Below are 56,749 nucleotides of genomic sequence, written 5' to 3' on the forward strand. Positions count from 1 at the left end.
CGTACCGGGCGCTGCAACAGCGACACCGCACCGCTGGTCGGCTTGACCAACCCCGCGACGATCTTCAGCAGGGTGGACTTGCCGCAGCCGGACGGACCGACGATCGTCACGAACTCCCCGGGTTCGATGTCCAGTGAGACGTCGTCCAGCGCGGTGGTCTGCGACCGTCGGGAGGTGAACCGTACGGTCACCCCGGACATCCCGATTGCGGTGCCGGTGGCTGCCGGCGCGGCGGTCACGGCGTCACCCCTGCGCCGCGTACGAGGAGTCCCAGTACGCGTTGGGCGCCCCCGGGTCCTTCAGCTCCGCGTAACGGGACATCAGGTCGATGGTCTCGGTCCACTGGGCCTCGGTGTTCACTCCGGGCGGGCCTTCGGAGCCGAGCAGCGGCAGGTTGAGGGTGAGCTGCTTGGTGAGCACCTCGGGGGCGGGCTCGTTCTCGGCGAGGGCGACCATCGCGCTGACCGCTCCGGCCGGGTCGCGCGCGGCGTCGGCCCAGGACTTCTGGGTGGCTCGGACGAACTTGCGGGCCAGCTCCGGGTCCTTCTGCAGGGTTTGCGTGTTGGCGATCAGGCCGGTGCCGAGCAGGTTCATGCCGTAGTCGGCGAAGAGCAGCACGTCGACCTTCTTGCCGGTCTTGCTCTCGATGGTCGGCGCCTGGTCGTGGAAGAAGCCCATGATGGCGTCGACCTTGCCCTCGGCCAGGGCGGCGATCTTGCCGGCGGCGTCCACGTTGACGACCTTGACCTCGTCCTTCTTGACGCCGTTCTTCTCCAGCCAGGCCGGGAAGGTCGCGTAGAGGGCGTCGCCGGGCGTGCCGCCGACGGTCTTGCCCTTGAGGTCGGCCGGGGTCTTGATGTTCTCCTCGGTGAAGAACTCCACCGAGGACGGGCCCTTCTCCAGGTACGCGCCGAGGCTGCGCACCGGCATCCCACTGGCCACCGACTTGAGCAGCACCGGGCTGTCCGCCCAGCCGAAGTCGGTCTGCTTCTGGGCGACCTGCTTGACCGTGTTGCCCGAGCCGTTGCCGGGCAGGATCTTCAGGTCGATGCCCTCGGCGGAGTAGTAGCCCTTCTGCAGGCCGTAGTAGAACGGCGCGTGCTCGCCGTAGGGCACCCAGTTGAGGGTGAGGGTGACCTGTTTGCTGCCGTCGGCGCCGGTCTTGCCGGCGGAGTCGTCCCCACCGCAGCCGGTGGCGGCGAGGAGCAGGGCTGCGGTCGCCAGGATGGTGGTGGCGGTGCGTTTCATCGGTGCCTCCGTGATGGGGTCGGTCAGGAGGTGGTGAGGGACACGCCGGCGCGGCGGCTGGCGTGCCACGGGATGAGCAGTGCCTCGGCGATCTCGACCAGGACGAACAGGACGATGCCGATGGCGGACATCAGGATCAGGTCGGCGAACAGCAGCGGGGCGTCGAGATTGCCGTTGGCCAGCAACAGGACGTAGCCGAGCCCTTCGCTGGCGCCCACGAACTCACCGACCACGGCGCCGACCACCGCGAGGGTGACGGCCACCTTCAGGCCGGCCATCAGGTGCGGCAACGCGTTCGGGAAGCGGATCTTGCGGAAGGTGCGCCACGGGCCGGCGCCCATCGTGGCGGCGAGGTCGAGCAGCTCCGGGTCGGTAGAGCGCAGCCCCGCCACGCCGGAGATGACCACCGGGAAGAACGCGATGAGCACCGCCAGGATGATCTTCGGGGTGAGGCCGAGACCGAACCAGACCACCAGGAGTGGCGCGATGGCGATCTTCGGGATGACCTGTGCGAACAGGACGATCGGATAGAGCGCCTTGTCGAGGGTGCGGGAGTAGGCGATGGCCACGGCGGTGGCCAGACCCAGTGCGGCGGCCAGCACGAAGCCGAGCACCGTCTCGTAGAGGGTGACGAGGGTGTGTCGGGCCAGCTCGGACCACTGACCGGTCATCGTCTCCCAGACCTGGGCGGGTGTGGGCACCAGGTAGTTCGGGACGTACTCCTGCGCGGCCACGAACCACCACGCGGCGAAGACGACGGCGAGCACCAGCGCCGGACGCCAGAGCGAGTCGGCGAAGGCCGCCGCCCGGCGACCGAGCGTCGGTCGGGGTGGCCGGCCGCCGGTTCCGGGCGGTCGGCCAGCCACTGTGGACCGGCCCGGATCCTCGGCGGGTGTCGACGTTGCGGAGGCGAGCGACGCCGCCGGATCACCGCCCGCCGCCTCGGCGGCGGCCTGCCGGCCCGCCGTGTCCAGAGAGTTCTCGGTCACGCGGAACCTCCTCGGGGCCCGGCACGGCACCGATTTGACGGGCCGTTCGGCGGATCAGGCAAACGCTTTCCTGGAGCGTAGGCGGCACCTTCACGCCGGGCAAGGCCTTTCCTCGATCTGTTTCCACCGATGCCTGGCGACCCACCGGCTGTCCCGAAGGGACGGTCAGACGGCCGCCGGGTAGGTGTCCAGCAGGCCGCACATGCCGAGCCGACCCTGCTCGACCGGCTCGTCCACCGCGTACACCCCGGCCTCGGCCAGGTGACGGGGGTCGCCTCGCTCCAGGGCGTCGAGCTGGCTGTCGGTGCTGGCGGCGGCCCGGCCCGCGCCGGCCTCCCATCGCTGCCGCCACCCCGCCAGCAGTGGCTGGCGCAGGGCGACCGCGGCGGCGTGGAAGGCAGCCAGTGCCGCCGGCCCGCCGGACCGCAGCGCCTGGAAGCCGGTCACCGCGAGGTCACGTCGACGGTACGCGGCCCGCACGTCCGCGCCCGGCGCTCCCCCGTCGGGCAGCGCGGCCGCCGCGGCATACGCGCCCGGATCGGCCAGCACGTCGGGAGGGAAGGTCAGCACCGCGTCGCCGGCCTCGGGCAGGCCGCTGTTCTGCATGAGCACCACGATGCCCAGCCCGCCGGTGTTGACCAGGCGGTGCACGGTGCCCGGCTCGAACCAGACCACCACCCCCGGCCGCAGGGCTGTCTCCCGGAAGCCGGCGGTCGTCAGGGTCTGCACCGCGCCCTCGCCGTCGGTCACCACGTACCCCTCGGTGCAGCACAGGTGCACGTGCGGCGTGCCGCCGACCAGGCCATCCGGAGCGACGGTGTCGTAGACACGCAGCCGGGAGACCCCGACCCCGCCGGGCAGCGGGGCCGGCCCGTCAGGCATCGAAGGACTCGTCGGCGAAGCGATCGGACATGGCCGGGCCTCCCTGCGGGAAAGGGCTTTCTCTGCGGTACCGTGACGCTAGCCGGCACGGCGAAATGCCGTCAACAGACCAAGGGGGCGGGCCATGGCGACTCTGTCCGATGTGGCACGTCGCGCGGGCGTCTCCCCCGCCACCGCCTCCCGCGTCATCAACGGCAGCAGCAAGCCGGTCACCGACGAGCTGCGTGAGCGGGTGCTCGCCGCCGTCGCCGAGTTGCAGTACGTGCCGAACGCCCATGCCCAGCTGCTGGCCCGCTCGCACCGCAGCGCCGTGGGTGTGATCGTGCACGACGTCTCCGACCCGTACTTCGCCGAGATCACCCGTGGGCTGCAACGCGTCGCCACCGACCAGGGGCGGCTGCTGATGATCTGCAACAGCTACCGGGACCCGGACCGTGAGCTGGAGTACGTGGAGCTGCTGCGCGGTCACCAGGTGGCGGCACTGATCCTGGCCGGCTCCGGCTACCACGACGAGGCGTTCACCCGGCAGCTCAACGAGAAGCTCGCCGCGTACGAGGCCACCGGCGGGCGGGTGGCGGTGATCGGCCGGCACGAGCACTCCGGCGACGCGGTGATGCCGGACAACCGGACCGGCGGCTACCTCGCCGGGCGGGAGCTGTGCGGGCTGGGGCACCGGGCGATCGGGGTGGTCGCCGGCCCGCGGATCCTGACCACCACGACCGACCGGCTGGCCGGCCTCCGGCAGGCCCTCGCCGAGCAGGGCCGCGAGCTGCCGGAACGGCGCATCCGGTACGCGGAGTTCGACCGCGACGGCGGCGCGGAGGCCACCGCACGACTGCTCGACGCCGACCCGGAGCTGACCGCGATCGTGGCGCTCAACGACTCGATGGCCATTGGCGCGCTCGCCACCCTCCGCGCGCGCGGGCTGGCCGTCCCGCAGCAGATTTCCGTGGTGGGTTTCGACGACATGCCGATCGCCCGGGATGTGACCCCGGCGCTGACCACCGTGCGACTGCCGCTGGTCGACATGGGGGTGCGCGCGATGTCCCTGGTGCTGGGTGCCGGAGCGCCGGCACCACGGGTCGAGGTGCTCCCCGCCGAGCTGGTTCGCCGCGACACCGCCGGTCCCGCCCCGCGTTCCTCCCCCGCCACCGCCGCGTCGGCCCCGCGTGCCCGACGGGGTGACGCGGCGTCGTGACCGGCGCCAGCCCCACCCAGCGTGCCCTCCGGCCGGACGAGGTGGCGTACCTGCTCCGCGCCTCACTCGGGTCGCACGTCCAGGTCAGGGACTCCGGTCCACTGGACGGCGGCGGGTACGCGACCGTCTGGTGGGCGGTGCTCGACGACGACCGCCGGGTGGTGCTGAAGCTGGCCCCGCCGACCGGGACGCCGCTGCTGCGCTACGAGCGCGGGCTCTGCGCGGCCGAGGCCCGCTACTTCCACCTCGTCGCCGAGCGTGCGCCGCAGGTGCCGGTGCCCGAGGTGCTGCACCACGGCACCGACCCGGCGTACGGCGAGTGGTTGGTCACCGCGATGCTGCCCGGCCGGTCGCTGGTCGACCTGGTCGAGGGTGGTGTCGACGACGGCCCGGCGCGATACGACCTCGGGGTTGCCCTCGCCGCGTTGCACCAGGTCACCGGCGACCGGTTCGGGTACGACGACGACCGTCCCGGCGGGTCGACCTGGCGGGCCGCGTTCACGGCAATGCTCGATGCGCTGCTCGCCGACGCGACCGACTGGAACGTCCGGCTGCCGGTCACCCCGGCACGCCTGCACGCGCTGGTGCAGCGGCACGCCGCCGTGCTGGACGAGGTGCGCCGGCCGGCGTTGCTGCACTTCGACTGCTGGGACGGCAACGTGCTGGCCGCGCCCGACCCGGACGGCCGGTGGCGGCTGTGTGGCCTGGTGGACGGCGAACGGTTCCTCTTCGGCGATCCACTGCTGGACCTGGTCTCGCCACTGCTCTTCCGGCGTGTGGAGGAGGAACCGGAGCATCCCCTGCTGCGTGGCTACCAGGCCACCGCCGCCGAGCCGCTGCTGCTGGACGCCTCCGCGCGCCGCCGGTTGGGTCTCTACCGGCTGCACCTGTACCTGCTGATGACTGTGGAGATGCCCAGCCGCGGCATGACCGTTAGCACCCACGCGGGGCGTCATGCCCGGCTGGCAGGTCTGCTCGACGAGGAGCTCGCCGCGCTCGCCTCGGCCTGACGGCCGGCGCGGGTGGCGCCCGACGCGTGGTCGGACGCCACCCGCCCTCCGTCAGGGCAGGTCGATCGGGCGCAGCACCCGGTCCACCGAGTGCGCGATCTGCCGGTTGCCCTTGTTGACGTCGAAGGTGACGACGCGGGGGTCCCGGTCGTTGGTGTCGGCGTCGATCAGGCGCACCTGGCGGAAGAAGTACAGGTAGGTGCGCACGTCGACCTCGACGGTCGAGCCGAGCGCCGTGCTCAGGTCCGTGCCGTCGGCCCGGACCGCCGTCTTGCGATCGATGGTGGCGCCCGGCACCACGTGGTAGAGCAGCACCGATTCGACGGTGTCGATGCCCAGCCCGGCGACGGCGGAGAAGGCCGCGCTCTCGCTCGGCAGCTTCTTCGCCTCCGTGATCTCGCGTACCAACTGCTGGAAGGCCGCGTCGGTGGGGATGAACGCGGTCAGTGCGACAGTGCCGTCGGTGAGCACCTTGACCGGCGAGTTCGGCTTGGCCTCCAGCACGGCCAGCACGGCCGCGGTCAGCACGTCGAAGTCCCGCGAGTTGCGGTCGAAGCCGCTGGTGTCCTTCGTGAGCACAGCGGCGAGTGAGGTCGTGCCGAGCGGCTTGGCCTTGCCGGTCGCCTGAGCGGCCGGCACAGCGATGGCCGTGGTGGCCAGCGCGGTGGCCATGGCGCCCACCGCCATCCTGGCGGCGAGTCGTGCGATCTTCATCAGCGGGCCTTTCGTCGAAGCGTCGGATCCGTGACGTCTCGTCACGACCCATGCTTCGCACCGGGACCGCTGCTCGGATGCACCCGGGGATAACCGATTGTCCGGGGCACGTCGCGGGCTTAACCTCCCCCGGTGCTGATTCGGGAGTTCGTCGACCAGGACTGGTCGCAGGTGTGGCCGATCATCGAGGGGGTGATCGGGGCACAGGAGACCTTCACCTACGACCCGGCGATGACCGCCGAGCAGTCGTACGGCATGTGGGTCGAGGTGGCACCAGGTCGGACGGTCGTGGCGGTGGACGGCGAGCGGGTGCTCGGCACCGCGAAGATGGGCACCAACCGGCCCGGGCCGGGCGCGCACGTGTCGACCGCGAGCTTCATGGTCGCCGCCGACGCGCGGGGCCGGGGCGTGGGCACCGCGCTGTGCCGCGATGCCCTGACCTGGGCCCGCGAGCAGGGGTACGCCGGCATGCAGTTCAACGCAGTGGCGGAGAGCAATCGGTCGGCGGTGGAGTTGTACCGGCGGGAGGGCTTCGCGGTGGTCGGCACGGTGCCGGGCGCGTTCCGCCATCCCGCCCTCGGCCGGGTCGGGCTGCACGTCATGTACCAGGAGTTCTGAGAGGCCGAGTCTCGCGGACGCCCGAACGCGGCTGGCGGATGGGATGTGCTGCTCGGTGCCTGTAGAGCTGCCCCATTCGTGGGGCGGGATCTCCCGGTCGGCGGTCGCCTCGGTCCGCGCCCGGCGGGGGCGGCCCCCGGGCAGGCCACGACCATGAAGGCGGGCCGCGACCATGCGGCGGCTACGGGCGTGGCTGCCCCACTGACGGGGCAACTCGACAGGCACGGCGGGACATGTCGCCCGGAGCCACCGCCCAGGCCGAGTGCCGACTCACGCCGTCGAGGGATGCTCCGCCGGTGGCTGACCGACCCCGCCCCGCACGACTGCGGGAGGCGGACGACGCGGCTCGGAGCCGGCGCGGCGGACCGGACTGAAGAGGCCACCGACGGCTACCAGCAGGCACCCCGCTCCGGCCGCGAGCGTGACGGCCGCGACGCCGAACCGGGCGGCGGCCCAGGTCAGCACGACTGCGCCAGCCGGACCGAGCGCGTAGTGCGTGCTCCAGAACGCCGACGTGACCCGGCCGAGCAGGTGGTCAGGGGTGATCTCCTGGCGCAGCGACATCGAGCAGATGCCGCCGACGCTGAGGCAGCACAGGTACACGGCGGTCAGCGCGGTGACAGCGGGCACGCTCGTCGCGATGCCGACGCCCGCCACCGCGAACCCGCAGACGGCGTGGGCGCCGATCCACGTCGCGCCGAATCCGCGCCGTCGACGCAGCGGGGCCACCAGCAGCGCGCCGGCGACTGTGCCCAGCGCAGCCAGGCCGAGCACCGTGCCGACGGTGCCCTCGGAGCCGCCGAGGTCGTGGGTGACGTGGTAGATCAGCACGTCGACGAAGCCGTAGGTCAGGAAGATGAACAGCGACAGCAGGATGGTCAGCGCGCGTAGGACGGGCTGTCGCCACAGGAACCGCGCCCCGGCCAGGAACTCGACCAGCGGCCGCTCCCGGGCCACCGTCGCGGCGCCGTCGGCCTGCGCGGGCCGCAGTCGGATCATCCACAGTCCCGCCGCGGAGAGCGCGAAACTCGCCGCGTTGACGGCGATGGCGGTCGACGGGCCGAAGCGGGCCGACACCACGCCGGCGAGCAGCGGCCCGAGGACGGCCGCCGCCGCGTACGTCGCCTGCAATCGACCGTTGGCCTCGGTGAGCCGATCACGATCGACGAGGTTGCGGACCGCGGTGACGGCGGCGACCTGGAACACCATGCCGGCGGCCTCGCAGATCGGCAGCACGACGAAGAGCAGCCACACCTGCGGGCCCCCCAGCCACGCCAGCGGCACCAGGCCGTAGAGCACCAGGCGGGTCAGGTCTGCCACGATCATCAGCGTGCGGCGGTCGTACCGGTCGACCAACACCCCGCCGAAGATCCCGGCGGCGACGGACGCCGCGCCCGCGACGGCGGTGAGCAGGCCCATCTGCGCCACCGACCCGGTCGCCTGGAGCACCAGCAGCGGCACCGCCAGGTAAGCGAACGAGTCGCCGGCCGCCGAGAGCGACTGCGCGACCCAGTACGTGCCGAAGGTGCGGTCCCGCCACAGCGGAGGCCGGTCTGCGCCGGCAGGTCGGCTCATGCGGCCGAGGGTAGTACGCATCGCCGATCCGGTTGGCCCGCACATGCGGGCACGGCGACGGCCGCGGGAAGGATCCCGCGGCCGCCGCCGGAAAGCCCGAAACGGTCAGCCCTTGCGCAGCGGGGCGAGCGCGGAGCTCCAGGCGACCACCTGGTCGAGCGTGGTGGTCAGCGCGTCCTGCTGGAACTCGTTGGGCTTGAAGGTGCTGAAGTTCTCGAAGTCGGTGAAGAGCGACAGCGCGACCTGCGAGCGCACGTCGGCCATCTGAAGCTCACCGGAGATCAGACGCAGGTGCTCCACGGCACGCGCCCCGCCGACCGAGCCGTAGCTGACGAAGCCGACGGCCTTGTTGTTCCACTCGGCGTAGAGGAAGTCGATCGCGTTCTTCAGGGCGCCCGAGGTGGAGTGGTTGTACTCGGGGGTGACGATGATGAACCCGTCGTACGAGGCGATCGTCTCGGCCCAACGCAGCGTGTGCGGTTGGGAGTACTGACCCATCGAGGGCGGGTACGCCTCGTCGAGGTGCGGCAGCTGGTAGTCGAGCAGGTCGATCAGCTCGTACTCCGCGTCGGAGCGCTGCTTGGCGATCTCCAGCACCCAGCGGGCGACGGCTTCCCCGTTACGCCCCGGACGGGTGCTTCCGAGGATGATCCCGATCCTGGTCATGTGTGGTGCCCTTCCAGAGGTCCTTGCCTGACGGCCAGAACGCTAACCGATGCTTGATTGGTCAAGCAAATACTCTGGTTATGGTCGTAATCACACGGAGGGTAACCATTTGCTCAGTCAAACAAGTATGATATGAGGATGTCCAACCCCTCCGCGCCGACGCCGCAACCTCTCAACCTCGACGAGGAGGCCCTGGTCCGCGCTCTGGGCCAGGTGATGCACGTGTTGCCCCGTGCGATCGACGCAGACATGGTCGTTGACCGTCAGTTACCACTCACCGAGTACACCGCCCTGATGAACCTGTCGGAGGCACCGGACCGGCGGATGCGCATGCACGAGCTCGCGGCGCTGTGCCATCTCTCGCTCAGCGGCATGACCCGCACGATCATCCGGTTGGAGACGCAGGGGCTGGTCAAGCGGGAACGGTGCGAGGAGGACGCCCGCGGCTGGAACGCCGTCCTCACCGACGCCGGCTTCGCCCGACTCCAGGAGTCCTGGCCCAGTCACCTGGCCGCCGTACGCCGCCGGTTCCTCCAGCACTTCGAGGGCTTCGACCTGGCCCAGTTGGCCCGTGCGTTCCAGCGGGCCGGCACGGCGGAGCCGACCCGCTGAGAGCTCGTGGTCAGCGGGTCGGCGCGTGGGCCGCCAGCGGGTTGACGAGGGTGCCGACGAACTGGAGAGCCGCCGACGGGTCGGCCAGATCGACCATCTGCTGGTTGTTGCGTAGCTGGAGCCGGTTGAGGCAGGACAACGTGAACTCCGGGGCGAACAGGTCGTAGTGGCGGACCCGCTCGGCCAGGTGCGGCACCCGGTCGAAGTAGTCGGCCGCGCAGGCCGCGACCGTACGCCAGAAGTCGTCCTCGGCGAGCACGCCGGCCTCGACCAGGACCGCGTTGAGGTGACGCAGGAAGCAGTCCACCACGTCGGTGAAGATGGTCAGCAGCTTGGTGTCGTCGGGCACGTCGACCCGGATCCGCTCCACCTCGGCGGGCAGCTCGACGTCGGCGCTCATCACCGCGATCTCCTCGGCGATGTCCTTGAAGATCACCCGCTCGACCGTGTCGTGCTCGTCGAGGACCAGGATGACGTTCTCGCCGTGCGGCATGAACGCCAGGTCGTGAGCGTAGAAGCTGTGCAGCAGCGGGGTCAGGTAGGCGTCCAGGTAGCGACGCAGCCAGACCTCGGGCGCCAACCCGGACCGGGCGATCAGCGCCGCCGCCAGCGAGCCGCCGTCGTTGTCCACGTGCAGCAGCGCGGCCATGGTGGACAGTCGCTGCCCCGGCGCCAGGTCGGGCACCGGGCTCTCGCGCCACAGGGCGGCCAACATCTTCCGGTACGGGGAGGTGCGGTCGGTCGCCGCCTCGTACTGCCGGTGCCGGTAACCCACAGCGGCCCGTTCCCGGATCACGGTCAGGCCGGTGCCGGCCAGCACCTCGTCCTGCGCGATCAGGTCGGCCAGCCAGTCGTTGATCGCCGGGGTGGCCGCCATGTACGCGGCCGACAACCCCCGCATGAAGCCCATGTTCAGCACCGACAGCGCCGTCTTCACGTAGTGCCGGCTCGGCTCGCTCACGTTGAAGAAGGTGCGGATGGACTGCTGGGCGAGGTACGCGTCCGGCCCGGGGCCGAGGTGCACCAGCCGACGTTCGGCCAGCTCCCCGGCGAAGGTGACCGCCAGCTTGTTCCACCACTGCCACGGGTGCGCCGGGATCAGGTGGTAGTCGGCGAGGTCGAGGCCCAGGTCGGCCATCGTGGCCGCGAACCGGGCCCGGGTCTGCGCGTCCAGCTCGCTCTCGATCAGCGCGTCGTAGTCGAGGTCGGCGGCGCTGCTGAACGTCGAGTGGTCCCGGTGCGCGGCGAGCCACTCCAGGCGTACCGCCTCGGCGGTCTCCGGGGCGTAGCGGTGGTACTCGTCGACGCCGAAGCCGAGGCGGCCGTTGTTGGCCACGAAGCAGGGGTGGCCCTCGGTCATCGACGTCTCGATGGTCTGGAAATCCGCAGTGGCCAGCTCTGCGGCGGCGGGCATGGCCTTGGCCAGCTTGTACGCGGTGCCCGCCAGCGTCGAGGTGATCTCCTCCAGGTAGACCGGGAGCACCCGCGCGGAGAGCCCGAGGGTGCCGCGCAGCTCGACGATGAAATCCACCGCGTCGGGTGGCAGCGGCGTGCCGTCGCGGTGCCGGGTGATGCTGTCGGCGTCGATCTGCCAGTGCGCCAGGGCGAGCACCCGCGCGGCGAAGCGGTAGGTGACAGTGCCGTCGTCGCTGCGAACCTCGTAGAACTGCCGGTCGTCGGGGCCCGGCACGGGCTCCGGTGCGAGCAGTCGTTCGTGGGTGAACTCGGCGAGCGCCTTGCGGACCAGCAGCCGGTTGGCCCGGGCCCAGCGCTGCGGGGTGAGGTGCCCGACCGGGTCTCCGGAAGCGGCGTGCCCGGCGGCGGGCGTCTGGGTGGGAACGGCGGTGGCGGTCACGCCGGGGCTCCTTCGGTTCGGGCGGCGGCGGGGCGGTCGGCGGCGGCGAAGTCGGCGGCCTGGAACTGGGCTCGGGTGCAGACGCTGAGCAGCGCGTCCTTCTCGGGCTTGGCGATCGGGCCGACGACCTCGAAGCCGACGGCGGCGTTCAGCGCGTGCACGGCCGTGTTGCGGACGTCCGGCTCGACCACCACCCGCCTGGTCGCGGGGTCGTCGAAGAGCCACGCCATGACGGTGCCGAGGACCGCCCGGGTGAAGCCGTGCACCGGAGTGCCGACGGGCGCGCAGAGGAAGTGCATGCCCACGTCACCGGGCTGGTGGTCGTAGAGGCCGGCCAGCTCGACGTGGGCCGGGTCGTAGCGCTCGGCGAGGAAGGCGGGACTCCCCCGCCACAACCCGAGGTACGCGTCGTGGTGCAGGTGTTCGGCGATCCGCTGGTACTCCTCGGTCACCCGGGCCAGGTCGGCGTCCTGCATCAGCCAGAACGCCGCCTTCGGGTGGGTCACCCAGGTGTGCAGCAGCGCGGCGTCGGTGTCCAGATCGAGCGCACGCAGGGCGAACTCGCCGAGCCGATCGTCGGAGCGGGCGAAGACGACGCTCACGACGTCACCCCGAACTCCTGGAAGGTGATGCTCTTCTCGATCGGGTAGTACTCCCGGCCGAGCAGCTCACGGATGATCCAGGAGTTGCGGTAGGGGCCCATGCCCAGGTCCGGCGAGGTGATGCTGTGCGTGTGGGTGCCCGCGTTCTGCAGGAAGATGCCCCGCCCGCTGTGGTCGATGCTGTAGTTGCGGGCCACGTCGAACCGGCCGTGCCCGTCCCAGCGGATCCGGTCACGCACCGGCGCGAGGAACTCCGGCACCCGGTAGTGGTAGCCGGTCGCCAGCACCAACCCCTCGGTACGCACTGTGAAGTCCCGCTCCTGCTCCACCTGACGCAGTCCGAGCGTGTACACCCCGTCCTGGTGGTCGGCCCCGACCAGCTCAGTGTTGGTGAGCAGGCGGGTGTTCACCGGTCCGTCGACGGTGTGCGCGTACAACAGGTCGAAGATCTCGTTGATCAGATCCGCGTTGATCCCCTTGAACAGGCCCTTCTGCTCGGTCTCCAGCCGGTAGCGGGTCGCCTCGGGCAGCGCGTGGAAGTAGTCCACGTAGTCCGGTGAGGTCATCTCCAGCGTCAGCTTGGTGTATTCGAGCGGGAAGAACCGCGGCGAACGGGTCACCCAGTTGAGCTGGTAGCCGTACCGGCCGATGTCACCGAGCAGGTCGTGGTAGATCTCGGCGGCGCTCTGCCCACTGCCCACCACTGTGATGCTGCGCTTGGTGCGCAGCGCCGCCCGGTGCTCCAGGTAACGGGAGTTGTGCACGGCGTCCCCGGGCAGCGCGGCGACGGCGTCGGGCAGGTACGGCGGGGTGCCGGTGCCGAGCACCAGGTGCCGGGCCACGTACTCGACGGTCTCTCCGGTGCCGGTGCTGGCCCGCACCACGTACCGGTCGTCGGCGGAGTCGTACTCCACAGTGGTCACGGTCTGACCGAAGCGCACGTTCGGCAGCTTCGCCGCCGCCCACCGGCAGTACGCGTCGTACTCGCTGCGCAGCGGGTAGAAGCTCTCCCGGATGTAGAACGGGTAGAGCCGGCCGATCTCCTTGAGGTAGTTGAGGAAGGAGTACGGCGACGTCGGGTCGGCGAGGCTGACCAGGTCGGCGATGAACGGGGTCTGCAGGCGCGCCGACTCCAGCAGCATGCCGGGGTGCCAGGCGAGGCTCGGGCGGGCCTCCAGGAACACCCCGTCCAGCTCGTCGATCGGCGCCGTGAGGCAGGCCAGGCCCAGGTTGTACGGGCCCAGCCCGATAGCGATGAAGTCGTGGGTGGACATCCGGCCCTCCAGGCCCAGATTGGAGTTCATCGGCGTCAGCCGACGAGGCAGGTCGATCGGCATCAGCCGACGTGGCAGGTCAGGTCGGCGGTGACGTGGTCGTGCACGTAGCGGCCGGCGTGGGTGGCGATCAGGTCGAGGACGTAACCGACGTCTTCGACTGTGGTCGCCGGGTTGAGCAGGGTGAACTTCAAGAAGTGCCGGCCGTCGACCCGGGTCCCGGCGACCACGGCGAGGCCGGACGCCGCGAGGGCCTCCCGGGCGTGCAGGTTGGCCGCGTCGGCCAGGTCCCGGCCGGGGCCGGTGGGCAGGTAGCGGAAGACCACAGTGCTCAGCTCGGAGCGGGTCACCACCTCGAAGCGGGGGTCCTCGCTGACCAACTGCCAGGCGTCGGCGGCCCGGTCGACCACCTCGTCGAAGAGCGCGCCGAGCGCGTGCGGGCCCATCACCCGCAGTGTCAGCCAGAGCTTCAGCGCGTCGAAGCGGCGGGTGGTCTGCAGGCTCTTGTCGACCTGGTTGGGGATGCGCTGCTCCACCATCCGGGCCGGGTTGAGGTAGTCGGCGTGGTAGGTGGCGTGCCGCAGCACCCCCCGGTCGCGGACCAGCAGCGCGCTGGAGCTGACCGGCTGGAAGAACGACTTGTGGAAGTCGACGGTCACCGAGTCGGCCCGTTCGATGCCGTCGAGCAGGTGCCGGCGCGTCGGCGAGATCAGCAGACCGCAGCCGTACGCGGCGTCCACGTGCAGCCAGACACCGGTCGCCGCACAGATCCCGGCGAGCTCCGTCAACGGGTCGATGGAGCCGAAGTCGGTGGTGCCGGCGGTGGCGACGACCGCCATCACCACCAGCCCGGCCTGCCGGCAGCGCTCGATCTCCTCGCGGACGGCGGACGCCCGGATCCGTCGCCGGGCGTCGGTGGGCACCGCGATCACGGCGTCCGGGGCGAGGCCGAGCAGTTTGGCCGACTTCTGCACGCTGAAGTGACCGGCCGCGGAGGTGAGCACCCGCAGTCGGGGCAGCAGCTCCGCGCGGGCCGCCGGGCCGACCGCGTCGACGCACGCCTCCTCGCGGGCCAGCAGCAGCGCCTGGAGGTTGGACTGGCTGCCGCCGCTGGTGAAGACGCCGTCCGCGCTGGGACCGAGGCCGATCCGCTCGGCGGTCCAGTCGATCAGGCGCCGCTCGATGAGGGTCGCCCCGGCGCTCTGGTCCCAGGTGTCCAGGGACGAGTTCACGGCGGTGAGCACCGCCTCGCCGAGCAGCGCCGGGATGGCCACCGGGCAGTTGAGGTGGGCGAGGTAGCGGGGGTGGTGGAACCAGACGGCGTCGCGCAGGTAGACGTCCTCCAGCTCGTCCAGCGCGGCGCCGGCGTCGCCCAACGGCCGGTCCAGGTCCACCCGGTCGACCAGGGGGGCCAGCTCGGCGGGCGTGATCCCGGTGACGGGACGGTCCACTGTGGCCACCCGGCGGGCGACGCGGTCGACGCCGTCGGCGATCGCCCGCCGGTACTGCTCGACCGAGCCGTCGTGCAACAGTTGGGCCCGCGCGGCGGCGGGCGCCGGTGACGGCGCGGTGTTCTCGACGGGGTACGTCGGCACTGTCACTCGAAGTCCTTCCACGTTCTGGACGAGGGCAGCCGGAACCTCCCCGGCGCGGCGGTGCGCCTCGGGGTGGTGCTGCCTTTCTGATGGGTTCGCCACTCAGGCAGTGGCGCCGACCAGCGCCTCGGCGCGCAGGTCCTCTTCCGAGAGCCCACAGCGCCAGTAGCCGGCGAAGGTCACCCGCCGACGGTCGAAGCCGCGCTCGCCGTCAGGTCCGCACCGCCGAAGGTCACCCGGACCAGCGAGGCTCCGACCCGACGCCCGTACGACGTGCGCGGCGAAGAAGCGGTACTGGAGGGCGATCGGTTCGACGGTGCTCGTACTCATGGCGTCAGCTGACCTTCTTCGCGTTCCGGATGGCGGTGGCGAGGTTTTCCAGCAGCGGCGCGGAGCCGGCGTACGAGAAGCGGGGCACAGCGTCCCAGGCGGTGACCTGGTTGGCCTTGACCGCCGGCAGTTGCTGCCAGGTCGGCTTGGCGGCGAGGTCCTTGGGCTGGAGGGCGGTGCTGCGGTTGTCCAGCAGGATCAAATCGGCCGGGAACTTGCCGGTGTTCTCCCAGCTCAGCGCCTCGAAGTAGTCGCCGGATTCGAGCTTGTTGGGCACCACGATGTCGACGCCCAACTCGGCGAAGTACATCAGGTCGGTGCTGACCTTCGGGTTGGAGACGTAGAACAGGTCGGGGCTGCCGGAGCAGGCCATCACCTTGATGCCGGGGTTGGCCTTGACCGCCTGCCGGACCGCCTCGGCGGCGGCGTCGAAGCGGGTCTTCGCGTCGGTGACCTTCTTCGCGGACAGGTCCGCGCCGAGCGACTCGGCCAGCGCGGCGTAGCGCTCGATCGGCTTGGTCATCGGCACCCGGGCGGTGGTGATCGCCACACTGGGCGCGAGCGGGAGGATCTTGCTCTTGCTCTCGTCCGGCACGTACCAGAGGGCGTCCGGGTCGTACATGTGGGTGACCAGCAGCTCGGGGCGCAGCGCCGCGTACTTCTCCAGGCTGAACTCGCCCCACACGTTGCCGAGGATCTCGACGCCCTCGACGTTCAGGTCGCCGGCCTGGGGGTCGGCACTGCCGTCGGCTCGTTTGGTTTCACCGAACACTCCGACGAGCTGCTTGTCGAGACCGAAATCGATCAGTGCCGCCGCCACGCCGGTGAAGGCCACGACGCGGGTTGGGCGGGCTGCGGCATCGACCTTCGTACCGCGGTCGTCGGTGAACGACCAGGGACCACTTCCGTTGCCGGCGGCGGGCTTCGCGGTGTCGTCCTTGCCGCAGGCGGCGAGCAGGGTGGCCAACGTGGCGGCACCACCGGCGGCCAGCAGGCCACGGCGGGAGAGGCGACGTGCGGACAGGGCATCGGTCATGGTGTTGTCTTTCGATCAAGGGTCTGGCCGGGCTCGACCAGGGCAGCGGGGTTAGGTTAGCCTAACCTCGGTCATTGTCAACAGCGGTCCGCCGTGCCACCACAACTCCGGAGCCCACACTGGACGCCACAGCTACCGTCACCGAGGCGACACCGTCGGTGACGGACAGGAAATCGGCCGGCCCCCCGGCTCGGCGCGGTGCGCGGACGGCCCGCGCCGCCGGCCTCGTCGCCGCCGTGGCGCTGCTCGGGGTGATCGTGGTGCTCAGCATCGCGGTCGGAGCGAAAGCCCTACCGCTCGCCGACGTCTGGTCCGGGTTGCTGCACCGCGACGCCACCGAGTACGCCGTGGTACACCGGATGCGCCTGCCGCGTACCCTGCTCGGCCTGCTTGCCGGCGCCGCGCTCGGCGTGGCCGGCGCGGTCATGCAGGCCCTCACCCGCAACCCCCTCGCCGACCCCGGGCTGCTCGGTATCAACGCCGGCGCGTCCGCGGCCGTCGCCACCGCCGCCGCGTTCCTGGGCGTCACCGCCATCGGCGGGTACGTCTGGTTCGCGCTGTTCGGCGCGGCGGTGGTGACCGCACTCGTCTACGCCGTCGGCGGCGGGCGTGGGGCCACCCCGGCCCGCCTCGCGCTGGCCGGCGCGGCGCTCAACGCCACCCTCTACTCGTACGTGAGCGCGGTGATGCTGCTGGACACGGCCTCGCTGGACCGGCTGCGGTTCTGGACGGTCGGCTCGCTGGCCAGCGCGGACTCCGCGACGGTGACCCGGGTGCTGCCATTCATCCTGGTCGGCCTCCTGGTCGCGCTCGGCGCCGCCCGACCGCTGAACGCCCTCGCGCTCGGCGACGACGCCGCACGGGCACTGGGTGCCCGACCCGGGCTGATCCGCGCCGCCGTGATCGTGGCGGTCACGCTGCTCTGCGGCGCCGCGACCGCCGCCTGCGGCCCGATCGTCTTCGTCGGGCTGCTGGTGCCCCACCTGGTACGCGCCCTGACCGGCCCGGACCTGCGCTGGCTGCTGCCGTACTGCGCGGTGCTCGCGCCCGCCCTGCTGCTCGGCGCCGACGTGCTCGGCCGGGTGCTGGGCCGACCCGGAGAACTCCAGGTCGGCATGGTGACCGCCGTGCTGGGCGGCCCGCTCTTCCTGTGGCTGGTCACCCGCGCGAAGGTGGCCCACCCGTGACAGTTCTTCGTACGCCGGGTGGGTTGTCGGTGCGGTTCCGTCCCCGCGCGATGGCCATCGGTCTCGGCGCGGCAGTGCTCGCGGCCGGGTTGGGCCTGGTCGCCCTGGGCAGTGGTGACTATCCGATGGGCCCGACCCAAGTGCTGCGCACCCTCGTGGGCGGCGGCACGCCGGCGGAGCAGTTCATCGTGCACGAGCTGCGACTGCCCCGACTGGTCACCGCCCTGCTGGTCGGGGCGGCGCTGTCGCTGGCCGGCACGGTGTTCCAGTCGCTGGTCCGTAACCCGCTGGGCAGCCCGGACATCCTCGGCTTCACCCAGGGCGCGTCGGCCGGCGCGCTGGTCGTGATCGTGCTCGGTGGCAGCAGCCTGGCGCTGGCCGGCGCCGCGGTCGTCGGCGGCCTCGCCACCGGCCTGGTGATCTACGCGCTCGCCTGGCGACGCGGGGTGCACGGGTTCCGGCTCATCCTGGTCGGCATCGGCATCTCCGCGATCCTGACCGGCGTCAACGGCTACCTGCTGACCCGGGCACCGCTGATGGACGCCGCCCGCGCGGTGCTCTGGCTCACCGGCAGCCTGGACGGGCGGGGCTGGGCCAACGCCGGGCCGCTGCTCGTCGTCCTGGTCGTGCTGGCGCCCGTGGTGCTCATCGGATGCGGCACAGCGCTGCGGATGATGGAGTTGGGGGACGACACGGCCAGCGCCCTGGGCGTGCCGGTGCGCCGGCTGCGCCTGGTGCTGCTCGCGGCGGCGGTGCTGCTGGTCTCGTTCGCGGCGGCCGCCGCCGGGCCGGTGTCGTTCGTCGCGCTGGTCGCGCCGCACGTGACGAAGCGGCTGACCCGGGCGCCCGGCCCGAACCTGCTGCCGTCGATGGCCGTCGGTGCGGCGCTGCTGGTCGGCGCCGACCTGGTGGCCCAGCGCGCGTTTCCCGGGCACCAGCTTCCGGTCGGTGTGGTGACCGGAGTGATCGGCGGCGGCTATCTGGTCTGGCTGCTGGCGATGGAACGCCGGGCGGGCCGGCTGTGAACACCCGCGACGCCCTCGAAGGAGCACCCATGCACCCCGGCAGTTCCCGGCTCGGCGGCACCGCGCTGACCCTCGCCTACGACCAGCGCACCATCACCGAGAACCTGACCGTCGCGGTACCCGACAACTCGTTCACGGTGATCATCGGGCCGAACGCGTGTGGCAAGTCGACGCTGCTGCGCGCGCTGTCCCGGATGCTGCGCCCGAGCGCCGGCACCGTGCTGCTCGACGGGCGGGACATCCACGACCTGCCGGCCCGCAAGGTGGCCCGCACTCTCGGTCTGCTCCCCCAGTCGTCGATCGCGCCGGACGGGATCACCGCCGCCGAGTTGGTCGCCCGGGGTCGCTACCCCCACCAGGGGCTGCTGCGGCAGTGGTCGCGCGAGGACGAACGGGTGGTCGAGGAGTCGATGGCCGCGACCGGTGTCGACGACCTCGCCGACCGGTCGGTGGACGAGTTGTCCGGCGGGCAACGGCAGCGGGTGTGGATCGCCATGGCGCTGGCCCAGCAGACCCCGCTGCTGCTGCTCGACGAGCCGACCACGTACCTCGACATCGCCCACCAGATCGAGATCCTGGACCTCTGTGCCCGGTTGCACGAGGAGCAGGGGCGCACGCTGGTCGCGGTGCTGCACGACCTGAACCACGCGGCCCGCTACGCCACGCATCTGATCGCCATGCGCGACGGGCGCGTGGTGGCCGCCGGGGAACCGTCGTCGGTGGTCACCGCCGACCTGGTGGCGGAGGTGTTCGGGCTGCCCTGCCGGGTCATCGACGACCCGGAGACCGGCACCCCGCTGGTCGTGCCGGCGGCCCGGCGGCGTGCCACCACCCTCGCCCCGGAGCCGGCGTGAGCGAGCGCAGCGAGCGAACCAGCGAGCACAGCAGCGAGCAGACCGGCGTGCTCGGCGGCGCCCGGCGTTTCCGTGACCCGTGGGGCGTGCCGCACCTGCGGGCCGGCGACCCGCTCGCGCTGGCGGCGGCGCAGGGCCGGGTGACCGCGTACGACCGGGCCTGGCAGATCGAGGTGGAACGGCACCGCGCCCAGGGCACCAGCGCCGCCTTCCTCGGCGTCGACGCGCTCGACTGGGACCGGTTCGCCCGGCAGGTCCGGCTCGACGACACCGCACGCCGCTGCCACGCGGCGCTCGACCCGGCGACCGCCGAGTGGGTGGGCGCGTACGTGGCCGGGGTCAACGACGGTCTCGCCGCCGGGGCGGCCCGCGCGCCGGAGTTCGCCGCCACCGGGCTGACACCGGGCCGGTGGGAGCCGTGGACGCCGCTCGGGGTCTGGTTGGGCCACCACATCCTGTTCGCGGGCTTCCCCGGCAAGCTCTGGCGGGAGCACGTGGCGCAGCGGCTCGGTCCGGAGGCGGTGGACGTGTTCGCCACTGACGGGCCGTCCGTCGCCGGCAGCAACGGTTGGCTGCTCGCCGCCGAACGCACCGGCACCGGCGCCGCGCTGCTCGCCGGGGATCCGCACCGGTTCTTCGAGGATCCGGGCGTCTACCAGCAGATCCGGCTGGCCTGCCCGGAGTACGACGTGGTCGGGCTGGCGGTGCCCGGTGTGCCGGGCATCGCGCACTTCGGGCACACCGGGGCGGTGGCCTGGGCGATCACCAACGCGATGGCCGACTACCAGGACCTGTACACCGAGCGGCTGCGCCGGGACGGCGGACAGGTGCAGGCGCTCGGCCCGGACGGTTGGCGGCCCGCGCACTCCCACCTGGAGACGATCGAGGTGGCCGGAGCGCATCCGGTCGAGGTCGAGGTGGTGGAGACCGATCGAGGTCCGGTGATCGTCGGCGGGCCGGACGACGAGACGGCCATCAGCCTGCGCTACCCGCCCCGGGTCCGCGCGGAGCTGGGCTTCGCGACGCTGCCGGAGTTGCTGCGCGCCCGCACCGTGACCGATGTGGACCACGCGCTGCGGCACTGGGTCGAGCCGGTCAACGTGGTGCAGGCCGCGGACACCGCCGGGGGGCTGTTGCACCGGGTCGCCGGCGCGGTGCCGGTGCGGCATCCGGACAACGGTCGGCGGGTGGTCCCCGGGTGGGACGCCGAGCACGCCTGGCAGGGCTGGTACGCGCCGATGCCCCGGGCCACGGTGGTCGGCCGGGCGGTGATGGCCAACGAGCGAGGGTTGGCGGCACCGCTCGGGGTCGAGTTCGCCCCGCCGCACCGGGCGCACCGGATCGCCGAGCTGCTCGACGCCGGTCACGACTGGACTGCCGACGGGCTGGCCGAGGTGCACACCGACACGTACCTGGGCTCGGCCGAGCCCCTGCTGGCGGTGCTGGAAGGGCTGACCGGGCTCGACCCGGCCACCGCCGCGCTGCGTGAACGGCTTCGACACTGGGACCGGCGGATGGCCGCCGACAGCACCGACGCGGCGCGGTTCGCCGTCCTGCGGGCCGCTGTCGTACGTCGGATCGCCGCCCATCCGGCGCTGGCCGCGCTGGCGGAGCCGCCCGCGTACCCGGAGGTGTTCGCGCCCTGGTTGGCGCTGACGCCGCGCGTCGGTTACGCGCTGGAGCACCTGCTCGGCGCGGCGCCGCTGCCCGGCGTGGACGTGGCAGCGCTGGTGCGTGCGGCGGCCGAGGAGGTCGCCGGCGCGGCGGAAGACCCGGTGCGCTGGGGCGATCTGCACCGGCTGGCGGCGTGGCGGGCGTTGCCCGACCCGGACCCCGGGCCGGGCCCCCGACTCGACGGCGATCACGACTGTGTGCTGGCCACCTCCAGCGTGCCCGGGGTCACCCACTGGTGCTTCCGGGGGCCGACGGCGCGCTTCGTCTGGGACCTGGCCCGACGCGAGGACAGCCGTTGGGTGGTCCCGCTGGGCACCTGCGGGGTGGCCGGCGACGCACACCACGACGACCAGAGTGCCGCCTGGCTGTCCGGGGAGCTGCTGCCGGTGATCACCGAATGGGATCAGCTCGCCGAGGAGCGGGACGCCCACGATCGGAACGCGGACCGGCCGCTGCCCGGGATGCGCCAGGCAGCGGCCGATCTCGGTGGCGTCAGCGCAGGCCGAACGCCCGGCTGAACGCTGCCATGGCGCAAACCCGCCATCGCCGGCTCACCTCGCGGGCACGCCGAGGGTGGTCAGCTCGGCCAACCGGTCCAGCTGCTCCGGGTCGGACAGGGCGGAACCGACCGCCACCACCCGTACGCCGGCTTGCAGGAACGCGCCGGCGTTGCCCGCGTCCAGGCCGCCGGTCGCGACGAACCGCAGCTGCGGCAGCGGACCGGCGACGGCCTTGAACCAGGCGGGCCCGAGAGAGACCGCGGGAAACGCCTTGAGCCAGGTGAGGCCGTGCCGCAGCGCCTGCTGGGCCTCGGTGGGGGTGGCCACACCCGGCAGGTGCGGCAGGCCACGCGCGGCGGCGGCGTCGGCGACCGCGAGGTCCAGGCCGGGCGCGACGGTGAACGCGGCACCCGCGTCGGCCGAGGCGGCGACCTGCTCGACGTCGAGCACGGTGCCCGCGCCGACGATCCGCCCGCGCTCGGTGCCCGCCTGGACGGCGGCGCGCAGGGCCGGCACCGCCTCGGGGGTGGCCACCGGAACCTCCACCACGTCGATGCCGAGGTCCCAGGCCCGCTCAGCGAGCCGGACCGTCTCGGCGACCGGCAGGCCGCGCAGGATGGCCATCACCCGGGCGCCGCCGAAGATATGGTCGAAATCCGCTGTGGTCATGGTCCACTCCATCCGAGATCGCGGTGAGTCTGTTGGCTGCTGGCCCGATCGGAAACCGACCACTCAGACCCGCGCTGGCGCGCCGGTCAGATCGAGCGGCGACCAGGCCTCGTCAGGGGCGGCGAGCAGCCTCTCGAACCAGGCCCACGGCGGGACCGGGGCGTTGTCGCCGCTGCTGGTCAACGCCTGCGCCGCGACCAGGTGGCCGAGGCGCAACCGCCGCACGGGATCCAGGTCGCGCAGCAGCCCGGCCAGGTAGCCGGCGGCGAAGGCGTCGCCGGCGCCGACCGGCTCCACCACGGCCACCCGGGGAGCGGGCACGAAGACCGGCTCGGCGTCACGGCACATCGCTGTGGCACCGACCGCGCCGTCCTTGACCACCAGCGTCTCCGGGTCGGGCAACAACCGGCGTACGGCCAGCGGGTCGGTGGTGCCCCACAGCGTCTCCGCCTCGTCCTGGCCAACGAAGACCAGGTCGCAGCGGTTGGCGAGGTCACGCAGCACCGGCGCGGCCTGCTCGGCGGGCCACAGCCGGGACCGGTGGTTGACGTCGAAGCTGACCAGCGACCCCGCCAGCGGGCGGTCGGTCACCGCGTGCTCGACCAACGCCCGGCAGGACGCGGAGAGCGCCGGGGTGATGCCGGACAGGTGCAGCACACGGGCGCCGGCCAGCCCCGGGTCGGCCAGCGTCTCCGGGGCCATCCGGGAGGCCGCCGACCCGGCCCGGTAGTAGTGCACGGCGGTGCCCTCCGGGCCCGGGTCCTTGACGTACAGACCGGTGGGGGCGGCCGGGTCCACGACGACCTGGTCGACCCGGACGCCAGCGGCGGCGACGTGCCGGACGACGGCCCGACCGAAGGGGTCGTCGCCGACCCGGCTCACCCAGGTCGCCCAGTGCCCCAGTCGGGCCAGGTAACCGGCCACGTTGGACTCCGCGCCGCCCACCGAGACGGCGACCCGTTCGGCGTGCTCCAGCGGCTCACCCGGCGCGGGGCAGAGCACCACCATCGTCTCGCCGACCGCGACCACCTCGACCGGCGCAAGGCCGCCCGGGACGGACGCCAGGTCAGCTCGGTGGTCGGTCGGCATGAGCGCACACGTCCTCGCGGCGGGAGTCCTTGGCGCCGCCGAGCCTATGGTGTCCCGCGTGAGCCGGGCAACCCGGTGCCGAGGGTCAGGGCAACGTCAGCCCGTACGCGGCCAGCACCTCCGCGATCGGCTGGTAGTAGGTGGTGCCGCCGGAGGTGCAGTTGCCGCTGCCGCCGGAGAGGATGCCGAGGATGGCGCCGGTGGAGGCCACGTAGAGCGGTCCGCCGCTGTCCCCCGGCTCGGCGCAGATGTTGGTGCGGATCAGGCCGTAGATCACCCCGTTGGAGTAGTTGACAGTCTGGTTCAGACCGGTGACGGTGCCGCACCGCACCCCGGTGGTCACACCGCTGCGACACACCGCCTGACCGACGTACGCGTTGCCGGGACCGTTGATGGGCAGCAGTCCGGGGTAGGTGTAGACCGCGCTCGGATGCGCGATCCGGCCGGTGTAGCGGATCAGCCCGTAGTCGTTGCCGGGGAAACTGGTGGCGGTGCGGGTGCCCAGCACTGTGGTCTGGGCGCTGTCGGCGTACCAGGTGCTGGCGGTGGTGGTGCAGTGCCCGGCGGTGATGACGTAGTAGGTGCTGCCGCTGCGCACGTTCGCTCCGAGCGAGCAGCGACCGCCGCCACCGCCGTAGATGCCCTGCCCGGCGGCGATCAGGGTGCGCAGGGTTCCGGGTTCGCGGCGCAGCAGCGCGCCGGCCCGGTCGGCTGTCGCCCGCAGCGCCCTCAGCTCGGCGGGGGTCACGGTGTCGTCGACGGTGAGGGTCATCCGCCCGGTGGCGGGGTCGACGCCCCAGGCGGTGCCGGCGGTGCGTACCCCGGCCAACACGGCCGCCGGATCGGCGGCGGGCGCGGCGGCCCGGTCGGGGACGGCGGCCTGCGCCGCGCCGGGTGCGACGACCAGGAGGACGGTCAGGACGAGGGCGACGAGCGGGGAGCGGCGCATCCAAGCCTCCGTAGAGATCGAAATAGATGGATGTCGTTCAGCATCGCCCGGCGTCCGACGCGGTGGCAACCTTCGGCCGTCCCCTTCCCCGACCCGCGAGAATCGCCGATCCGGGGACGGGCCGCGCCGACGCCGCCGATAATCCTCGGGAGACGGCGGGAGGCCGGGCATGACCACCGGAGGCACCGCGGCACTGGTACGCCGTCGGGACGGGTCGACCCGGGCGACGCTGCTGGAGTTGCTCTTCGACGTGGTCTTCGTGGCCGCGCTCGCGCAGACCTCGAAGCTCCTCGCCGATCAGGAATCCTGGGCGCGCAGCGCTGCGGTGTTGCTGATGCTGACGGCGATCTGGTGGACGTGGTCGGTCACCTCCACCACGACCGAGTTCTACGACCCGCAGCAACGCCCCATCCAGGCCATTCTCATGGTGGCCATGGTCGGATCGGTGGGGATGGCGGCCTCGCTGCCGATGGTCGCCGGTGGACAGGCCATGGCCTTCGCGCTCGCCTACGTCGGCACCCACGTGGTGCGCGGCATCGTCCTGGTCAGCACGTTGTACCGACAGCATCACCCCTCGGCCATGGCGCGAGCCACCCGGTTCCTGTTCTGGTTCCTGGTGTCCGGCGTCCTCTGGATCGTCGGGGCGCTGGCCGACACCGCGCGGTGGTGGATCTGGACCACCGCGATCGCCATCGACCTGCTCTCCGCAGCGGCGCGCTACCCCACACCGCGGCTCGGCCGGGTGCCTCTCGACCAGTACGACCGGACCACCGCGCACCTGGGCGAGCGGTACCAGCAGTTCGTCATCCTGGCCCTCGGCGACATCATCCTGGTGCCCACCCTGGAGCTCAGCCGCAGCGAGTTCGACCGCCTCAGAATCACCGCCCTGCTCTGCGCGTTCGTCATCATGCTGCTGCTGTGGCAGATCTATGTCTATCGGGCCGGCGAGTTGCTCGAAACCGCGGCCGCGTCAGTGCCCGGCCGGTCCACCCGGATCGCTCCATACACCCATCTGGTGCTGCTGGTCGGCGTGGCGGTCACGGCGGCCTCCTTCGACCTGGTCGTCGACCGGCCGGCCGGAACGACACCGGTGCGGTGGCTGATGCTGATCATCGGCGGACCGCTGTTGTTCGTGCTCGGCCGGGCACTGTTCACCTATCTGTTGTCCGCTCGCGTGCCGTGGCGGCGAGTGATGTGGCAACTGCTGCCGCTGCTGCTGCTGCCCTGGGCCGGCGGCTGGCCACCGGTGCTGGTCACCGCGATCGTGGCCCTGGGGCTGGCCGGGCACGTCCTGGTCCCCACCGGCGACGGCCGGGAGACCAGGCGGGGGCTCGGACCACGAGAGGCCGCCGGATGACCTCCGCCGGTCAGGCGATGTGTCGGCCGGCCCACTCGGCGAGGTCCCGGGCACACGCGTCCACCGACTCCTTCCAGGTCCGGGCCGCGCCCTCCCCCGCCTCGTCGCTGACCTGCTTGACCACTCGGCACGGCACACCGGCCTGCGCGGCGGCCCACGCCACCGCGTACCCCTCCATGTCGACCAGGTCGGCGCGCTGCGCCAACCGGTCCCGGGCGTCGTCGTCGGCCACGAACGTGTCACCGGTGGCCAGCACCGCGCCCTCGGTGGCCAGCGACAGTGGCGCTCCGTAGGTCTCGCCGGTGAGCGTCCGCAGCAGGTCGGTGTCCAGGTCGTGCTGGAGCACTGTGGCGACCTCGTGGATGCCGGCCCACCCGGGGCGCAACGCCCCGGCCGTGCCCAGGTTGAGCAGCAGGCGCGGTCGTGGCCCGGCGGCCAGCACCGCCGCCACCGCGCTGGCGGCGTTCACCTTGCCCATGCCGGTGAGCAGCACCGGCAGGTCGGGCGGCAGGTAGCGGGCCTCCTCCCCGACGGCGAGCACCACCAGCGGACGATCGGCGCGGACCGTACCCCGAAGATTCACCGGAGCATCGTACGAGCCGGCTCCTCGACCACCAACCGCACCCAGCCACCGCTCAGCGGGGACGCATCGCACGTTCAGCCGGGTGCGGCAGGCTGAACCGGCGAGCAACCGGGCGACGGCGGTCCGGTCCGCCGACGGAGAGGTGACGACGGTGTACGACGGACAGGAGTTCCTCCGTGACAACCGCTGGTGCCTGAGCCGGCGCGGTCTGCTGACCGGGGCGGGCGCCCTCGGCGCCGCCGGGCTGCTGAGCGCCTGCGGCGCCGGTGACAGCCCGACGGGCGGTACGGCGTCCGCTGCGCCCGGCACGGTGCTGGCCCGCACCGGGGACGTTCCGGTCGGTGGCGGCACGGTTGCCGGGGGCGTGCTGGTCGTCCAGCCGGAGGCCGGCGCCTTCAAGGCCTACGACGCGACCTGCCCGCACCAGGGCGTCCGCGTCGGCGCACCCCGCGACGGGGTGATCACCTGCCCCGCGCACAACTCGACCTTCTCCGCCGGCGACGGTGCCCGACTGGGCGGCCCCGCCACGAAGGGCCTGACGGAGATACCGGTCCGCGTCGACGGCACGACCATCGTGCGCGCCTGACGCGCGGTCAGTCTTCGGCGAAGCGGTAGAGCACGAAGTCCTTCTCCGCGCCACAGGCGATCACGTGGGTGTTCCACGAACAGGACGCGCTGCGGACGTCCTTCAGCTCGCCCAACTCGTCCACCTCACCGGACTCGGCCCACACACCGGCCAGTACGCGGTTGTCCGCGACCATGCTGGGCGCCTTGGCGAAGACCAGCAGGTTGCCCTCGTCCAGCCGGACCGCCACACCGCCCCGGTCGGACAGCACCGGCTTGCCGGAGGCGTCGAAGAGGGTGACGGTCGGGTCCGGGTACTCCCGTTGGGCGAGCAGCCGCTCACCCAACGGGACCAGGTCGGTCACGCCCGGCGCCGACCAGCGGATCGCGGGCTCACCTTCGGTCGCCGCCACCACTTCGGTGCGCGCGGCGTCGTTGTTCGGCACCTGCAACAGGCAGGCCCGCCGCTCGCCGCAGGCCACCAGTCCCTTCGGACGGTAGTCGTCGTTGCCCGCCCGGTGCAGCACCACCGGCGCCGCGTCGGAACCCAGGTCGTACGACAGCAGCTGGTAACCGCCGTCGTTGCCGGCCACGTACAGGCGGTCCCCGTGCGCGACCACCAGGTCGTCCAGGTCGGCGACACTGCCCCAGCGGCGCAGCACCTTGCCGGACGCCATGTCGAGCAGCCGCACCGACCGGTCCGCGCCGACCTGGATGAGCTGCCGCCCCTTGCCCGTCCACGAGTTGCGGGGCGTGCCGTCGAGGAAGGCCGGCCCGCCCGCCGCCTTCGCGGTGCCCACCGGCCGGACCACTGTGCGGCTGCCGTCGAACTGGTCGCGGGGGGTGGGCTGGGCCCACTTCTGAGTGCCGTTGCTCAGGCGCAGGCCGACCAGTTGGGCCGCGGACCGGTCCACGAGCACCGCCGTGTCGTCGGCGAAGTAGACGTTGTCGTCACCACGGACCGACCGCTGCCAACGCTGTTCGCCCGTACGCGCGTCGAGCACGGCCAGCGGGCGCGGGGTGCTGTCGCCCGACGCGTCGGCGAGGACCGCGACCGCCCCCGGGACGGCGATGATCGCCTCCCAGTCGTCGGCCCGCGCGTCGGTCTGCTCGCGCCACAGCTCGTCGCCGGTTGCGGTGTCGACGGCCACCACCTCCAGCCGGTCGTCCGGCAGCGGGAACCCGAGGTAGGCCCGGTCGCCGAGCATCGCCGTCCACATGCCGGCCGGCCGCTCGGTCCCGGCCTTGGGCCGGGACAGTTCACGCAGCGACCCGAACTCCAGATCGGGGTAGCGGTCACGGGTCAGGTAGATCGTCGCCGCGGCGCCCACCCCGACCAGGGCCAGCACCGCGCCGAGCACCACCCAGCGCGCCCGCCGCCAGCGCGGCCCACCCGCCGGCAGGGTCGGGGCCGCTGCGGCCCAACCCGGCCCGGGAGGCGGGCCCGCCGGCGGGGTCGACCCCGGCCAGGGCTGCGACGGTACGACCGGCGCGGCGGCTCCGGCCGGTGCGGGCGGGCTCACGGGGCCCGGCGCGGGCGGGCTCACGGGGCCCGGCGCGGGCGGTGGTCCCACGTACGCCGGGGCGGGCAGCGGCTTGCGCAGCGGCAGGTCGGTCAGTGCGCCCTCGGCCACCGGCAGCTCCGGCTGGTCCAGCACGGTCGGGGCGACCCCCAGCTCGGCGTGCAGCATCCGGGCCACCAGCGGGATCCGTGACGAGCCGCCGACGAGGAACAGCCCGGCGAGCTGGTCGGGGCTGAGACCGGCTGCGGCGATCACCTCCCGGGCGCGCTCCACCGCCCGACGCAGCAACGGCGTGGCCGCCCGCTCGACGTCCGCCCGGGTCAGCTGGACCGTATCGGCCACCCCCGGCACGGCGACCGGCGCGACAGTGGACCGGGACAACGTCTCCTTCGCACCCCGTACCTCGTCCCAGAACCGCACCTGGTCGCGGCGCTGCGCCGGGTCCGCCGGCCGGGTCAACCGGGCCCACTGCGCGGCGTGCCGTTCACCGACCAGCTCACCTACCCGCCGGACCAGGGCCGCGTCGAGGTCCAGACCGCCCAGGTCGGGCAGGCCACCGTCGGCGACCACGCTGAAGCCGGAGTCACCCCACGGGTCGGCGCCCTCGTTGCGCAGCACCGCGACGTCGAGCGTGCCGCCACCGAAGTCGAACACCGCGATCGCGCCGCCGACCGGCACCGGACGATGCAGCACCTGCGTGTAGTAGCGGGCGGCGGCCACCGGCTCCCGCAGCAGCCGGGTGCCCGGCGGCGTCGGCCCGGCCAGGGTGTGCTCGGCCACCTGCGGCCACCCCGCCAGCAGCAGGGCGTCGGCGAGCACCTGCCGTCGCGTCGCGTCCCAGGCGGCCGGGCAGGTGAGAACGGCCGGGGGCAGGAAGCCGACGGTGCCCACCGCGGCCCGCGCGACCGACGCCAGCACCGCGGCGAGCAGGTCGGCCGGCGGGTACGAGCGGTCGCCGAGCACAACGGTCGGCTCGTCCACCCGGCGCTTCGGGTTCGCCTCGAACCGGGCCGGGTCCGCCTGCGCCAACCGCCGGGCGTCCCACCCGGTGTGCAGGGTGCCGTCCGGGTCGGCGTACACGGCGGAGGGGCTGAGCGGTTGACCGTCCATCAACAGCGGACGGGTGCGCCCGTCGGGCCAGCGCAGCACCGCGACCGTGTTGGACGTACCAAGGTCGACGCCGAGGGCGAAACCCTCGTGCTGGCCTGCCATCTGCCCGATACCTCCGCCGCGACGAGGGGAACTCGACCCCGCATCGTACGCAGGCCCCGCCGCCGGGCTGATCACTCGGTCAGGGGACGGTCGGGGCCACCCTATCCACCGACCCTCTCGTTGGTCGTTTGCACGTCGGCCGCTCGCAGGAGCCGGAGTTGACCGATCTCCGCGACGTTCTTCATCAGCTCGGCGTTGACCCAGCCGATCGTGTGCGTGACCGTGTGGTCGGTCTCGCCCGGCCAGGGGAACGTCGCGTTGCCCTCGAGGTCGGCGTCGCTGAGGTGGTCGAGCAGGCCCAGCCATTCGGTGCGCAGGCCCCGCAGCCACGCGACGCTCGGCTCACCCGCGCCGGGCCACACCACGTCCGTGCGCTGGCGCGGTGGCGCACCCCGGAGATGATCCATGGTCACGGTCCACCACCAGCCGATGTGCCAGGTGAGCCAGCCGATCGTCGGCGCCGGGACCGGGTCGGGTTCGGTGTCGGCCCAGTCCGGCGTCCAGGTGCCGTCGGCGCTGCGCCGGACCGACCAGCAGTGCGGGGTCGGCTCCCAGAGGAAGCCGTCGGCTTCGAGTCGTTCGAGGTGGTACTCGAACAGCGCCCACGTCAGGTCGAACTGCCAGCGCAGGAGGGCAATGGACGTTACGGACATCCGAGGATTCTGTCGGGGCACCGACGTCGCCGTCGACAGAATAAGCACCCGCCGGCTCATGACCGGCGTGCGGGTGATGACTGTGCGGCATCAAGATGCCGCACAGTCATCACGCTCGCAGCGAGTGCCCCGCCGGCGCGGGCCCAACGCGACGATCAGGAGTCGGCGGCGCAGCGCGCGGAGAGGGCATAGCGGAGCAGGACCACGTCGCCGATCTGGCGGGCCTCGGCCAGCCGGGCGCGGCGGCCCGGGTGCCAGGGGAAACGACCCTCGCCGACGAACCGGGGCGCCCGCCCGTCGCCGACGAAGAACGGGGCGACCACCAGGTGCAGCTCGTCGGCGAGACCGGCGGCGAGGAACTGGGCGTGCACCGTCCCGCCGCCCTCCACCATCAGCCGCTGCACACCCCGCGCGGCCAGGTCGGTCAACAGCCATCCAGGGTCGACCGGCTCGCCCGCGTCGATGACGGTGGCCAGGCGACCGAGGCGCTCCCGGGTCTTCTCGACCGCATCGGTGGCGCAGTAGACGAGCCGGGTCGAATCACCGGCGGTGAAGAAGCGGGCGGTCGGGTCGAGATCACCCTGGGCGGTCAGCGTGACCTTGGTGGGTGATTCGGGTCGGCCGGACGCGGCCCGCTCCGCCCGCCGACTCGGCGAGCGCACCAGCAGCCGCGGGTCGTCGCGGCGGACGGTGCCGGCGCCGACCAGGATCGCGTCGCAACTGGCCCGGACCGCGTCGACCCGGTCCAGGTCGTCGTCGTTGGACAGCAGCAGGCGTTGCTCGGAGGCGTCGTCGATGTAGCCGTCGATCGAGGCCGCGCAGCTGAGCAGAACGTACGGTCGCGAGGGCTCCGGCTGGCAGCTCATCGGGGGCCAGCCCGGTCGGAGGTGCCACTCGTGAGCGCTTCCGCCGCCTCGGCCTCCGCCGCCTTGGCCGCCTTCGCCGCCAGGTAGTCGGCGTTGGCCGGGGAGAGGAACACGCTGGTGGGCACCCGCTCGGCGACGTCCACGCCCAGCCTCGTCAGCTGCTCGGCCTTGTCCGGGTTGCTGCTGAGCAGTCGGATCCGCGGCACGTCCAGCGTGGCCAGCATCTGTGCGGCGGCGGTGTAGTCCCGCTCGTCCTCGCCCCGGCCCAGCGCCACGTTGGCCTGGTAGGTGTCCAGCCCGGCGTCCTGCAACGCGTACGCGTCGAGTTTGGCGTACAGGCCGATGCCGCGACCCTCCTGGCGCAGGTAGAGCAGGAAACCGCCAGCTTCGGTGATCCGCTGCACCGCCTCGCGCAACTGCGGCCCGCAGTCGCAGCGTTGGCTGCCGAACACGTCGCCGGTCAGGCACTCGCTGTGCGGACGGACCAACGGGGGCTCTCCCCCGGCGGCGAGCCGGTCCAGAGCGCCCGCCCAGTCGCCGAGACCGAGTGCGAGGTGCTCCCGGCCGTCCACCAGCCCCTTGAACGAGAACACCCGGACCGTCGTGGAGTAGCCGTCGGGAAACGTCAATGGCACCGTGACCTGCGTACGGATCGTGGCGACCGGCAATGCTTCGGGCATGGGACTCCTTTGTCCGGCGCCGCCGACGCGCGGCGACGCGTACGTCTCACAACCGACTCAACAGCCGCCGACGGGGGCGGCTTCCCGGGCGGCGGCCGGAACTCGATTGCGCCGGGCCAGCAGCACGGCCGCTCCGGGCAGGCTGGCGACCAGGATCAGTGCACCGTAGACGGTGGCGGTGGCGACGCCCTCGGCCGCGCTGAGGCCGGCCGCGCCGAACACCCACGCGGCCACCCCCTCGCGCGGGCCGAAGCCGGCGACGTTCAACGGCAGGCCCATGGCGAGCAGGGCGAGCAGCGTCAACGGCAGCAGTCGTGACAGCGGGGCGTCCGATCCGGCGGTACGTGCCGCCACCAGGAAGGTGGCCAGGTGACCGGCGACCATCACCGCGGAGGCGATCAGCACGCCGAGCCAGGTGCGCCGGGCCAGCAACCCGGACCGCACGTCCGCCACGGCGGTGCGCATCGCCCGCGCCCAGCGCGAGGGGCCGGCGTTCGGCACGGCCCGGGCCAGCAGCACGGTGACCAGCCCGCCCGCGAGCAGCAGGCCGGCGGCGACCGGCAGGTACGGCCGCACCGGGGACGGGAAGGCCGCGAGCACCACCAGCGCGACGCCGACCAGCACCACCTGCCCGGCGGTGCGTTCCCAGACCACCGCGCGGATGCCCCGGCTGACGTCACCGGCGTCCCGGCCGTGGCGGACCGCCCGGTGCACGTCGCCGAGCACACCGCCGGGAAGGGTGGCGTTGAGGAACACGGCCCGGTAGCAGTGCGCCACGGCGGTGGCCAGCGGCAGCCGCACGCCCAGGCCACCGGCGACCAGACTCCACCGCCACGCCGCGCAGACAGTGGTGAGCACCCCGATGACCAGCGCCGCAGCCAGCGCCGGCGCGTCGATCAGTCGCACCCCGGCGAGGAACGGGCCGGTGCCCACCTGCCACAACAGGACGGCGAGCAGACCCACCCCACCGACCACTCGTGCCCAGGCCCAGAACATCGGCGTCGGCCCTCCCCTTGAAGATCGTCCACTTGCCCTAGTCCACGTACCCAGGGTGAGAACGGTTCATCCGTCGGCGAGGAGGTCACTGTGTTCGACCAGGACGGTGAGCCGCCCGGCCGCCGCGTCGGCCAGCCGACGCCGGGCGTACGCCTCGGCCGGGCCGGCCAGGTCGGGACGCTCTTCGCAGGCCGCGCCCAGCCAGCCCCGGAACCACTCGGCGGCCAGGTCGGCGTGCTCCGGACCCAGCCGCCACGCGCTGGGCCGTTCCCGCACGCGCACGCCCCGCCGGGCGAACGCGGCGACAGTGGCGGCGACGGCGTCCGGGCCGAGCAGCCGCCGGCCGTCGACCGTACGCCGTTGGTGGTCGTTGAACGCGGCCTCGACCACCGCGTCCAGTGGATCGGCCGGGGTGAACCGGACCCGCCCGGTCACCGAGAGGGCGAAGAGGGTCGGCCGGCCCACGCAGGCGGCCACCACCCGCTCGATCTCCTCGACGCTGAGCATGTCCAGCAGCGCGGACGCGGTGAACAGCGAAGCATCGGCCAGGTCGGCGGCGCTCAGCCGGGTGAGGTCACCGCAGCGGGTGCTCACGGTGACCGGCGCGCCGTCGGAGGCGGTCACCCCGGTCATGCCCTCGGCGGCACGGGCCAGCAGGTCTGCGTCCCGGTCGTGCAGCACCCAGTGCTGCGAGCCGGGCAGGCGGGGTGCCACCCAGCGGCTCATCGAGCCGGTGCCGCTGCCCAGGTCGTGGATCACCGTCGGGGCGTCACCGGCCAGTCGGGGGCGAACGGCGTCCAGCAGGTCCTCGGCACGCGCCGCCGCGTCGGCCGGCTCCCGCAGTCCCAGCCAGTCGGCGAACGGCAGGGTCTCCTCGACGGTCATCCCGCCACCTCCTCCAGCGCGGCGGCCAGCAACGCGGTGGTCACCGGCCAGTCGGTCAGGGTGTCGCGCCGGGCCAGAGCGGCACGCCGCAGTCGGGCCCGCAGCGGGTCGTCGGTCAGCCAGCGGGTCAACGCGTTGGCCAGCGCGGCGGGGTCGTCCGGGGCGACGAGCAGGCCCGGCCGGTCACCGCCGGGCGCGTGGCCGAGCGCCTCCGGCAACCCGCCGACCTCGGTGGCGAGCACCGGCAGGCCGCGCGCCAGCGCCTCGGTGACGACCATCCCGTACGTCTCGCCCCGCGACGGCAGGACCAGCAGGTCGGCATCGGCGTACGCGGCGTCCAGCGCCGCTGCGGTCAGCGGACCGACGAGGCGCACCCGCTCGGTGAGGCCGGCGCCGGTGAGCCGCTCCCGCAGCCGCCCCACGAGGCCCGGCTCCCGGGTCAGGGTGCCCGCGCACACCATCGTCCAGCGCAGCCCGACCAGCGTGGACAACGCGTCGACCAGCACGTCGTGCCCCTTGTGGTGGGTGACGGCCGCGACGCAGAGCAGTCGGTCGCCGGTGACCGAGCCGGGTGCCGGCGGTGCCGGCCGCACCCCGGGAGGGGCCGCCCGGATCCGGTCGGCGAGCGCCGGATGGCGGGCCACCAGGTGACGGCGGGTCCACTCGCTGGTGGTGACGACGACCCGGGCGGTGGTCAGCGCCCGGGCCTCCGCCTCGTCGTCGAACGGCAGGTGCACGAGGACGACCAGGCGCAGCCGGCGGGCATGCGGGACGAGCAGGTCCGGCACTGTCGAGGCGATCAGGCCGTCGAGCAGCACCACGGCGTCGTCGGGCGTGGCGTCGAGCAGCTCGGTCAGCTTCGCCCGGTCGACCGGGTCGGGGTCCGGCCACGCGCCGGGCACCGGGTGTTCGCGCACCGACCAGCCGCGCTCACCGAGCCCCGCGCAGACCCGCCGGTCGTACGTGTTGCCACCGCTGGGAGTGGCCACGTCGTCGATGTCACCGGGCAGGAGGACGTGCACCGTGCGGAAGGTCGTGTCCGACCCGCCGGTGGACGCCGTCCGACCGGCATCGATCACAGCGAACGCTCGTAGCTCGCCCAGGCGATGTGCGACTCGTGCAGGGTGACGATGATGCCGGTGAGGTCACGCGCCCCCGCGCCCAGGTCACCGGCGTGGACCCGCTCGACCAGCCGGTCCGCGATGGTGCGGGCCAGCACCTCGGTGGTGGTGTTCACCCCGGCGAAGGCCGGCTCGTCGTCGAGGTTGCGGTAGGTCAGCTCGCCCAGCACGGCCCGCAGCTGCTCGGTGGCCAGGCCGATGTCGACCACGATGCCGTCGGCGTCCAGGTCGGGCCTGCGGAACATCGCGTCCACCACGAAGGTGGCCCCGTGCAGACGCTGGGCCGGGCCGAACACGTCGCCTCGGAAACTGTGGGCGATCATCATGTGATCCCGAACGGTCACGCTGAACACTGTCACTCCCCGTCGTCGTAGGTGATGAGGTGGCAGAGCGCGGGCAGGTCGCCCGTGCTCAGTCTGGCAAGCACGTCGGGCAGCTCCGCGAACCGGGACGCACCGGTGATCAGGGCGTCGAAGGCCGGGTCGTCGAGCAGGTCGAGGGCGAGCGCCAGTCGGTCGGCGTAGCTGCGCCGCCCACGCCGGGCAGGCGCGACCATGCCGACCTGGCTGCTGCGTACGCTCAACCGGCCGGAGTGGAACGCCCCACCCAGCGACACCTGCACCTGGCGGTCGCCGTACCAGCTCAGCTCGATGACAGTGCCCTCCGGCGCGAGCAGGTCCAGCGAGCGTTGCAGCCCGGCGCCGGTGGCGCTGGCGTGCACCACCAGGTCCCGGTCGCCGGTCGCGTCGTCCGGTTGGGCGAACTCGACGCCGAGCGCGCCGGCCACCCCGGCCCGCCGGACGTCGGTGTCGACCAGCTCGACGTGCACGCCGGGAAAACGGGCGAGCAGCGCGGCGACACAGCAGCCCACCATGCCCGCACCCACGACGGTGACCCGGTCACCGACCAGCGGCGCCGCGTCCCACAGCGCGTTGACCGCGGTCTCCACCGTGCCGGCGAGCACCGCCCGGGCCGGAGGCACCCCGTCCGGCACGGGCACCACGGCGGTGGCCGGCACGACGTACGCGCTCTGGTGCGGGTGCAGGCAGAAGACCGTGCGCCCGAGCAGGTCCGGCGGGCCCTGCTCGACCACGCCGACACTGAGATAGCCGTACTTCACCGGGCCGGGGAAGTCACCCTCCTGAAAGGGCGCGCGCATGGCGGCGTGCTGGTCGGCAGGCACCCGGCCGGCGAAGACCAGCGTCTCGGTGCCCCGGCTGACCCCCGAGTACCGGGCTCGGACCAGCACCTCGTCGGGCCCCGGAGCGGGCAGCGTCACAGGCCGGATCTCCGCCGCGCCGGGCTCACGCACCCAGCAGGCGTACGCCTCGCGGTTCACCGTCGCGCACCTCACCTCTTGCTCGAGGCCGCACCGAGCGGCCAGGCTTCCGTGCCCCTCCCGGGTTGTCGATCATAAACACGGAGCGGAGGTGTCCACAGTTCGAAGTGGTCCGATGACCGGCTGACCACGCAACTGCTACCAGCGGTTGCGCGCCTCCTCGGCCCAGCCGACGAGCCCGTCGAGGCTCACCTTCGTCCCGTCGTCCGTCTTCGCCCAGCCGGAGAATTGCCCGAAACACTGGTGGGTCTCGTTCGCGACGACACCCAGGTTGGTGCGGGCAACCTTCTCGTGGAACGGCTGGAACTCGGCCTCGACCCGTTCCCCGCTGATCCGCCACGGGCGAAGCCAGTCCGACCGGTCGTAGGTCCAGCGCAGTTCCTCGCCGATCTTGTGCAACCGGCCGTCGACGAACAGGCCGTTCTCGGTGACCCCGGTGCCGTCAGTCCACTGACCGCCGAGCTGGATCGCCCGTCCCGGTGCCGCACCGGCGGCCCAGTTCCACGTGATCGCGTACGGCCATCTGCCGCGACCGTGGTCCAGCACGGCGAACGCGTCCGGCCCACCGATCTCGTACGTCTGGCCGTGCAGTTCCAGCGTGCCGAGGACAGGGCGGCCGACGTCCTTGACCGTGTACTGGAATCGCGTAGGGCTCCACGGCACGACGACGCCGAGCGACTCGTGGCCGGCCGGCAACGGCACGTCCACCTCCAGCCGTACTCCGGGGGCGCTGGCCGAGATGGCGGTGCCGTCCGGGCGCTGAGCGATCCGGATCGCCAGGCCACCGCCCTGTGCACGAACCTCGCCCACGCCGCTGTGCGGCGGTAGTACCGTCCCGCGCGCCAGCGGCACCACCACGTCGGCCTTCGTCTCGGTGCCGCTGTCCCGGTCGAGCACATAGACGCTGTGCACGCCGGCGTAGTCCAGCGACGAAGCGACCAGCCCGACGATGTGCCGTGGCGTCACGATGCCCCAGTACTCCCACCGCTTGGTCCGGCCCCAGCCGCGCAGGTTCGCGGTGTGCAGCGGGCGGCGTGTCCAGCCGACGGCCGCGGGATTGAGCCGCCCGCCCGGTTGGCACAGCTCGACAGGTGAGGAGAGTTCGCGTTCGTGGGTCACGAGGTGCACGATAGCCCCGCCGCCCTCCGAGACACCCGACCACAGGGTCGGTGGTGCCGCCTGGAAGGGCTTCGCCAGCTGCGGGTGCTACCAGCTGCGCACTCGCCAGAGTTCCACCACAGCTGGCCGCATCCCGCAGCCGGCCGGCTGACAGGTCCGGGACTTGGCCGGGTCCCATACCTGCTCGCCGGTCGGCGTCCGGCTCGGCCTGCCGGAGCACCTTTTGACTCAACTCGTTCTAAGTGAGCCATAACGGAGGCTATCCGGACCAAGAAGTCTGGTCAACGGCAGCATTTAAGACTGTTTCCGTCCTTAAATCGGTATGCTCGACCCATGACGCGTGCTGTCCCCGCCCCACTGAACGGCACCCCCGGCAACGAGCGACTGGTCCTCGCCGCGCTGCGGGGCGGAGCCGTTCTCAGCCGGACCGAGTTGAGTGCCACGACCGGCCTGCCGAAGACGACGGTGACCGGCATCGCCAATCGCCTCCTGCAACGGGGCATGGTCGTCGAGCACACCGCCGACACCGGACGACGGCATCGCAGTCGCGGCCGACCCGCGAGGGGCCTCGCGCTGGCAAACCCCGGCGGCCTGGTCGCCGCCCTGTGCTTCAGCCACACCACGATCCGGGCCGCGGCGGTCGGCTGGGACGGCACCTTTGCCGCCCACCGGCAACGCGACATCGGTGGCGATCGCGACCAGCAACGCGTGCTCGACCGAGGGCTGCGCCTGCTCGAGGAGGCGTTCGCCGAGGCGGGGTCGACGCCGGAGCAGGCCGACTTTGCCGTCATCGGCGTTCCGGCAGCCTTCGAGCGGGGGGTCGGGGCGGCATTTGGCCGGATGCCCGATGCAGCCCACGAGGCCGTACCCGAGCTCGGAAAGGTCTTCGGTTGGTTTCGCTCAGACCCGCAACCCATGGTCACCGAACACCTGGGCATCCCGACGGCGGCGGAGAACTACGCCAACCTCGCAGCGTTGGGCGAGGCGACCGCCGGGGCGGGGCGCGGCCTGGACGACCTCATCTACATCAAGCTGGTCGAGGGGGTCGGCGCCGGGCTGGTCCTCGGTGGCGGACTGCACCGGGGGGCGCGCGGCCTGGCTGGGGAACTGGCGCATGTGCAGGTGCTTCCCAACGGACGATGGTGTCTCTGCGGAAGTCGCGGCTGCCTCGCGGTGACGTACGGCGACTTCATGGAAACGATCGGCTCGACCTACCCGCAACCGTTGACTGCCGCCGACATCCGCGAGCTCGCGGCTGCGGGCGAGGTGGGCACCCGACGCATCCTGGCTGACCTCGGTCGGGGCTTCGGGCGAGTGCTCGCCGACGTCTGCGTGCTGCTCAGCCCGGAGGCAATCATCGTGGACGGAGCGCTCGGTGCGGCGGCAGAACCGTTTGTCGCCGGCATGCGCGAAGCGATGGACCAGCGCATGCCGAGCGTCATGGCGGAGTCCGTGCAGCTGCTCACCGGCGAGCTCGGGGAACGGGCCGAGCTGCTCGGTGCGGTCGCGCTCGCTCGGGCGGGGCAACTGCCCGCCGCGACCGTCAGCCGGTAACGGACGGGTCACGGACGCAGCGCGTTCGCAACACCAAATTCACCCTGGTGTTGCGAAGTCTCCTGGTAGCGGTAATGTTCTGCCGGACAACAAAGCCTTCCTCCGTCCTCGGCCGGTCGGGGGAAGCGCCAGCGTCGCGACCGTTCCACTCCGGCTCCTTGCCCGGTACTCGCCTGAACCGTCGCCTGGCCTCCTTCACGGGCGGTGCATTCGTCGATCCGATGCACCTCCCGTTCACGTGGACTCCCCCGTCCACGACAACCTGCGGCACCGGACCGGTGCGAGCCGGGGACCTCCCCTGCCGCAAAAATGGAGGTACGACCACCGATGAAGATCCGACCCACCGCTCGATGGGTGGCGGGGGTGTCAGCCGCAGCGGCTGCTGCCCTGGCCGTCACCGCAGGCCCACCCGCCATGGCAAACTTCGCCAGCGCCTCACGCGGCGCCAGCACCTACCCCGGCCAGTCCCCCGTCGTCCAGACCGACAAGGGTGCGGTCCGTGGCGAGGCCAAGAGCATGGTGACCTCCTTCAAGGGCATTCCCTTCGCCGCGCCGCCGACCGGTGACCTTCGCTGGAAGGCACCGCAGCCGGCCGCCAAGTGGAAGGGCACGAGGGACGCGACACAGTTCGGGGCTTCCTGCGTACAGGGCACCGGCTGGGACCCCGGATATGACAAGCCCACGCTGACCGAGGACTGCCTCTACCTCAACGTGTACCGCCCCAGCACCGCCTCAAAGAAGAACCTCCCGGTCTTCTTCTGGATCCACGGCGGCGGCAACTTCGCCGGCGCAGGGCGCGACACCAACCCGGACAAGTTCGTGACGCGGGAGGACGTCGTCTACGTCACGATCAACTACCGGCTCGGCGCCATGGGCTACCTCGTGAACCCGGCCCTTGAGGCAGACAACCGCGACGGCTCGGCTGGCAACTTCGCGATCCTGGACCAGCAGGCAGCCCTGCGCTGGGTGCAGAAGAACATCAAGGCGTTCGGCGGCAACCCCAACAACGTCACAGTCGCCGGGCAGTCCGCGGGCGCCGGCAACACGGCCGTGCAGCTTGCCTCGCCCACCGCGCGAGGTCTCTTCGACCGCGCCATCCTCCAGAGCGGGGGCGGCAGTCCTCTGCGGACGTTGCCGGCAGCCCGAGAGAGCGGCGAGCAGTTCAGCGCCGAAATCGGCTGCCCGACGGGCGCGGGCCAGGTCGACTGCCTCCGCTCGAAGAGCCCCACCGAGATCCTCGCGGCGCAGGCCAAGGTCCGTCAGTCGGGCGCCGTCGCCGGCACTCGCGTCGTGCCGACCGATCCGATCGAGCTGATGAAGACCGGCAAGCTGACCGACCTGCCGGTCCTGGTCGGCGGCACCTCCGACGAGTCGCAGCAGAGTGTCTTCGCCGCGTACGACTACCTCGACAAGCCGCTCACCACCGCACAGCTCAACACCCTGATCTCCACCACGTACCCGAATGGTGTCGACCAGATCCGTGCCACCTACCCGGTGGTGAACTACAAGTCGCCCACCGTCACCTGGGGTGCGATCCAGAGCGACCAGCGTGCGTGTCGGGACCAGACGCTGCGCGAGCGGCTGGCGAAGGACACCAGGACCTACGCCTACGAGTTCGCCGAGAAGAATGCTCCGGCCTTCGTCTCGATCTGGCGCCTCAACACCGACTACCCCTTCGGTGCCACCCACGTCAACGACCTCGGCTACCTCTGGGACTACCTCGGCACGGCCCTGCCCTTCAGCGGCGAGCAGGTCGACCTGTCCAACCAGATGATCAGCTACTGGGGCAGCTTCGCCCGCGACGGTAACCCGAACGTGCAGTTCGCGCCGACCTGGCCCCGGTACGCCCCGCAGGGTGACCTCCTGCAGTTCGCGGCACCCAGCGCCCAGCGGGTCGCCGACACCAAGGTCGGCGAATCGCACAACTGCTCGGTGTGGGACGCGGTCAGTCCCGCTGTCTGACCGCGTCGGCGAGGTCCGCGAGGTGGTGCCTCGGCACCACGTCGCGGATCCCGGCAACGAGCGCTTCGGGCAAGCAACAGCTGCGTACACCCCCTTCGATCGACCGAAAGGACCAATTCGTGAGAAGTTTCCCCAAGCGTCGCCTGGCCACCTGGGCTGCCGCCGTGATCGCCCCTGTGCTGCTGCTCGGCGCGGGCGCCGGTGCCGTCGCCCAGGCGGACAGCAAGGGCGACGGACGCGGCGGTGACCCCGTCGTGCAGAGCCGGAACGGACTCGTCCGTGGCGTCGCGACGAACCAGTTCGACCAGTTCCTCGGCCTGCCGTACGCGGCACCCCCGGTACGCGACCTGCGGTTCGCCCCTCCGGCCGCGCCGGAGTCGTGGCGGGGAATCCGGTCGGCCGATCAGCAGGCCCCGGCATGCGTGCAGTTCGAGCCGACCGGGATCCGCGAGGAGCAGGCCGTCAGCGAGGACTGCCTCTACCTCGACGTCTACCGGCCGAGCAAGGTCGCGAAGAACGCCAAACTGCCGGTCATGCTCTGGTTCCACGGCGGTGGCCACACCCAGGGCACCGGCGTCATCTACGGCGGCGGAACGATGGCCGCCAAGACCGACACCATCATCGTCTCGATCAACTATCGCCTCGGGGCGCTCGGTTTCCTCGCCCACCCCGCGCTCAGCGAGGTCACCGAAGGTGGGTCCGGCAACTACGGCCGGATGGACCAGCTCGCGTCGATGAAGTGGGTCCGGGACAACATCGCCAACTTCGGCGGCGACCGGAACAACGTGACGATCTACGGCCAGTCCGCCGGCGGACAGGGCGTGTGCGACATGCTCGCCATGCCGGCCGCCAAGGGGCTGTTCCACAAGGCGATCGTGCAGAGCCAGCAGTGCCTGGCCAGCCGCAACACGCTCGCGGTCGGCGAGCAGCGGGGTGTCGGGTTCGCCGAGTCGGTGGGTTGCACCGATGCCGCCACCGTTGTCAACTGCCTGCGCGCGGCCTGGCCCGGGAAGCTCGTCGCCAACCAGGCGAACTACCTCGGTAACTCCAAGGTGGGCGGCTCGCTGCTGCCCAAGTCGTTCGCCGACGCGTTCGCCGACGGCACCTGGAACAAGGTGCCGGTGATGTCCGGTACCACGCGCTCCGAGAACCGGCTCACCGAGACCGCCCTCGCCGGAATCACCGCGCAGGGCTACGTCGACACGATCAAGCGGGAGTACGGCGACAAGGCCGACCGCGTCCTCGCGACGTACCCGCTGAGCAAGTTCAAGAGCCCGTGGGACGCCATCACGCAGGTGCACACCGACGCTGGTCGCGCGTGCCAGACCGAGCAGGCCGCTCGGGTGATCTCGACCAAGACCCCGCTCTACCGCTACGAGTTCAACGACCCGACCTCGCCGACCCTCTACGGGTTCCGCGTCCCGGGTGAGGATGTCTCCAACGGACACAGCGGCGAGCTGGCCTACCTGTTCGACTTCACTCTCGGCGAGCGGCCCCTCACCGCGCAGCAGAAGAAGCTGTCGGACCAGATGATGCGGTACTGGGGCGCCTTCGCCCACAACGGCAACCCGAACTACCGGGGTGCCCCATCGTGGCCGACCTACGGCGGCGACGAGAACGTCATGCAGTTGCGCACCGGCGGAGCGAGCCGAGTGATCAACACCTTCGCGGCGGAGCACAACTGCGGCCTCTGGCTCAGCTGACCTCTTACCGCGCGCACCAATAAACAGAACAGTGCGGGCTCGCCCTCCACGGGGCGGGCCCGCATTGTTGCATCTCACCGATCGACTGCCGTCGGGGCTGCCTGCGCGGCGCCGCGGCGGTGCGGTGACCGCGCTGGACCTGGTCGCCACCCACCCCCGGCGATGTTCGGTCTGTCGACCCAGGAGCGAACACTTGACGGACACATCGATGCGCCCTAGGTTCATACGACATCAGACATAGGATGTCATAGGATGTGGTGCATGCGGCAGCTTCGGCTGCTCCTGACTTCTTTCCTCCCGATCGTCCCCTTCGCTGCTCGCCCCTAGCTCACTGGTCCAGCGCGGGCGGCCGGCCCGGCTCCACCTGCGGCCACGGCTCCATCGCGAACCCTGCACGAGACCGGCAGGACTCCCTCGTCATCAGCCGCTTCAGCTCCGCCGGGCTGGCGCGGCCCGACGCTGCCGAAACCAGTCGTACAGCCACGGACACCGGCGTCCTTGGCGCCCAGGCATCCCCCCTTGAAGGAACAGGACCACATGAAGCTGTCTGCCCTCGGCCGCATCGCTCTGGCCACAGGCATCGCCGTACTGACCACCGCCACGCTCCCCGGCACCCCCGCGGCCGCCGCCCCGGTGAAGAGGAAGATCCTCCCCGTTCTGGTGGAGTTCAACGACGCTTCCTTCCAGTTTCCGGACAAGGTGAAGGCGTCCACGCCGGACACCTACTTCGGCGCGAAGAGCGACTCGGCCGCGTCGTACCTGTCGGAGTTGTCGCGTGGGCAGTACACGCTGGTGCCCGCCGTACCGGAGCAGTTCCTCGGCCCGATCAAGCTGGACCTCAGCGCCGCCGGCTGCCCGCAGGGCAAGATCAACCAGTTGACCCGGGAGGAGCTCACCAAGCGCGGCCTGGTCGCGGGCAAGGACTACGAAAGCCTGTCGATCGTCTTCCCGGCACAGAAGACGAACTGCCCCTGGGCCGGCCTCGCCACCCTCCCCGGCCCGACCACCTGGATCAACCTGTACGGCACCGCCAGCGGCATCGACGTGGTCGGCCACGAACTCGGACACAACCTGGGCTTCGGGCACCAGGGTCGCGCCAAGTGCACCGGCGGCAACCTGGGCGCGTGCAAGTCAGGGGGCGCCAGCCACACAACCATCATGGCCGGTGGGTACCGACCGGCCGGCTTCTCCGCACCGGAGATGATCCGTGCCGGATGGCTCAACGGCGGGGCGTCTCTCAAGGTCACCAAGTCGGGGGTCTACACGCTGCGCTCCCTGCACGGCAAGGGCAGCGGAGTCCGGGCCCTGGACATCGCCCTGGGCGGCGACCGGCTCGTCATCGAGTACCGCCACGCGGCCGGCAACTTCGACGCGAAGCTCGAGGGCGTCCACGCCTACCGTGTCCCCAAGGGCTCCTACGGTGCCTCGTCACTCATCGACACCACGACGGCGGACAAGACTGCCACCAACAACGCACCGCCGAACGCGGACGCCATCACCAAACTGACGGACAAGGCGAGCAAGCTGTCCCTCGCCGTCGTGTCCTCCGGCGGTGGTCAGGCCAAGGTCAAGGTCGCGCTGAACGGCGATTCGCTCGCCGCCATCGACCCGGCCCCCTCGAAGTCCCCGTCCGCGTCCCCGACCCCCAGCGCGGCCACTCCCACCCCCAGTGCGAGCGCGAGCGCCGGCACGGAAGCCGTGACCGACGGCTCCGAGCCGGTCACCGAGCTCGGCTCCGAGGAGCTCACCGCCGGTGGCGGTCGCTCGACCGTCTTGCCGCTCGCCGCCGGCGGCGGTGCCGCAGTGCTCGCGGTCGGCCTGGGATTCCTGCTGGTGAAGCGTCGTCGCAATCGCGCCTGACCGGCCTGTCGGGCCCCGGACGACCGCTCGCAGGCGGGCGACCGGGGCCCGGTCAGACGGTCAGTCGAACTCCTCCACGTACTCCTCGGTGGGGCCCAGCTCAGGATGGTCGCGCAACTCCAGGACCGGCCCGAGGCGGTCGGTGTCCAGTACGACAACCGTGTTCTCGCCGGCGCGCAGCAGTGGCGCGGGGCAGTAGAGCGTCACCTGCGGGCCGATGTCCCAGTAGCGGCCGAGCAGGAATCCGTTGACCCAGACCAGGCCGTGCACCGACCCGGGCAGGGCAAGGAAGGTGTCGGCCGGCTTCTCGATGGACACCGTCGCCACCGCGAAGCCGGCACCGGTGCTGGCGGGTCCGGCGGAGGTGGCGCGGCGCAGGTCGTCCGGTGTCCACTCGGACAGGGCGATCGGCGAGCTGGTCCAGCCGTGCACGATCCGGCGGTCGACGAGCACCGGCCCGAGCAGGCCCTTGTGCTGACCGACCAGCGGGCCGTAGTTGATACGGCCGAGGTTCTCCACCAGGATCTCCAGGCGCACTGCCGCACCGGTGCCGCGGATCGGCAGCTCCGGATGCTCGGAGTCGGCGACACCGATCGGCACCCCGTCGACGAGGACGATCGCCCGGTCGCGTACGTCGGTCAGGATGATGACGTGGTCACCCGTGGGGATCCTCGGGTGGGCGGTGAGCAGCACCATCCCGGCGTCCAGGCCGAGCTGCTCGAAGGTCGCCGGTCGTGCACCGGTCGACTCCGGGGTGGGCACGGCGCGCAGACCGGCGATCAGGTCGGCGCGGTGGGTCAGCGGCACCTGTGCCGGCGGGAGCACCGGCATCCGCTCGGAAACTCGCAGCTGTCCGGTCGCGCCGAGGGCCGCGCGCATGGCGTGGAACTTGGCGGTCAGCGTGCCGTCCTCGGCGATTGGCGCGTCGGAGTCGTAGCTGGTGATGGTGGGCTGCAGCCGGCCTCGGTCCGCGTTGGCGCCGGCCCACAGGCCGAAGTTGGTGCCTCCGTGCGCCATGTAGAGGCTGACGCTTCCGCCCTCGTCGATGATGGCGTCGAGAGTCTTGACGGCGCTGTCCACCGCGCGGACGTGGTGTCGCTCGCCCCAGTGGTCGAACCAGCCGTTCCAGTACTCGGCGACCACGAACGGTTCGTCGGGCCGGCGCCGGGCGAAGAGGCTACGGGCGGCTTCGGGCTTCGAGCCGAGGGTGGCCGCGGCCAGCGTTCCGGGCACCGTCCCGGCGTCGTGCATCAGTTCGGTGGGGCCGTCGGCGGTGAACAGCAGCTCGGTGATGCCGCGGTCGAGCAGGGCCGAGCGAATCCAGCGCAGGTACGCCTCGTCGTCACCGTAGCTGCCGTACTCGTTCTCGACCTGCACCGCCACGACCGGCCCGCCGGCCTGCGTCTGCTGCCGTGCGATGCGGGGAATCAGCTCGTCGAACCAACGCTCCACCGGCCCGGTGAACGCCGGGTCGGAGCTGCGTAGGACCACGTCGCGGGCGGTGAGCCAGCCTGGCAGGCCACCGTTGGACCACTCCGCGCAGATGTACGGGCCGGGCCGCAGGACGACGTCGAGGCCCTCTTCACCGGCGAGTGCGACGAACGCCTCAAGGTCGTGCCAGCCGTCGAAGCGGGGCGAGCGGTCCGCGTGCGGCTGGTGGAAGTTCCACGGCACGTACGTGTCGAGGGTGTTGAGACCGAGGTCGGCCAGCCGCCGGATCCGGTCGCGCCACAGCTCCGGGTGGACCCGGAAGTAGTGCAGGGCGCCGGAGAGGATGCGGTGGGGGACGCCGTGTCGGTGGAGCTGACGGTCGCTCCATCCGAGCGCGGGCGATGGCCTGTTCAACGGTGTCAGTGTGTTGCCCGGCCGGGTCGTCTCGATCATGGCGGAAGCCTATGTTACCCGTGCCATCCGTAACAATGACGCTAGGATGCCGCCGTACCGGGTTCTCAGGAGGGCGGGGCGGATGACCGAGGCGACAATGCGTGGCAGGCAGCCGAGCATGGCTGACGTGGCACGCGCCGCCGGTGTGTCGGCGCAGACGGTCTCGCGCACGCTGCGCGACTCGCCGAACGTCAACGCGGAGACCCGGCGTCGCGTGCTCAACGCGGTCGAGCAGCTCAAATACCGGTACAACGGCGCTCCCCGACTGCTGTCCTCGGGTCGAAGCTTCACGCTCGGCCTGGTCCTGCTGCAGGCCGGCGGCTACTACTCGCGCTCGGCGGTGACCGCCGGGGTGGAGGCGGCGGCCGGTCAGGCGGGTTACTCGGTGAGCATCGCGACCCTCGCCGAGCTGGACACCGCGTTGATGGAGAAATCCCTGCTCAAGCTCTCCGACCAGGGCGTCGACGGCATCATCATCGCGGTCCCCCTGATCTCCGTGACCCAGCGGATGGAGGACATCACGCGGGACATTCCCACAGTCACGGTGGACGGCTCGCGCACCACCGGGGCGCGGGTGCTGGGCATCGACCAGCACGAGGCGGGGCGCACGGCCACCCAGCACCTGCTGGACGCGGGGCACCGCCAGGTGTGGCACGTGGCCGGGCCGGACGAGTGGATCGAGGCACGGCAGCGTCGGCAGGGCTGGCAGGAGTGCCTGGCGGCCGCCGGGATCGACGCGCCACCGGCACTGGAGGGCGACTGGTCGCCCGAGTCGGGCTACCGCCAGGGGCAGATCCTCGCGATGATTCCCGAGGTCACCGCCGTCTTCGTCGCCAGTGACGAGATGGCCTTCGGCGTGATCAAGGCGCTGCGGGAGCGCGGGCGGTCGGTGCCGCAGGACGTGTCGATCGTGAGCGTGGACGACATCGAGCTGGCCGCGTACTGCCACCCGCCGCTCACCACCGTTCGGCAGGACTTCTACCGCTCCGGGGCGGCCGCTGTCGCACTCCTGCTCGGCACCGATGAAGACGGCGAAACGCTGACGCCGGCGACCCTGATAGTCCGGGAGTCGACCGCGGCGCCGCGGACCCGCTGACCGTCATGCCGTCGGCACATCGTTCTTGACGACTCATGTTACGGGTGCCACAGTAACAACGCGCGGCCCGCCCCAGTGATCTAGCGGACCGCGCCCTCGTGCACGCCGATCACTCCCGCACCGATGTGCGCCCCGCCCCGGAGGACCACCCCCATGTTGAGAAAACCCATCGTCCTTGCTGTCGTCGCGACGACAGCGCTCAGCCTGATCGCGGGCTGTTCCGGAGGCGACGACAACGCCGACGGCAAGAAGACCCTGAAGGTCGCGGCCTTCGAGGGCGGCTACGGCCGGGACATGTACGTCCAGGTCGTCGAGGCGTACAAGGCCAAGCACCCCGATGTGGACGTGCAGCTGCAGCTCTCGAAGACCCTTGAGGACGAGATCAGCCCGAACATGAAGGCCGGCAAGTTCCCGGACGTCGTGGTGCTGCCCCAGGGCCGCAAGGCCGCGCTCGCCGAGACGCTGGTCAAGGACAAGGCGCTGGAGGACCTCACCGGCGTCCTGGACATGACCGTGCCGGGCGAGCAGACCACGGTGCGGGCCAAGCTCGCCGACGGGATCGTCGGCAACCTCAGCACGAACCCGTACAACGACGACAAGACCTACCTGATGCCGATGTACTACGCGCCGACCGGCCTGGTCTACAACAAGGGTCTCTTCGCGCAGAAGGGGTGGCAGGTCCCCGCCACCTGGGACGACATGTTCAAGCTCGGCGACACCGCCAAGGCCGAGGGCATCGCGCTGTTCACCTACCCGACCGCGGGCTACCTCGACTCGTTCTTCTTCGCGCTGCTCGCCGACGTGGGCGGTGACCAGTTCTACAAGGACGCGATGACCTACTCCGACGGCGTCTGGAAGACCGCCCAGGCCCGCCAGGCCCTGGACATCACCGCCAAGCTGCTGAGCTACGCGGCGAAGACCACTGTGGGGTACGCGAACGAGCAGGACTTCACCAAGAACCAGCAGTCGCTCCTCGACAACAAGACGCTGTTCATGCCGAACGGCACGTGGGTCGTCGGTGAGATGAAGGACGCGCCGCGCGCCAACGGGTTCGAGTGGGCGATGGCTCCGCTGCCGGCGGTCACCGCAGGTGGCAAGCGCTACCTGACCACGATCGTCGAGTCGGCCTGGGTTCCGAGCGGAGCCCAGAACAAGGACGCCGCGAAGGACTTCGTCGCGTACCTCTACTCCGACGAGGCCGCCGGCATCTTCGCCAAGTCCAACGCGATCCAGCCGGTCAAGGGCATCGCCTCGACGCTGCCCGCCGAGATCGCCCCGTTCTACCAGCTCTACGAGGACCCGACCGTCACCGCTCTGGTTGGCGGCTTCGCCAGCACCGCGCCGGTCGAGGGCGTGAACATCAAGGGCACGCTCTTCGACACCGCGAACAGCATCATCAGCGGCGACAAGACCGTCGACCAGTGGCAGACCGCGCTGAACGACGCCAGCGAGAAGCTGCGGCAAGCGGGCAAGTGACGCCCCGGCGGCAGCCCGGGACCGGGCTGCCGCCGATCCCCTCCCCGCGAGAACCAAGGACTGGTCACGGTGACGACGACCCTCACTCCACCACCCACGGGCACCAGCAGGCGTACGCCCAGCAGGTCCCCGGCGTCAGCGCGTGGCTCCGCCGCACGCGGCCGGCGCGGCGACGGTCGGTTCGTCGCCGCCTGCCTGCTGCCGGCGCTGGCACTGTTCGCGCTGTTCATGATCTGGCCGACCGTCAGCGTGTTCCGGATGTCGCTCTACAGCTGGAGCGGCTTCTCGGCGCAGATGCGGTTCGTCGGCCTGGACAACTTCGCCAAGCTCGCCGACGACGAGCAGTTCCTGCGCGCGTTCCAGAACACTGTCGCGCTGCTCGTGGTCGTGACCGTGGTGACGATGGGGATGGGCCTGTTCCTCGCGGCCGTCATGACCCGGCAGAAGCTGCGCGGCCACACCTTCTACCGGTTCGTGCTCTACATCCCGAACGTGCTCTCGGTCGTGGTCATCGCGGCCATCTTCTCGGCCGTCTACGACCAGGAGAACGGCCTGCTCAACGGCACACTCCGGCTGCTCTCGCTGGACGGACTGCAACAGGTCTGGCTGGGCGACCAGAAGGTGGTGCTCTATTCGGTCGCGACCGCGATGCTGTGGCAGTCGCTGGGCTACTACATGGTCATCTACATGTCGAGCATGGCGAGCATCCCGGAGGAGCTCTACGAGGCCTCCGCGCTCGACGGCGCCTCGGCCAGCCGGCAGTTCTTCGCCGTCACGCTGCCGCTGATCTGGCAGAACCTGCGCACGACGTTGACCTTCTTCATCCTCAGCGCGGTCAACCTCAGCTTCGTGCTGGTTCGCGCGATGACCGGCGGCGGCCCGGACGGAGCCTCCGAGGTGCTGCTCAGCTACATGTACAAGCAGGCGTACACGAACTCGGCCTACGGCTACGGCATGGCCATCGGCGTGGTGATCTTCGCTTTCTCGTTCCTCGTGTCGCTCCTGGTGAGCCGCGCGACCCGGCGTGAGCCCCTCCAGTTCTAGAGGACAGTCCCATGACCACGATCAACAAATCCGGTCCACGGCCCGGCCGTGGCCTCACCCACCTGCTCGTCGGCGGGATCACGCTGCTCATCGTGATCCCGGTCGCCTGGGTGCTGGTGGCCTCACTCAAACGCAAGAGCGAGTTCTTCGGCAGCCCCTGGACCCTGCCCGAGGGCCTGCACCTGCAGAACTACGTCGACGCGTTCGGCGGTGCGCAGATGGGCCGCTACTTCGCCACGTCGGTCCTGGTCACGCTCCTCGGCCTGGTCTTCGTGCTGGCGGTCTCGGTGCCGGCGGCGTACGTCGTCGCCCGATACGAGTTCCGCGGCAAGGGCATCGTCGAGGTGGCACTGCTGGCTGGGCTGTTCGTCAACGTCAACTACATCGTCGTGCCGATCTTCCTGATGCTGGTCGACTGGGACCGCGCGCTGGTCGACGTGTTCCCGGACGGGTTCTTCCTCGACAACCCGGCGATGCTCTCGCTGGTCTACGCGGCGACCTCGATCCCGTTCACGATCTATCTGCTGACCGCGTACTTTCGCTCGATTCCAGCGGAGTTCGAGGAGGCGGCGCTGCTGGACGGCGCGTCCCGGTTCCGGATCATGACGCGGGTGATGCTGCCGATGGCCCGGCCGGCGGCCACCACGGTGATCCTGTTCAACTTCCTGGCGTACTGGAACGACTTCGTCATCGCGCTGACCCTGCTGCCCGGCGAGGGCAAGACGTTGCAGGTCGGCCTGCTCAACCTGATGGCCGCGCAGAAGGCGGCCGCGGACCCCGGGCGGCTCTACGCCGGCATGGTCATCGTCATCGTGCCGGTGCTGCTCCTGTACGCGCTGATCCAGCGTCGCCTGATCCAGGGCATGGCTGCCGGCGGCGTCAAGGGCTGAGGCCCGAGAAAGGGATGTCATGAAGGAATCCACGCGTGCCACTCTGCTCATCGTCGTCCGGCTGCTGATCGCGCTCGTCTGCGTCGTCACCGTGGTGGTCGTCCGGCCCACCGTCGGATGGGGCAACCTCGCGATCATGCTCGTGGCGCTCGCCGTGCTCATCGGCCTTCTCGCGGACTACAACCGAAAGTTCCGGTGACCCGGACCGGCGCCGGCCGACGAGCCCGCGGTCCGCCGGGCCCGTCGCTGGCCTTACCCCCGGTCGTACGCGCAGGACAGCTCCAAGGAAGTGAACTGCTCCCCACCACCTCCATGGTTAGGACTTCCGATGCGTTTGTTCAGGTCCTCGTTGGTGGCTTTGACCACGCTAGCCACCGCGATACTGGTCGCCGCGCCCCCCGCCGCGGCAGCCGCAACGAACTACTACGTCGACTGCTCCGCGAGCACTTCGGGCAGCGGCACCCAGGCCAGTCCCTGGAACAGCTTCACGCCGGTGAACGCCAGGACGTTCGCTGCCGGAGATCAGATCCTGATCCGGCGAGGCACGACCTGCGCCAACCAGCAACTCTTCCCCAAGGGTTCCGGCGCGGCCGGCGCACCGATCATCATCGACGCGTACGGCAGCGGCGCCAAGCCGGTGCTGGCCGGCAACGGCGCGGTAGTCGACGTCGTGAAGCTCTACAACCAGCAGTACTGGGAGATCCGCAACCTGGACATCTCCAACAAGGGGTCGGCGATCGCCACCCGCCGTGGCGTGCACATCATCCGCGAGAACTCCGGCACCGGCACCTACTACCGAGTGACCGGGCTCAACGTCCACGACGTCAACGGCAACCAGACCAAGAAGGACGACGACGCCAGCGCCGGCATCTTCTTCGAGGTCCTCGGCTACACCACGCAGACGAAGTTCGACGACGTGTTGATCAACAACAACACGATCGCCACCGTCGACCGCTACGGCATCCACTTCTGGACCCGCTGGATGGTCCGACCCGAGCTGGCCAACCCGAACTGCGGCTCCACCTGCGGAAACTGGCTTCCGCAGACCAGGGTCGTCGTACGCGGCAACACGGTCACCGACATCGGCGGCGACGCCATCGACGTACACCACACCCAGAGCGCCCTGGTCGAGAACAACCGGGTGGACGGCTTCCGGGTCCGCGAGCCAGCGCAGTGCGCCGCCGGCATCTGGGGCTGGAACATCAACGACGCCCTGTTCCAGTTCAACGAGGTCAGCGGTGGCCGGAGCACCTGTGACGGCCAGGGCTTCGACCTGGACGAGGGCAACATCCGCACCATCTACCAGTACAACTACAGCCACGACAACGAGGGCGGCTTCATCCTGCTGTGTAACGGCGGGGGTTCCACCACCAAGGACAACATCGTGCGCTACAACATCAGCCAGAACGACCGCGGCCAGATCTTCGACCTGGTCTGCGGGAAGCTCACCAACACGAAGATCTACAACAACGTCTTCTACGTGGGCGAGGCAGCCCAGATCATCAACAACGGCAACGGCTCAGCCGGTGCCAATGTCGAGTTCTACAACAACATCTTCTACGTGACCACGAACCAGGCCAGCTACAACGCCGGCGCTCTGCTGTTCGACTCGAACGTGTTCTACGGCCAGCACCCGGCCGGCGAACCCGCCGACTCGAACAAGATCACCGCCGATCCGCTGTTCGTCGCGCCGGGCACTGCCACCTCGATCAGTGACGCCGGTGGCTACCGGCTGCGCGCCGGCTCACCGGCACTGGCGAGTGGTCAGGTCATGACCGCGCCGGGCAGCCGCGACTACTTCGGTGGCGCCGTCACCCAGGGATGCCGTCCCGACCGGGGCGCGCACCAGCTGAGCACGGTCTGCGTGCCCAGCGCCGGCGTCATCCCCCGCACCGGCTGGTCGCTGAAGTACACGGACAGCCAGGAGACCGCCGCCGAGAACGGGGCGGCCACCAACGCCTTCGACGGCAACATCAGCACGATCTGGCACACCAGGTACACCGGCGGCAACGCCCCGATGCCCCACGAGATCCAGATCAATCTCGGTGCGAGCTACTCCGTCTCCGGAATCCGCTACCTGCCCCGGCAGGACAGCGGTGGCGGTGCCGCCAACGGGCGCATCGGCCAGTACGAGGTCTACGTCAGCACTGACGGCGTCAACTGGGGAACGGCCGTGGCCACCGGCACCTTCGCCAACAACGCCAGCCAGAAAGAGGTCCGGTTCACCGCCAAGACCGGGCAGTACCTGCGGCTGCGTGCCCTGAGCGAGGTCAACGGCAACCCGTGGACCACCGCCGCGGAGATCTACGCCCTCAACTGACCGGGCACCACACCAGGGAGCCTCCGGCATCGCGCCGGAGGCTCCCTCACGAGTACATCAGGTGCAGCGTCATCCCGGCTTCGGCGTGCGCCAGGTTGTGGCAGTGGTTGGCCCACATGCCGGGGTTGTCGGCCCGGAACGCCACCTCCCACACGTCGCCGGGGCGTACGTCGAAGGAGTCCAACCACAACGGGCTGCCCGTCGCCCGTCGGTCGTTGCGGGACAGCACCAGGACGTGATGGCCGTGCAGATGCCACGGGTGCACGATCTGGGACCGGTTGACGATCGTGAACTTCACGGCGTCACCGAGGCGTACGACCTGCGGTGGGATGTCCGGGTCGGCTGCGCCGTTGACGGTGTGGGCGTATCGCGGGAGCAGTCCACGCAGGTCCAGGCCGCGGTCGAGAACGAGGGTGAACTCCCGGTCGAACCGGGACCACGGCACCGCGGTAGCGCCGCCGTAGGTGAGCGGATCCAACACCGGCCAGGCGGTGGTGGCCGCCGAGACCGGTCCGGTCGAGTAGACGGCCCGGCCATCGACGAACAGGGCGACCGGCGTGGCGGGCGCGGTGAACACCAGGTCGTAGCGTCCCCCGGCCGGGATCGACACGGCAGTGTCCACGAGCGGGGTCGGACCGTGCAGGTCGGATCCGTCGATCGCGGCGACCCGGAACGGGGTGCCGGCCAACGCGTACCGGTGCGTCGTGCTGTCGGTGTTGATCAGCCTCAACCGCACGGGCACCCCCGCCTCCACCGGCTCCGTTCTCGGCTCGGGCAGCGCGACACCGGCCAGGGTGTGCACCGGCACTGTGACGTCGACGCCGGTCACCGGCGTCGGGCGCACCACCAGGACACCGTAGAGGCCCATCCGCACGCCGACGTCGGAGACCGAATGCGTGTGGTACCAGTACGTGCCGACCTGGTCGGCACGGAACCGGTAGACGAACTCCTGTCCGGGCCGGACCGCCGCCTGGGTCACTCCGGGCACCCCGTCCTGGCTGTTCGGCACGTCGTACCCGTGCCAGTGCAGGGTGACGCCCTTGGCGATGTCCCGGTTGCGCAAGGTCACCTCGATGACGTCGCCGACGGTGGCCGTCAGCTCCGGCCCGGGGACCTGCGCGTTGAACGCCCACGCCGCGACGTCCCGGCCGCCCGCCCGCACCGTGGCGGTCGCGGCCGTCAGGGTGAACCGCCTGGTCGGTTCGCCGACGGTCCGCGCATCCCCGTATTCATGATCGTGGGGTACGCCGGGCGCGGCGGCCGGGGCGACGACCAGCCCGGTTCCAGTGACCAGCGCCGCGACCGCCACCCCGAGGGCCGCCCGGGACACCGTGCGGGACGGGCGCGCACCGAGGGCGAGCCACGAGACCGCCGTTGCCGCCAGCACCCCGGCGACCGCCAGCAGTCCCACACCCGCCGACGCCGGATAGCCGTGCAGCAGCGTCACGAGCAGGGCGCTGCTCTGCGCGTACCCGGCGAAGAGGAGCGGGACCGCGACGGACCGGATGTCGCCCGCGGCCCGCAGCAGCCGCGGCCCGGCGACGGCCACCGCCGCGAGCGACAGTGGGGCGGCGATGAGGACCTTCTCGGCCGCGAACCACCAGCCGGTGCGGGCGAGCGCGGTGATCGTGACCGCGCGGGCGAGCGTGGCGAGCAGCGCGAAGGCCGCCAGCCCCAGCGCGAGCGGGCGACGCCGAGCGGCGGACGCCGCACCACCGCCCAGCCATCCGCCGGCCGCCAGGACCGCGATCACGAGGTCGGCCGCGAGCAGCGAGCCGGTGGTCATGCCGGCTCCCCCTCGAGAACCGTCACGGGTGCGGCGTCGACAGGTTCCGGTCGGTCCAGCTGTCGCGCTGCCCTCAACACGCCGACCACGACGTGCACAGCGATGATTCCGTTGACCGCGTGCAGCCCGGCGATGGTCAGGCCGAGCGGCGTGCTGGCGCCGGCGTCGTCGGTGGACGCGTTCGCGAGCATGGCGATGAGCGCCTGCACGACGACGAGCCCGACAGGCAGGACCGCCAGTCCGATGATCCGGCCCGGCGCCTTCGCCAGCGCGGCGAACACTGCGGTGAGCACTGTGAGAACGGGGATGACCGCCATGCCGTTGACGCTGTGCAGGGCGTACGCGCCGTCGCCGGCGGGCTTCGTGAACCCGCCCACGGCGGCGAAGACGAACTGCAGGGCGAACGAGACGAGCAACAGGATGCTGACGATGACGAATGCCTTGCGCATGATGAGCTCCTAGAGGTGTGCCGAGGTCAGGGCCCGGGCGACGTGATCGGTGGCCGTGATCGCCCCGTACGCGACGAGCCGCACGAGGTCGGCGTCGGCGGGATGGGAGAGCCGCCAGAGGGCCACGTCGCCCACGCTGATCGCGCTGGGTGCGAACGCCGCCAGCAACGCGATCCGGGTCCCGACGCGGTCCGTTCCGGGTACGTCCCGGACCAGGTCGACGGCCCAGTCCGAGGGCCGGGCGGGGTAGCGGCCGTCCTCCCAGCGCACGGTTGCCGTGACGGTCTGGCGCGCCACGTCGCCCAGCAGGTCCCCGGCCTGCATGGCGGCGTTCCTCAGGGCCGCGTACGCGACGCCGACCGGGCTCTCCCCCGCCCAGGCCGGTGGTTCCGTCGTACCGACGTCGAGCAGCGGGAGGCTGCGGCCGGGTTGCCTCGGTTCCCGGGCCGTCCTGGCGTAGAGCCGGCCCCCGACCGACCGCACCACTGAGGAGCGTTGCAGGCCACCGGGCAGCAGATCGGGGTCGAGCAGCGCCGAGACGACCCGGTTGATGAAGTGGAAGACGAGCAGGGTGCCGGTGACCTCGGGGCCGTACCGACTGGTCCAGCCGGCGGCCATCGGGCTGCGGCTCGCCTCCGCCCAGGCGGCCAGCTCGGCGTGCCTCGGCTCGGACGGCGTCCCGCCACGGGCGATGACCTCGGCCACCTCGTGCTCACCCAGCGCGTGCAGCAGCATCACGTGGGCATCGACGCAGAACCGGCAGCGGTTGGCCCGGGACGCCGCCGACGCGACGATCTCGCGGTCGACCCGGGACCCGTCCCCGGCGAGCAGGGCCTCACGCATCAACGACCAGGTCGCGGCCAGCACCTCCGGCACGGCCGCGAGCGCCTGGAAGGTGGGCGCCGGGCCGAGGAACTCGTCTCTCAACTGCCGGTAGACCTCGCCGGTCAGACCGGTTGCCGTACTTGCTGGAGCGGGGGTGAAGAAGCGGTATGTCATGGGTTCGATGCTTGACCCGAGGGGTCGGAAAAGCGTCGTGCCACCGCAGGCACTTGGCTGGCCGCCGATACCGCGTCCGCAGTACGCCCACCTACCGCAGGCGGTGGATGCTCGCGGGTGGCGGCCCGTTCTACAGTGCGAGCATGCGTCGCGACCTGCCGTACGCCCTCAGCGGCCTCGCCCTCGGTGGCCTCCTGCTCGGCAATGCCGCGCTCGCGCCGGACGCCGCTCCGGTGCGGGTGGTCGACGTCTTGCTGGTCCTGGCCATGGCGGCGGGCCTGGCGGTATGCCGGCGTCACCCGGTGGTGGCGTTGGGCGTGGTGACCGCCGCCATGCTGGCCCTGCACGTCCGGGTGCACCCTGGGGTGTCCGCGGCGTTCCCCGTCCTCGGCGTGGCGTACGTCGCCGCCTGGCGGGGGCACCGATTGGCCACCGTTTCGGCCAGTCTGGTCTTCCTCGGCGGCTTCCTGGCCCGCGACATCTCGGTCGCGCCCGCCGACCGGCCCGGGCAGCTGATCGTCGAGCGGACCGCCCTCCTGCTGGGCTGGTTTGTGGCGGCCAATGTCGCCGGGCTCGTCGCCCGGCAGCGTCGGGCGTACCTGGAACAGGTCGAACAACGGGCGATCGAGGCGGAACGCACCCGCGAGGAGATGGCGTTGCGTCGTGCCGGGGAGGAG

General features: G+C 71.5%; 52 protein-coding genes (2 of these 52 only partly in view). 21 read left to right on the top strand and 31 right to left on the bottom strand.

Annotation, left to right across the window (positions count from 1 at the left end):
- From FBZ33_RS16155 to FBZ33_RS16170, 4 genes are all read right to left on the bottom strand, one after another.
- Window positions 1-200, bottom strand: partial view of an ABC transporter ATP-binding protein gene (locus FBZ33_RS16155; RefSeq protein ID WP_370453090.1) — the start only. Its footprint begins 556 nt before the window's first position; 200 of the gene's 756 nt are visible here — the first part of the coding sequence; it begins with the start codon at window positions 198-200; its stop codon lies off the left edge, out of view.
- 43 nt (window positions 201-243) lie between these two features.
- The gene (locus FBZ33_RS16160) at window positions 244-1,248 is read right to left on the bottom strand and encodes an ABC transporter substrate-binding protein (RefSeq protein ID WP_088948509.1); all 1,005 of its coding nucleotides are present in this window, start codon (window positions 1,246-1,248) and stop codon (window positions 244-246) included.
- A gap of 23 nt (window positions 1,249-1,271) precedes the next feature.
- Complete coding sequence (locus FBZ33_RS16165) at window positions 1,272-2,237, bottom strand: ABC transporter permease (RefSeq protein WP_141909689.1); 966 nt, start codon at window positions 2,235-2,237, stop codon at window positions 1,272-1,274.
- A 165-nt stretch (window positions 2,238-2,402) separates the two neighbouring features.
- Window positions 2,403-3,119 carry a cupin domain-containing protein gene (locus FBZ33_RS16170; RefSeq protein ID WP_141909690.1) on the bottom strand — a complete coding sequence of 239 codons (717 nt, stop codon included), beginning with the start codon at window positions 3,117-3,119 and terminating at the stop codon, window positions 2,403-2,405.
- A gap of 124 nt (window positions 3,120-3,243) precedes the next feature.
- Between FBZ33_RS16170 and FBZ33_RS16175 the strand changes: the two genes are divergently transcribed.
- Entirely contained in the window at window positions 3,244-4,317 is a 1,074-nt protein-coding gene (locus FBZ33_RS16175; RefSeq protein ID WP_141909691.1) for a LacI family DNA-binding transcriptional regulator, read from the top strand.
- Window positions 4,314-5,327, top strand: a complete 1,014-nt coding sequence (locus FBZ33_RS16180; RefSeq protein ID WP_141909692.1) for a phosphotransferase family protein — start codon at window positions 4,314-4,316, stop codon at window positions 5,325-5,327. The genes FBZ33_RS16175 and FBZ33_RS16180 overlap by 4 nt, the downstream gene beginning before the upstream one ends.
- Window positions 5,328-5,378: 51 nt before the next feature.
- Here FBZ33_RS16180 and FBZ33_RS16185 read toward each other — a convergent pair whose 3' ends face one another.
- A complete protein-coding gene (locus FBZ33_RS16185; protein ID WP_141909693.1) occupies window positions 5,379-6,041 on the bottom strand; it encodes a fasciclin domain-containing protein in 663 nt (220 codons plus the stop codon).
- 132 nt (window positions 6,042-6,173) lie between these two features.
- Between FBZ33_RS16185 and FBZ33_RS16190 the strand changes: the two genes are divergently transcribed.
- The gene (locus tag FBZ33_RS16190; protein WP_088948515.1) at window positions 6,174-6,659 is read left to right on the top strand and encodes a GNAT family N-acetyltransferase; all 486 of its coding nucleotides are present in this window, start codon (window positions 6,174-6,176) and stop codon (window positions 6,657-6,659) included.
- A 270-nt stretch (window positions 6,660-6,929) separates the two neighbouring features.
- Here the strand turns inward: FBZ33_RS16190 and FBZ33_RS16195 are convergent, their stop codons facing one another.
- Both FBZ33_RS16195 and FBZ33_RS16200 read right to left on the bottom strand, forming a co-directional pair.
- Entirely contained in the window at window positions 6,930-8,234 is a 1,305-nt protein-coding gene (locus FBZ33_RS16195) for an MFS transporter (protein ID WP_141909694.1), read from the bottom strand.
- 105 nt (window positions 8,235-8,339) lie between these two features.
- Window positions 8,340-8,900 (bottom strand): NADPH-dependent FMN reductase, encoded by a 561-nt coding sequence (locus FBZ33_RS16200; RefSeq protein ID WP_141909695.1) that lies wholly within the window; start codon window positions 8,898-8,900, stop codon window positions 8,340-8,342.
- Between the two features lie 138 nt (window positions 8,901-9,038).
- Between FBZ33_RS16200 and FBZ33_RS16205 the strand changes: the two genes are divergently transcribed.
- Entirely contained in the window at window positions 9,039-9,512 is a 474-nt protein-coding gene (locus FBZ33_RS16205) for a MarR family winged helix-turn-helix transcriptional regulator (RefSeq protein WP_141909696.1), read from the top strand.
- Window positions 9,513-9,522: 10 nt separating this feature from the next.
- Here FBZ33_RS16205 and FBZ33_RS16210 read toward each other — a convergent pair whose 3' ends face one another.
- The 6 genes from FBZ33_RS16210 to FBZ33_RS16235 form a co-directional block, all read right to left on the bottom strand.
- Entirely contained in the window at window positions 9,523-11,367 is a 1,845-nt protein-coding gene (locus tag FBZ33_RS16210; protein ID WP_141909697.1) for an IucA/IucC family siderophore biosynthesis protein, read from the bottom strand.
- Entirely contained in the window at window positions 11,364-11,969 is a 606-nt protein-coding gene (locus tag FBZ33_RS16215; protein ID WP_141909698.1) for a GNAT family N-acetyltransferase, read from the bottom strand. Before FBZ33_RS16215 ends, FBZ33_RS16210 begins: the two co-directional genes overlap by 4 nt.
- Entirely contained in the window at window positions 11,966-13,243 is a 1,278-nt protein-coding gene (locus FBZ33_RS16220; RefSeq protein WP_141912719.1) for a lysine N(6)-hydroxylase/L-ornithine N(5)-oxygenase family protein, read from the bottom strand. The genes FBZ33_RS16215 and FBZ33_RS16220 overlap by 4 nt, the downstream gene beginning before the upstream one ends.
- A gap of 62 nt (window positions 13,244-13,305) precedes the next feature.
- Entirely contained in the window at window positions 13,306-14,844 is a 1,539-nt protein-coding gene (locus FBZ33_RS16225; RefSeq protein ID WP_099854185.1) for an aspartate aminotransferase family protein, read from the bottom strand.
- 96 nt (window positions 14,845-14,940) lie between these two features.
- Entirely contained in the window at window positions 14,941-15,168 is a 228-nt protein-coding gene (locus FBZ33_RS33070; RefSeq protein WP_221629472.1) for a hypothetical protein, read from the bottom strand.
- Window positions 15,169-15,172: 4 nt separating this feature from the next.
- Window positions 15,173-16,204, bottom strand: a complete 1,032-nt coding sequence (locus tag FBZ33_RS16235; protein WP_141909699.1) for an ABC transporter substrate-binding protein — start codon at window positions 16,202-16,204, stop codon at window positions 15,173-15,175.
- A 236-nt stretch (window positions 16,205-16,440) separates the two neighbouring features.
- Here FBZ33_RS16235 and FBZ33_RS16240 point away from each other — a divergent pair, with 236 nt between their 5' ends.
- The 4 genes from FBZ33_RS16240 to FBZ33_RS16255 are packed head-to-tail and all read left to right on the top strand — an operon-like array spanning window position 16,441 to window position 21,462.
- Window positions 16,441-17,391, top strand: a complete 951-nt coding sequence (locus FBZ33_RS16240; RefSeq protein WP_141912721.1) for an iron chelate uptake ABC transporter family permease subunit — start codon at window positions 16,441-16,443, stop codon at window positions 17,389-17,391.
- Window positions 17,388-18,416, top strand: coding sequence for an iron chelate uptake ABC transporter family permease subunit (locus FBZ33_RS16245; RefSeq protein ID WP_141909700.1), 1,029 nt, complete (start codon window positions 17,388-17,390; stop codon window positions 18,414-18,416). Before FBZ33_RS16240 ends, FBZ33_RS16245 begins: the two co-directional genes overlap by 4 nt.
- A 29-nt stretch (window positions 18,417-18,445) precedes the next feature.
- Window positions 18,446-19,270, top strand: coding sequence for an ABC transporter ATP-binding protein (locus FBZ33_RS16250; RefSeq protein WP_141909701.1), 825 nt, complete (start codon window positions 18,446-18,448; stop codon window positions 19,268-19,270).
- Between the two features lie 47 nt (window positions 19,271-19,317).
- On the top strand, window positions 19,318-21,462 hold the full coding sequence (locus FBZ33_RS16255; RefSeq protein WP_141912722.1) for a penicillin acylase family protein: 2,145 nt from the start codon (window positions 19,318-19,320) through the stop codon (window positions 21,460-21,462).
- A 33-nt stretch (window positions 21,463-21,495) separates the two neighbouring features.
- On the opposite strand, the gene FBZ33_RS16260 is transcribed toward FBZ33_RS16255, so the two are convergent.
- The 3 genes from FBZ33_RS16260 to FBZ33_RS16270 form a co-directional block, all read right to left on the bottom strand.
- On the bottom strand, window positions 21,496-22,113 hold the full coding sequence (locus FBZ33_RS16260; RefSeq protein WP_141909702.1) for a bifunctional 4-hydroxy-2-oxoglutarate aldolase/2-dehydro-3-deoxy-phosphogluconate aldolase: 618 nt from the start codon (window positions 22,111-22,113) through the stop codon (window positions 21,496-21,498).
- A 63-nt stretch (window positions 22,114-22,176) separates the two neighbouring features.
- Entirely contained in the window at window positions 22,177-23,202 is a 1,026-nt protein-coding gene (locus FBZ33_RS16265; protein WP_141909703.1) for a sugar kinase, read from the bottom strand.
- Between the two features lie 85 nt (window positions 23,203-23,287).
- Complete coding sequence (locus tag FBZ33_RS16270) at window positions 23,288-24,151, bottom strand: S1 family peptidase (protein WP_141909704.1); 864 nt, start codon at window positions 24,149-24,151, stop codon at window positions 23,288-23,290.
- A 169-nt stretch (window positions 24,152-24,320) separates the two neighbouring features.
- On the opposite strand from FBZ33_RS16270, the gene FBZ33_RS16275 reads away from it, so the two are divergent.
- A complete protein-coding gene (locus FBZ33_RS16275) occupies window positions 24,321-25,508 on the top strand; it encodes a low temperature requirement protein A (protein WP_141909705.1) in 1,188 nt (395 codons plus the stop codon).
- A 10-nt stretch (window positions 25,509-25,518) separates the two neighbouring features.
- Here FBZ33_RS16275 and FBZ33_RS16280 read toward each other — a convergent pair whose 3' ends face one another.
- Window positions 25,519-26,091 (bottom strand): nucleosidase, encoded by a 573-nt coding sequence (locus FBZ33_RS16280; protein ID WP_088948530.1) that lies wholly within the window; start codon window positions 26,089-26,091, stop codon window positions 25,519-25,521.
- 82 nt (window positions 26,092-26,173) lie between these two features.
- Here FBZ33_RS16280 and FBZ33_RS16285 point away from each other — a divergent pair, with 82 nt between their 5' ends.
- Window positions 26,174-26,677 carry a Rieske (2Fe-2S) protein gene (locus FBZ33_RS16285; RefSeq protein ID WP_255508895.1) on the top strand — a complete coding sequence of 168 codons (504 nt, stop codon included), beginning with the start codon at window positions 26,174-26,176 and terminating at the stop codon, window positions 26,675-26,677.
- Between the two features lie 7 nt (window positions 26,678-26,684).
- Here FBZ33_RS16285 and FBZ33_RS16290 read toward each other — a convergent pair whose 3' ends face one another.
- The 10 genes from FBZ33_RS16290 to FBZ33_RS16335 form a co-directional block, all read right to left on the bottom strand.
- A complete protein-coding gene (locus FBZ33_RS16290) occupies window positions 26,685-29,390 on the bottom strand; it encodes a hsp70 family protein (RefSeq protein ID WP_141909706.1) in 2,706 nt (901 codons plus the stop codon).
- 101 nt (window positions 29,391-29,491) lie between these two features.
- Window positions 29,492-30,043, bottom strand: a complete 552-nt coding sequence (locus tag FBZ33_RS16295) for a DinB family protein (RefSeq protein WP_141909707.1) — start codon at window positions 30,041-30,043, stop codon at window positions 29,492-29,494.
- 155 nt (window positions 30,044-30,198) lie between these two features.
- On the bottom strand, window positions 30,199-30,909 hold the full coding sequence (locus FBZ33_RS16300) for a dihydrofolate reductase family protein (RefSeq protein WP_088948533.1): 711 nt from the start codon (window positions 30,907-30,909) through the stop codon (window positions 30,199-30,201).
- A complete protein-coding gene (gene ribA / locus FBZ33_RS16305) occupies window positions 30,906-31,589 on the bottom strand; it encodes a GTP cyclohydrolase II (protein ID WP_141909708.1) in 684 nt (227 codons plus the stop codon). Before ribA ends, FBZ33_RS16300 begins: the two co-directional genes overlap by 4 nt.
- Window positions 31,590-31,646: 57 nt before the next feature.
- Complete coding sequence (locus FBZ33_RS16310; RefSeq protein ID WP_141909709.1) at window positions 31,647-32,585, bottom strand: lysylphosphatidylglycerol synthase transmembrane domain-containing protein; 939 nt, start codon at window positions 32,583-32,585, stop codon at window positions 31,647-31,649.
- A 66-nt stretch (window positions 32,586-32,651) separates the two neighbouring features.
- Complete coding sequence (locus FBZ33_RS16315) at window positions 32,652-33,470, bottom strand: class I SAM-dependent methyltransferase (protein ID WP_141909710.1); 819 nt, start codon at window positions 33,468-33,470, stop codon at window positions 32,652-32,654.
- On the bottom strand, window positions 33,467-34,549 hold the full coding sequence (locus FBZ33_RS16320; protein WP_255508896.1) for a glycosyltransferase family 4 protein: 1,083 nt from the start codon (window positions 34,547-34,549) through the stop codon (window positions 33,467-33,469). The genes FBZ33_RS16315 and FBZ33_RS16320 overlap by 4 nt, the downstream gene beginning before the upstream one ends.
- A complete protein-coding gene (locus tag FBZ33_RS16325; protein WP_141909711.1) occupies window positions 34,546-34,944 on the bottom strand; it encodes a 6-carboxytetrahydropterin synthase in 399 nt (132 codons plus the stop codon). The genes FBZ33_RS16320 and FBZ33_RS16325 overlap by 4 nt, the downstream gene beginning before the upstream one ends.
- A gap of 2 nt (window positions 34,945-34,946) precedes the next feature.
- Complete coding sequence (locus tag FBZ33_RS16330) at window positions 34,947-35,930, bottom strand: zinc-binding alcohol dehydrogenase (RefSeq protein WP_141909712.1); 984 nt, start codon at window positions 35,928-35,930, stop codon at window positions 34,947-34,949.
- Between the two features lie 138 nt (window positions 35,931-36,068).
- Window positions 36,069-37,049, bottom strand: coding sequence for a DUF2804 domain-containing protein (locus tag FBZ33_RS16335; protein ID WP_141909713.1), 981 nt, complete (start codon window positions 37,047-37,049; stop codon window positions 36,069-36,071).
- 333 nt (window positions 37,050-37,382) lie between these two features.
- Here FBZ33_RS16335 and FBZ33_RS16340 point away from each other — a divergent pair, with 333 nt between their 5' ends.
- The 4 genes from FBZ33_RS16340 (at window position 37,383) to FBZ33_RS16355 (ending at window position 44,128) form a co-directional block, all read left to right on the top strand.
- Window positions 37,383-38,603 (top strand): ROK family transcriptional regulator, encoded by a 1,221-nt coding sequence (locus FBZ33_RS16340; RefSeq protein WP_141909714.1) that lies wholly within the window; start codon window positions 37,383-37,385, stop codon window positions 38,601-38,603.
- A gap of 363 nt (window positions 38,604-38,966) precedes the next feature.
- Window positions 38,967-40,565 (top strand): carboxylesterase/lipase family protein, encoded by a 1,599-nt coding sequence (locus FBZ33_RS16345; protein WP_185755317.1) that lies wholly within the window; start codon window positions 38,967-38,969, stop codon window positions 40,563-40,565.
- Between the two features lie 119 nt (window positions 40,566-40,684).
- Entirely contained in the window at window positions 40,685-42,268 is a 1,584-nt protein-coding gene (locus tag FBZ33_RS16350) for a carboxylesterase/lipase family protein (RefSeq protein ID WP_185755318.1), read from the top strand.
- Between the two features lie 537 nt (window positions 42,269-42,805).
- Entirely contained in the window at window positions 42,806-44,128 is a 1,323-nt protein-coding gene (locus FBZ33_RS16355) for a hypothetical protein (RefSeq protein ID WP_141909717.1), read from the top strand.
- 60 nt (window positions 44,129-44,188) lie between these two features.
- Here FBZ33_RS16355 and FBZ33_RS16360 read toward each other — a convergent pair whose 3' ends face one another.
- Complete coding sequence (locus FBZ33_RS16360; protein WP_141909718.1) at window positions 44,189-46,012, bottom strand: beta-galactosidase; 1,824 nt, start codon at window positions 46,010-46,012, stop codon at window positions 44,189-44,191.
- Window positions 46,013-46,130: 118 nt separating this feature from the next.
- Here FBZ33_RS16360 and FBZ33_RS16365 point away from each other — a divergent pair, with 118 nt between their 5' ends.
- The 6 genes from FBZ33_RS16365 (at window position 46,131) to FBZ33_RS16390 (ending at window position 52,838) form a co-directional block, all read left to right on the top strand.
- Window positions 46,131-47,108, top strand: coding sequence for a LacI family DNA-binding transcriptional regulator (locus FBZ33_RS16365; RefSeq protein WP_185755319.1), 978 nt, complete (start codon window positions 46,131-46,133; stop codon window positions 47,106-47,108).
- A gap of 153 nt (window positions 47,109-47,261) precedes the next feature.
- Window positions 47,262-48,584, top strand: coding sequence for a carbohydrate ABC transporter substrate-binding protein (locus tag FBZ33_RS16370; RefSeq protein WP_141909720.1), 1,323 nt, complete (start codon window positions 47,262-47,264; stop codon window positions 48,582-48,584).
- A 69-nt stretch (window positions 48,585-48,653) separates the two neighbouring features.
- Entirely contained in the window at window positions 48,654-49,628 is a 975-nt protein-coding gene (locus FBZ33_RS16375; protein ID WP_231927418.1) for a carbohydrate ABC transporter permease, read from the top strand.
- Between the two features lie 11 nt (window positions 49,629-49,639).
- Complete coding sequence (locus FBZ33_RS16380) at window positions 49,640-50,518, top strand: carbohydrate ABC transporter permease (protein ID WP_141909721.1); 879 nt, start codon at window positions 49,640-49,642, stop codon at window positions 50,516-50,518.
- Window positions 50,519-50,537: 19 nt separating this feature from the next.
- A complete protein-coding gene (locus FBZ33_RS16385) occupies window positions 50,538-50,717 on the top strand; it encodes a hypothetical protein (RefSeq protein WP_141909722.1) in 180 nt (59 codons plus the stop codon).
- 153 nt (window positions 50,718-50,870) lie between these two features.
- Entirely contained in the window at window positions 50,871-52,838 is a 1,968-nt protein-coding gene (locus FBZ33_RS16390) for a discoidin domain-containing protein (protein ID WP_185755320.1), read from the top strand.
- Between the two features lie 46 nt (window positions 52,839-52,884).
- Here FBZ33_RS16390 and FBZ33_RS16395 read toward each other — a convergent pair whose 3' ends face one another.
- The 3 genes from FBZ33_RS16395 to FBZ33_RS16405 are packed head-to-tail and all read right to left on the bottom strand — an operon-like array spanning window position 52,885 to window position 56,072.
- Window positions 52,885-54,624, bottom strand: a complete 1,740-nt coding sequence (locus tag FBZ33_RS16395) for a multicopper oxidase family protein (RefSeq protein ID WP_141909724.1) — start codon at window positions 54,622-54,624, stop codon at window positions 52,885-52,887.
- Window positions 54,621-55,073: a DUF6220 domain-containing protein gene (locus FBZ33_RS16400; protein WP_141909725.1), complete on the bottom strand. Its 453-nt coding sequence runs from the start codon at window positions 55,071-55,073 to the stop codon at window positions 54,621-54,623. The genes FBZ33_RS16395 and FBZ33_RS16400 overlap by 4 nt, the downstream gene beginning before the upstream one ends.
- A 9-nt stretch (window positions 55,074-55,082) precedes the next feature.
- Window positions 55,083-56,072 (bottom strand): carboxymuconolactone decarboxylase family protein, encoded by a 990-nt coding sequence (locus tag FBZ33_RS16405; RefSeq protein WP_141909726.1) that lies wholly within the window; start codon window positions 56,070-56,072, stop codon window positions 55,083-55,085.
- A 143-nt stretch (window positions 56,073-56,215) separates the two neighbouring features.
- Here FBZ33_RS16405 and FBZ33_RS16410 point away from each other — a divergent pair, with 143 nt between their 5' ends.
- Window positions 56,216-56,749, top strand: the start of a protein-coding gene (locus FBZ33_RS16410; protein WP_141909727.1) for a sensor histidine kinase. The gene runs 597 nt beyond the window's last position; 534 of the gene's 1,131 nt are visible here — the first part of the coding sequence; it begins with the start codon at window positions 56,216-56,218; its stop codon lies beyond the right edge, outside the window.

It is taken from the genome of Micromonospora sp. A202, assembly GCF_006715105.1.
Classification (GTDB): Bacteria; Actinomycetota; Actinomycetes; order Mycobacteriales; family Micromonosporaceae; genus Micromonospora; species Micromonospora zamorensis.

What these genes read in the sequence shown, in the direction of transcription:
- FBZ33_RS16160 (WP_088948509.1), bottom strand. Translation starts at nt 1,248, where the DNA reads ATGAAACGCACCGCCACCACCATCCTGGCGACCGCAGCCCTGCTCCTC.
- FBZ33_RS16170 (WP_141909690.1), bottom strand. Translation starts at nt 3,119, where the DNA reads ATGCCTGACGGGCCGGCCCCGCTGCCCGGCGGGGTCGGGGTCTCCCGG.
- FBZ33_RS16175 (WP_141909691.1), top strand. Translation starts at nt 3,244, where the DNA reads ATGGCGACTCTGTCCGATGTGGCACGTCGCGCGGGCGTCTCCCCCGCC.
- FBZ33_RS16185 (WP_141909693.1), bottom strand. Translation starts at nt 6,041, where the DNA reads ATGAAGATCGCACGACTCGCCGCCAGGATGGCGGTGGGCGCCATGGCC.
- FBZ33_RS16195 (WP_141909694.1), bottom strand. Translation starts at nt 8,234, where the DNA reads ATGAGCCGACCTGCCGGCGCAGACCGGCCTCCGCTGTGGCGGGACCGC.
- FBZ33_RS16200 (WP_141909695.1), bottom strand. Translation starts at nt 8,900, where the DNA reads ATGACCAGGATCGGGATCATCCTCGGAAGCACCCGTCCGGGGCGTAAC.
- FBZ33_RS16205 (WP_141909696.1), top strand. Translation starts at nt 9,039, where the DNA reads ATGTCCAACCCCTCCGCGCCGACGCCGCAACCTCTCAACCTCGACGAG.
- FBZ33_RS16220 (WP_141912719.1), bottom strand. Translation starts at nt 13,243, where the DNA reads ATGTCCACCCACGACTTCATCGCTATCGGGCTGGGCCCGTACAACCTG.
- FBZ33_RS33070 (WP_221629472.1), bottom strand. Translation starts at nt 15,168, where the DNA reads ATGAGTACGAGCACCGTCGAACCGATCGCCCTCCAGTACCGCTTCTTC.
- FBZ33_RS16235 (WP_141909699.1), bottom strand. Translation starts at nt 16,204, where the DNA reads ATGACCGATGCCCTGTCCGCACGTCGCCTCTCCCGCCGTGGCCTGCTG.
- FBZ33_RS16250 (WP_141909701.1), top strand. Translation starts at nt 18,446, where the DNA reads ATGCACCCCGGCAGTTCCCGGCTCGGCGGCACCGCGCTGACCCTCGCC.
- FBZ33_RS16260 (WP_141909702.1), bottom strand. Translation starts at nt 22,113, where the DNA reads ATGACCACAGCGGATTTCGACCATATCTTCGGCGGCGCCCGGGTGATG.
- FBZ33_RS16265 (WP_141909703.1), bottom strand. Translation starts at nt 23,202, where the DNA reads ATGCCGACCGACCACCGAGCTGACCTGGCGTCCGTCCCGGGCGGCCTT.
- FBZ33_RS16270 (WP_141909704.1), bottom strand. Translation starts at nt 24,151, where the DNA reads ATGCGCCGCTCCCCGCTCGTCGCCCTCGTCCTGACCGTCCTCCTGGTC.
- FBZ33_RS16275 (WP_141909705.1), top strand. Translation starts at nt 24,321, where the DNA reads ATGACCACCGGAGGCACCGCGGCACTGGTACGCCGTCGGGACGGGTCG.
- FBZ33_RS16290 (WP_141909706.1), bottom strand. Translation starts at nt 29,390, where the DNA reads ATGGCAGGCCAGCACGAGGGTTTCGCCCTCGGCGTCGACCTTGGTACG.
- FBZ33_RS16295 (WP_141909707.1), bottom strand. Translation starts at nt 30,043, where the DNA reads ATGTCCGTAACGTCCATTGCCCTCCTGCGCTGGCAGTTCGACCTGACG.
- FBZ33_RS16300 (WP_088948533.1), bottom strand. Translation starts at nt 30,909, where the DNA reads ATGAGCTGCCAGCCGGAGCCCTCGCGACCGTACGTTCTGCTCAGCTGC.
- ribA (WP_141909708.1), bottom strand. Translation starts at nt 31,589, where the DNA reads ATGCCCGAAGCATTGCCGGTCGCCACGATCCGTACGCAGGTCACGGTG.
- FBZ33_RS16310 (WP_141909709.1), bottom strand. Translation starts at nt 32,585, where the DNA reads ATGTTCTGGGCCTGGGCACGAGTGGTCGGTGGGGTGGGTCTGCTCGCC.
- FBZ33_RS16315 (WP_141909710.1), bottom strand. Translation starts at nt 33,470, where the DNA reads ATGACCGTCGAGGAGACCCTGCCGTTCGCCGACTGGCTGGGACTGCGG.
- FBZ33_RS16340 (WP_141909714.1), top strand. Translation starts at nt 37,383, where the DNA reads ATGACGCGTGCTGTCCCCGCCCCACTGAACGGCACCCCCGGCAACGAG.
- FBZ33_RS16355 (WP_141909717.1), top strand. Translation starts at nt 42,806, where the DNA reads ATGAAGCTGTCTGCCCTCGGCCGCATCGCTCTGGCCACAGGCATCGCC.
- FBZ33_RS16360 (WP_141909718.1), bottom strand. Translation starts at nt 46,012, where the DNA reads ATGATCGAGACGACCCGGCCGGGCAACACACTGACACCGTTGAACAGG.
- FBZ33_RS16365 (WP_185755319.1), top strand. Translation starts at nt 46,131, where the DNA reads ATGGCTGACGTGGCACGCGCCGCCGGTGTGTCGGCGCAGACGGTCTCG.
- FBZ33_RS16370 (WP_141909720.1), top strand. Translation starts at nt 47,262, where the DNA reads ATGTTGAGAAAACCCATCGTCCTTGCTGTCGTCGCGACGACAGCGCTC.
- FBZ33_RS16380 (WP_141909721.1), top strand. Translation starts at nt 49,640, where the DNA reads ATGACCACGATCAACAAATCCGGTCCACGGCCCGGCCGTGGCCTCACC.
- FBZ33_RS16385 (WP_141909722.1), top strand. Translation starts at nt 50,538, where the DNA reads ATGAAGGAATCCACGCGTGCCACTCTGCTCATCGTCGTCCGGCTGCTG.
- FBZ33_RS16395 (WP_141909724.1), bottom strand. Translation starts at nt 54,624, where the DNA reads ATGACCACCGGCTCGCTGCTCGCGGCCGACCTCGTGATCGCGGTCCTG.
- FBZ33_RS16400 (WP_141909725.1), bottom strand. Translation starts at nt 55,073, where the DNA reads ATGCGCAAGGCATTCGTCATCGTCAGCATCCTGTTGCTCGTCTCGTTC.
- FBZ33_RS16405 (WP_141909726.1), bottom strand. Translation starts at nt 56,072, where the DNA reads ATGACATACCGCTTCTTCACCCCCGCTCCAGCAAGTACGGCAACCGGT.